At 44.7% G+C, this 57,671-nt stretch carries 58 protein-coding genes (1 of these 58 running past the window's edge); 16 read left to right on the forward strand and 42 right to left on the reverse strand.

The genetic code is table 11. The features are described from left to right. Positions 1–224 precede the first annotated feature (224 nt). From GC098_RS11600 to GC098_RS11610, 3 genes are all read left to right on the forward strand, one after another. A complete protein-coding gene (locus tag GC098_RS11600; protein WP_047674339.1) occupies positions 225–1,118 on the forward strand; it encodes a LysR family transcriptional regulator in 894 nt (297 codons plus the stop codon). 21 nt (positions 1,119–1,139) lie between these two features. Continuing rightward, positions 1,140–2,108, forward strand: coding sequence for a helix-turn-helix transcriptional regulator (locus GC098_RS11605; RefSeq protein WP_171643329.1), 969 nt, complete (start codon positions 1,140–1,142; stop codon positions 2,106–2,108). Positions 2,109–3,532: 1,424 nt separating this feature from the next. Continuing rightward, positions 3,533–4,405, forward strand: a complete 873-nt coding sequence (locus GC098_RS11610) for an SDR family NAD(P)-dependent oxidoreductase (protein WP_171643330.1) — start codon at positions 3,533–3,535, stop codon at positions 4,403–4,405. A gap of 16 nt (positions 4,406–4,421) precedes the next feature. Here the strand turns inward: GC098_RS11610 and GC098_RS11615 are convergent, their stop codons facing one another. Further along, positions 4,422–4,862 carry an SgcJ/EcaC family oxidoreductase gene (locus tag GC098_RS11615; protein WP_246358562.1) on the reverse strand — a complete coding sequence of 147 codons (441 nt, stop codon included), beginning with the start codon at positions 4,860–4,862 and terminating at the stop codon, positions 4,422–4,424. Positions 4,863–5,108: 246 nt separating this feature from the next. Between GC098_RS11615 and GC098_RS11620 the strand changes: the two genes are divergently transcribed. Continuing rightward, a complete protein-coding gene (locus GC098_RS11620; RefSeq protein ID WP_171643331.1) occupies positions 5,109–5,600 on the forward strand; it encodes a cysteine dioxygenase in 492 nt (163 codons plus the stop codon). Positions 5,601–5,651: 51 nt separating this feature from the next. On the opposite strand, the gene GC098_RS11625 is transcribed toward GC098_RS11620, so the two are convergent. The 3 genes from GC098_RS11625 to GC098_RS11635 form a co-directional block, all read right to left on the reverse strand. Beyond that, positions 5,652–7,034, reverse strand: coding sequence for a glycine--tRNA ligase (locus tag GC098_RS11625; protein WP_171643332.1), 1,383 nt, complete (start codon positions 7,032–7,034; stop codon positions 5,652–5,654). A 369-nt stretch (positions 7,035–7,403) separates the two neighbouring features. Then, on the reverse strand, positions 7,404–8,204 hold the full coding sequence (locus GC098_RS11630) for a carbon-nitrogen family hydrolase (RefSeq protein ID WP_246358563.1): 801 nt from the start codon (positions 8,202–8,204) through the stop codon (positions 7,404–7,406). A gap of 79 nt (positions 8,205–8,283) precedes the next feature. Next, positions 8,284–8,811: a DUF1572 family protein gene (locus GC098_RS11635; RefSeq protein ID WP_171643333.1), complete on the reverse strand. Its 528-nt coding sequence runs from the start codon at positions 8,809–8,811 to the stop codon at positions 8,284–8,286. Positions 8,812–8,965: 154 nt separating this feature from the next. Between GC098_RS11635 and GC098_RS11640 the strand changes: the two genes are divergently transcribed. The 9 genes from GC098_RS11640 (at position 8,966) to GC098_RS11680 (ending at position 19,279) form a co-directional block, all read left to right on the forward strand. After that, entirely contained in the window at positions 8,966–10,168 is a 1,203-nt protein-coding gene (locus GC098_RS11640) for a pyridoxal phosphate-dependent aminotransferase (protein ID WP_312880067.1), read from the forward strand. A 386-nt stretch (positions 10,169–10,554) separates the two neighbouring features. Further along, entirely contained in the window at positions 10,555–11,655 is a 1,101-nt protein-coding gene (gene proB / locus GC098_RS11645) for a glutamate 5-kinase (RefSeq protein WP_171643334.1), read from the forward strand. A 25-nt stretch (positions 11,656–11,680) separates the two neighbouring features. Continuing rightward, positions 11,681–13,408 (forward strand): proline--tRNA ligase, encoded by a 1,728-nt coding sequence (locus GC098_RS11650; protein WP_171643335.1) that lies wholly within the window; start codon positions 11,681–11,683, stop codon positions 13,406–13,408. Continuing rightward, a complete protein-coding gene (locus GC098_RS11655; RefSeq protein WP_171643336.1) occupies positions 13,401–14,648 on the forward strand; it encodes a glutamate-5-semialdehyde dehydrogenase in 1,248 nt (415 codons plus the stop codon). The genes GC098_RS11650 and GC098_RS11655 overlap by 8 nt, the downstream gene beginning before the upstream one ends. 28 nt (positions 14,649–14,676) lie before the next feature. Continuing rightward, the gene (proC, locus tag GC098_RS11660; protein WP_171643337.1) at positions 14,677–15,546 is read left to right on the forward strand and encodes a pyrroline-5-carboxylate reductase; all 870 of its coding nucleotides are present in this window, start codon (positions 14,677–14,679) and stop codon (positions 15,544–15,546) included. A 42-nt stretch (positions 15,547–15,588) separates the two neighbouring features. After that, the gene (locus GC098_RS11665; RefSeq protein WP_171643338.1) at positions 15,589–16,857 is read left to right on the forward strand and encodes a 2,3-diketo-5-methylthiopentyl-1-phosphate enolase; all 1,269 of its coding nucleotides are present in this window, start codon (positions 15,589–15,591) and stop codon (positions 16,855–16,857) included. Then, positions 16,854–17,516, forward strand: a complete 663-nt coding sequence (locus tag GC098_RS11670; RefSeq protein ID WP_171643339.1) for a 2-hydroxy-3-keto-5-methylthiopentenyl-1-phosphate phosphatase — start codon at positions 16,854–16,856, stop codon at positions 17,514–17,516. Before GC098_RS11665 ends, GC098_RS11670 begins: the two co-directional genes overlap by 4 nt. Further along, positions 17,513–18,154 carry a methylthioribulose 1-phosphate dehydratase gene (gene mtnB / locus GC098_RS11675; protein WP_171643340.1) on the forward strand — a complete coding sequence of 214 codons (642 nt, stop codon included), beginning with the start codon at positions 17,513–17,515 and terminating at the stop codon, positions 18,152–18,154. Before GC098_RS11670 ends, mtnB begins: the two co-directional genes overlap by 4 nt. 615 nt (positions 18,155–18,769) lie before the next feature. After that, complete coding sequence (locus GC098_RS11680) at positions 18,770–19,279, forward strand: hypothetical protein (protein ID WP_171643341.1); 510 nt, start codon at positions 18,770–18,772, stop codon at positions 19,277–19,279. A gap of 57 nt (positions 19,280–19,336) precedes the next feature. Here GC098_RS11680 and GC098_RS11685 read toward each other — a convergent pair whose 3' ends face one another. The 8 genes from GC098_RS11685 to GC098_RS11720 form a co-directional block, all read right to left on the reverse strand. Next, the gene (locus GC098_RS11685; protein ID WP_171643342.1) at positions 19,337–20,017 is read right to left on the reverse strand and encodes a DnaD domain-containing protein; all 681 of its coding nucleotides are present in this window, start codon (positions 20,015–20,017) and stop codon (positions 19,337–19,339) included. A gap of 35 nt (positions 20,018–20,052) precedes the next feature. Beyond that, positions 20,053–21,342, reverse strand: a complete 1,290-nt coding sequence (gene asnS, locus GC098_RS11690) for an asparagine--tRNA ligase (protein WP_171643343.1) — start codon at positions 21,340–21,342, stop codon at positions 20,053–20,055. Positions 21,343–21,487: 145 nt separating this feature from the next. Continuing rightward, the gene (locus GC098_RS11695) at positions 21,488–22,696 is read right to left on the reverse strand and encodes an acetate/propionate family kinase (protein WP_171643344.1); all 1,209 of its coding nucleotides are present in this window, start codon (positions 22,694–22,696) and stop codon (positions 21,488–21,490) included. Then, complete coding sequence (locus tag GC098_RS11700; RefSeq protein ID WP_171643345.1) at positions 22,693–23,565, reverse strand: 3-hydroxyacyl-CoA dehydrogenase family protein; 873 nt, start codon at positions 23,563–23,565, stop codon at positions 22,693–22,695. The genes GC098_RS11695 and GC098_RS11700 overlap by 4 nt, the downstream gene beginning before the upstream one ends. 331 nt (positions 23,566–23,896) lie before the next feature. After that, on the reverse strand, positions 23,897–25,402 hold the full coding sequence (locus GC098_RS11705; protein ID WP_171643346.1) for an AAA family ATPase: 1,506 nt from the start codon (positions 25,400–25,402) through the stop codon (positions 23,897–23,899). After that, entirely contained in the window at positions 25,395–25,925 is a 531-nt protein-coding gene (locus GC098_RS11710) for a hypothetical protein (protein WP_171643347.1), read from the reverse strand. The genes GC098_RS11705 and GC098_RS11710 overlap by 8 nt, the downstream gene beginning before the upstream one ends. 115 nt (positions 25,926–26,040) lie before the next feature. Further along, the gene (locus GC098_RS11715) at positions 26,041–26,535 is read right to left on the reverse strand and encodes a cell wall elongation regulator TseB-like domain-containing protein (protein ID WP_171643348.1); all 495 of its coding nucleotides are present in this window, start codon (positions 26,533–26,535) and stop codon (positions 26,041–26,043) included. Positions 26,536–26,576: 41 nt separating this feature from the next. Further along, positions 26,577–27,872 carry an amidohydrolase gene (locus GC098_RS11720; RefSeq protein ID WP_171643349.1) on the reverse strand — a complete coding sequence of 432 codons (1,296 nt, stop codon included), beginning with the start codon at positions 27,870–27,872 and terminating at the stop codon, positions 26,577–26,579. A gap of 245 nt (positions 27,873–28,117) precedes the next feature. Between GC098_RS11720 and GC098_RS11725 the strand changes: the two genes are divergently transcribed. Both GC098_RS11725 and GC098_RS11730 read left to right on the forward strand, forming a co-directional pair. Continuing rightward, positions 28,118–28,744: a DUF47 domain-containing protein gene (locus GC098_RS11725; protein ID WP_057301770.1), complete on the forward strand. Its 627-nt coding sequence runs from the start codon at positions 28,118–28,120 to the stop codon at positions 28,742–28,744. A gap of 63 nt (positions 28,745–28,807) precedes the next feature. Further along, positions 28,808–29,809, forward strand: coding sequence for an inorganic phosphate transporter (locus GC098_RS11730; protein ID WP_171643350.1), 1,002 nt, complete (start codon positions 28,808–28,810; stop codon positions 29,807–29,809). 324 nt (positions 29,810–30,133) lie between these two features. On the opposite strand, the gene GC098_RS11735 is transcribed toward GC098_RS11730, so the two are convergent. The 14 genes from GC098_RS11735 to GC098_RS11800 form a co-directional block, all read right to left on the reverse strand. Continuing rightward, complete coding sequence (locus GC098_RS11735; protein ID WP_171643351.1) at positions 30,134–30,754, reverse strand: redox-sensing transcriptional repressor Rex; 621 nt, start codon at positions 30,752–30,754, stop codon at positions 30,134–30,136. A 2-nt stretch (positions 30,755–30,756) separates the two neighbouring features. Beyond that, complete coding sequence (locus tag GC098_RS11740) at positions 30,757–33,612, reverse strand: ATP-dependent DNA helicase DinG, 3'-5' exoribonuclease type (protein ID WP_171643352.1); 2,856 nt, start codon at positions 33,610–33,612, stop codon at positions 30,757–30,759. A 90-nt stretch (positions 33,613–33,702) separates the two neighbouring features. Next, positions 33,703–34,296 carry a tetratricopeptide repeat protein gene (locus tag GC098_RS11745; protein ID WP_171643353.1) on the reverse strand — a complete coding sequence of 198 codons (594 nt, stop codon included), beginning with the start codon at positions 34,294–34,296 and terminating at the stop codon, positions 33,703–33,705. Between the two features lie 80 nt (positions 34,297–34,376). Then, the gene (gene panD, locus GC098_RS11750; protein ID WP_171643354.1) at positions 34,377–34,760 is read right to left on the reverse strand and encodes an aspartate 1-decarboxylase; all 384 of its coding nucleotides are present in this window, start codon (positions 34,758–34,760) and stop codon (positions 34,377–34,379) included. A gap of 5 nt (positions 34,761–34,765) precedes the next feature. Beyond that, on the reverse strand, positions 34,766–35,629 hold the full coding sequence (gene panC, locus GC098_RS11755; protein ID WP_171643545.1) for a pantoate--beta-alanine ligase: 864 nt from the start codon (positions 35,627–35,629) through the stop codon (positions 34,766–34,768). A 23-nt stretch (positions 35,630–35,652) separates the two neighbouring features. Continuing rightward, positions 35,653–36,510 carry a 3-methyl-2-oxobutanoate hydroxymethyltransferase gene (gene panB / locus GC098_RS11760; protein ID WP_171643355.1) on the reverse strand — a complete coding sequence of 286 codons (858 nt, stop codon included), beginning with the start codon at positions 36,508–36,510 and terminating at the stop codon, positions 35,653–35,655. 244 nt (positions 36,511–36,754) lie between these two features. Then, complete coding sequence (locus tag GC098_RS11765) at positions 36,755–37,723, reverse strand: biotin--[acetyl-CoA-carboxylase] ligase (protein WP_171643356.1); 969 nt, start codon at positions 37,721–37,723, stop codon at positions 36,755–36,757. Positions 37,724–38,036: 313 nt separating this feature from the next. Next, entirely contained in the window at positions 38,037–39,362 is a 1,326-nt protein-coding gene (locus GC098_RS11770; RefSeq protein WP_171643357.1) for a CCA tRNA nucleotidyltransferase, read from the reverse strand. A gap of 26 nt (positions 39,363–39,388) precedes the next feature. Beyond that, complete coding sequence (bshA, locus tag GC098_RS11775) at positions 39,389–40,561, reverse strand: N-acetyl-alpha-D-glucosaminyl L-malate synthase BshA (protein WP_171643358.1); 1,173 nt, start codon at positions 40,559–40,561, stop codon at positions 39,389–39,391. 18 nt (positions 40,562–40,579) lie between these two features. Continuing rightward, on the reverse strand, positions 40,580–41,272 hold the full coding sequence (gene bshB1 / locus GC098_RS11780) for a bacillithiol biosynthesis deacetylase BshB1 (RefSeq protein WP_171643359.1): 693 nt from the start codon (positions 41,270–41,272) through the stop codon (positions 40,580–40,582). A gap of 1 nt (position 41,273) precedes the next feature. Further along, complete coding sequence (locus tag GC098_RS11785) at positions 41,274–41,693, reverse strand: methylglyoxal synthase (RefSeq protein WP_171643360.1); 420 nt, start codon at positions 41,691–41,693, stop codon at positions 41,274–41,276. A gap of 26 nt (positions 41,694–41,719) precedes the next feature. Next, entirely contained in the window at positions 41,720–42,523 is an 804-nt protein-coding gene (gene dapB / locus GC098_RS11790; RefSeq protein ID WP_171643361.1) for a 4-hydroxy-tetrahydrodipicolinate reductase, read from the reverse strand. Positions 42,524–42,556: 33 nt separating this feature from the next. Further along, the gene (locus GC098_RS11795) at positions 42,557–43,060 is read right to left on the reverse strand and encodes a tetratricopeptide repeat protein (RefSeq protein WP_171643362.1); all 504 of its coding nucleotides are present in this window, start codon (positions 43,058–43,060) and stop codon (positions 42,557–42,559) included. A 64-nt stretch (positions 43,061–43,124) separates the two neighbouring features. Continuing rightward, positions 43,125–43,463: a nucleotide pyrophosphohydrolase gene (locus tag GC098_RS11800; protein WP_029193041.1), complete on the reverse strand. Its 339-nt coding sequence runs from the start codon at positions 43,461–43,463 to the stop codon at positions 43,125–43,127. A gap of 111 nt (positions 43,464–43,574) precedes the next feature. Here GC098_RS11800 and GC098_RS11805 point away from each other — a divergent pair, with 111 nt between their 5' ends. Next, positions 43,575–44,447: a YitT family protein gene (locus GC098_RS11805; protein ID WP_171643363.1), complete on the forward strand. Its 873-nt coding sequence runs from the start codon at positions 43,575–43,577 to the stop codon at positions 44,445–44,447. A 53-nt stretch (positions 44,448–44,500) separates the two neighbouring features. Here GC098_RS11805 and GC098_RS11810 read toward each other — a convergent pair whose 3' ends face one another. From GC098_RS11810 to trpA, 16 genes are all read right to left on the reverse strand, one after another. Beyond that, positions 44,501–45,379 carry a sporulation protein YpjB gene (locus GC098_RS11810; protein WP_171643364.1) on the reverse strand — a complete coding sequence of 293 codons (879 nt, stop codon included), beginning with the start codon at positions 45,377–45,379 and terminating at the stop codon, positions 44,501–44,503. Between the two features lie 66 nt (positions 45,380–45,445). After that, complete coding sequence (locus tag GC098_RS11815) at positions 45,446–46,108, reverse strand: DUF1405 domain-containing protein (protein WP_246358565.1); 663 nt, start codon at positions 46,106–46,108, stop codon at positions 45,446–45,448. A gap of 68 nt (positions 46,109–46,176) precedes the next feature. Then, positions 46,177–47,064 carry a menaquinol-cytochrome c reductase cytochrome b/c subunit gene (locus GC098_RS11820; RefSeq protein ID WP_171643365.1) on the reverse strand — a complete coding sequence of 296 codons (888 nt, stop codon included), beginning with the start codon at positions 47,062–47,064 and terminating at the stop codon, positions 46,177–46,179. Positions 47,065–47,083: 19 nt separating this feature from the next. Beyond that, the gene (qcrB, locus tag GC098_RS11825; RefSeq protein WP_029193037.1) at positions 47,084–47,755 is read right to left on the reverse strand and encodes a menaquinol-cytochrome c reductase cytochrome b subunit; all 672 of its coding nucleotides are present in this window, start codon (positions 47,753–47,755) and stop codon (positions 47,084–47,086) included. A 17-nt stretch (positions 47,756–47,772) separates the two neighbouring features. Further along, complete coding sequence (locus tag GC098_RS11830) at positions 47,773–48,318, reverse strand: QcrA and Rieske domain-containing protein (protein WP_171643366.1); 546 nt, start codon at positions 48,316–48,318, stop codon at positions 47,773–47,775. Positions 48,319–48,601: 283 nt separating this feature from the next. Further along, positions 48,602–49,033, reverse strand: coding sequence for a DUF2487 family protein (locus GC098_RS11835; protein ID WP_171643367.1), 432 nt, complete (start codon positions 49,031–49,033; stop codon positions 48,602–48,604). Between the two features lie 70 nt (positions 49,034–49,103). Then, positions 49,104–50,135, reverse strand: a complete 1,032-nt coding sequence (locus GC098_RS11840; protein ID WP_171643368.1) for an LCP family protein — start codon at positions 50,133–50,135, stop codon at positions 49,104–49,106. 156 nt (positions 50,136–50,291) lie between these two features. After that, the gene (locus GC098_RS11845) at positions 50,292–50,480 is read right to left on the reverse strand and encodes an IDEAL domain-containing protein (protein ID WP_047674234.1); all 189 of its coding nucleotides are present in this window, start codon (positions 50,478–50,480) and stop codon (positions 50,292–50,294) included. A gap of 178 nt (positions 50,481–50,658) precedes the next feature. Beyond that, the gene (locus GC098_RS11850) at positions 50,659–51,813 is read right to left on the reverse strand and encodes a hypothetical protein (protein ID WP_171643547.1); all 1,155 of its coding nucleotides are present in this window, start codon (positions 51,811–51,813) and stop codon (positions 50,659–50,661) included. 141 nt (positions 51,814–51,954) lie between these two features. Beyond that, positions 51,955–52,536, reverse strand: coding sequence for a histidine phosphatase family protein (locus GC098_RS11855; RefSeq protein ID WP_171643369.1), 582 nt, complete (start codon positions 52,534–52,536; stop codon positions 51,955–51,957). A 52-nt stretch (positions 52,537–52,588) separates the two neighbouring features. After that, the gene (locus GC098_RS11860; RefSeq protein WP_171643370.1) at positions 52,589–53,218 is read right to left on the reverse strand and encodes an anti-sigma factor family protein; all 630 of its coding nucleotides are present in this window, start codon (positions 53,216–53,218) and stop codon (positions 52,589–52,591) included. A gap of 6 nt (positions 53,219–53,224) precedes the next feature. Next, positions 53,225–53,806, reverse strand: a complete 582-nt coding sequence (locus GC098_RS11865; RefSeq protein WP_171643371.1) for an RNA polymerase sigma factor — start codon at positions 53,804–53,806, stop codon at positions 53,225–53,227. A 419-nt stretch (positions 53,807–54,225) separates the two neighbouring features. Further along, positions 54,226–55,095: a polysaccharide deacetylase family protein gene (locus GC098_RS11870; RefSeq protein ID WP_171643372.1), complete on the reverse strand. Its 870-nt coding sequence runs from the start codon at positions 55,093–55,095 to the stop codon at positions 54,226–54,228. Positions 55,096–55,269: 174 nt separating this feature from the next. Next, positions 55,270–56,358 (reverse strand): prephenate dehydrogenase, encoded by a 1,089-nt coding sequence (locus tag GC098_RS11875; protein WP_171643373.1) that lies wholly within the window; start codon positions 56,356–56,358, stop codon positions 55,270–55,272. 23 nt (positions 56,359–56,381) lie between these two features. Next, positions 56,382–57,482: a histidinol-phosphate transaminase gene (hisC, locus tag GC098_RS11880; protein ID WP_171643374.1), complete on the reverse strand. Its 1,101-nt coding sequence runs from the start codon at positions 57,480–57,482 to the stop codon at positions 56,382–56,384. Between the two features lie 17 nt (positions 57,483–57,499). Then, on the reverse strand, positions 57,500–57,671 hold the final stretch of the coding sequence (gene trpA, locus GC098_RS11885; RefSeq protein WP_171643375.1) for a tryptophan synthase subunit alpha. 644 nt of this gene lie beyond the right edge of the window; 172 of the gene's 816 nt are visible here — the last part of the coding sequence; the start codon falls outside the window, past its right edge; the stop codon is at positions 57,500–57,502.

The raw sequence follows: 57,671 nt of genomic DNA on the forward strand, positions 1-57,671 counted from the left end.
ATTAGATAATCCAATACTTTAATTTATAAAGCAGTTTGTGGATTTTGTCCGCAGACTGCTTTTGCTTGTTCCACTAAACACGGTTGCTCATCAATTGAGTTGAGTGTCCTCGATCGGAGTTTCCTTATATCAAAGCTTAAAATCTGGTATATTATCTTTATGCTTTATAGGTTGTACCAATAAAACAAGCTATGATTATTACATATGAGGAGATGTGCCTTACGATGGAATTACGTCAACTTCAATATGCGATTCAAATCGCGATCGAACGCAATTTCTCGCGCGCCGCGGAGAAACTTCATATTGCCCAGCCTTCCCTAAGCCAGCAGCTATCCAAGCTAGAGAAAGAAATCGGCGTCCTTCTTTTCCAGCGAAGCACCAATTCCGTTGAACTTACTCACGCTGGTTCTCTTTTTGTTGAAAAATCACAAAAAATCCTCGACATGGTCGAGCAGCTTAAGAAGGAAATGGAAGACATTTCACAAATGAAAAAGGGGCGCCTTGTTGTAGGCAGCATGCCAATTACGGGTTCAACGATCCTGCCTTTTGTAGTTCCCGTCTTCCAAGCTGCTTATCCGGATATTGAAATTACACTCGTTGAAGAGACCTCCTCTAACTTAGAAACACTTACAATGAATGGACAAACGGATATTTCACTGCTCTCATTGCCTTTGAGAGAGGATTCTCTCGTTTACGAGACTTTGCTGGAGGAAGAAATCGTCCTCGCGGTACCTCCACTGCATCGATTAGCAGCAAGTAAAGAACCTATTCGAATCGAACAATTAGAGAAGGAAGCTTTCATCGCTTTGAAAAAAGGGCAAGGATTTCGCAAGCTAACACTTGAACTATGCCAAAAAGCAGGTATTACCCCCAATATTGTCTTCGAGTCCAGTAATATGGAAACGGTTCAGTCCCTCGTCGCTGCAGGCATGGGAATCGGTTTCGTCCCATATTTAATTTCAAAAAGAAGCTTCAGTGAATTATCACCCATTCACCTCACCCTTGAAGGCAGACCTACTCGCACACTCGTTATTGCCTATCGTAAAGGCAGGTACATTTCTAAAGCTGCCGAGGCTTTCGTTTCCACAATGAAAGAGGTTATGCGAACAATCGGTTAGTACAAGGGGGTATAACCTGCAATGAACAAAACTCAACGGTTAATTCAGTTGATGATGGCGGTAAACGAACGTATGCAGTTCACGACGAAAGAGATGGCCGATGAATTCGGCGTCTCCGAACGCACGATGCACCGCGATTTACAGGAGCTGAGCGAGCTGGGTATGCCGCTGTATACCGAATTTGGCCCACATGGGGGATATCGCTTATTAAATAAGCGGATGCTCCCTCCGATTCTGTTTTCCGAACAAGAGGCTGTTGCGATGTTCTTCGCCTTTCAGTCGCTCCAGTATTATGGAGCGCTCCCTTTTGCAGCAGAATCGACTTCGGCTCTAAATAAGTTCTATCACTATCTCCCAACGGATACGAAGGTGAGAATCGATGCCCTTAAAGATCGAGTATCCTTTTGGACGCCTACGCGAACTCATGATTCCCCCTTCTTGGAACAGTTATTGGAAGCTTCTATTGATGAAACGCCTTTACGCATAACCTACGCGTCCAAGGATGGAACTACGGAAAGAGTCGTGCAGCCAATTGGTATTTACGCGTCCAATGGTTACTGGTATTTCCCTTCCTATTGCTTTCAAAAAGATGGATTTCTTTTATTTCGCGCTGATCGTATACGTAGCTTGGAACGAGCCGAAATCGAACATCCGAGCAAAAGTTTCAAACACTACACTCTTGGTGACTGGCTATTAGCAGGTCAAGAGCGTGAGGCAGGCCCCATGACAATGAAGCTCCGGGTGAAGCTGACTCCAGCTGGTGTTAGAACTTATGAACGAAGTAATGGAGTGGATGATAGCGTGGAACTTTATGACGATGGCTCTGGATTATTAGTGACAGACATGCATCGAAGTAATTTAACGTACTTTTCGAAGTATTTTCTCAGTTTGGGTGGGGACGCCCTAGTTGAAGAGCCCTTGGAGATGGTGAATTGGATTCGGGATCAAATACGTTTGATGCAGCATGCATACGGCAATGAATTGACTTGAAGTGTGGATTCAATGTAACCGTTGTGATGGTGGGCACTTTACTTTCAGATGCAGATAGTGCATCTATTTTACACTATTTCGGCGAAATCGAGAGAATATATGCAAAAAGTGCATCAAAATGAACGAATATATCGAAATTCCCGCGAATTCTATTGAAGTAACGGGAGGTTATCCATCTATATGTATTGAAAAGCGTCAAACGGAGCAATTAGCAGGAAGTTTTCCCTTTAATCAAACCTAACTAGTACAAAAGGAGCCAATTCATACCTGATAACCCTTTCTCCGTTACCGCGAAAAACGTATCATAGCTCCCACAAAAGTAATCGGAATACATTTCGAAGCTTATCTTCACATTGTGGGGGAAAATTAGGGATCAGCAGGCTTTTAGGCACAGGCATTCAAATCGATCATCTGATGAAAGATCAGGAATTTATTGAGTAGTTGGGCTAAATGACTGAGATTAGATAAACTCCGAGTATGTTGTCAATTGGATATCCTCCAGCGTTTGATGTACTATCATGCTGAAAATAAACCACCAACCCTACTTTTTAAATGGTGAGTGAATGTTTCAAATTAAAGGTAATTCCTCCAGATAATTTGACGTCGGCATCGTGAGCAATGCATCTAACTGGAAAACCTCCCTCTAAATCAGCGATAATTTCTGAATTTACTGAGATTCGATTGAATTAACGGGAGATATTCCATCTATAAGGATTGAAAAGCGGTCAAACGGAGCAATTAGCAGGAGGTTTTCCCGTTAATCAAACCTAACTAACGTACAAGGTGCCAATTCAAACTTGACAACCCATCTTCCGTTACCGCGAAAAAAGTATCATAGCTCCCACAAAGTAATCGGAGTACATTTCGAAGCTTATCTGCACTATGTGCGGGAGAATTAGGGAGAAGCAGGCATTTTATGTATAGGCATATAAAGAGATCATCTGATGAAAGATCAGGAAATTCTTGAGTAGTTGGGCTTAATGACTGAGATTAGATAAACTCCGAGTGTGTTGCCAATTGGATATCCTCCAGCATTTGATGTACTATCATGCTGAAAATAAACCACCAACCCTACTTTTTAAACGGTGAGTGTTCAGAGAAACGGACATATTAGTTGTACAAAATGCATCTGTTCTGCAAAAACCGATCATTCCTCCATTTTTTGATGTACTTTTTACATCTCTTATTTTGAATCTTCTACATGCCTTCTTCATCCCTTCTCACTTTAAACCATCTTCCCCTTAAGTTGAGCAATAGATCTTTCCAGCGCCGCCGAATACTATGACAAGAATTGTCATGGATTTGATGTAACATTAAAACTGAGCAAACGAATCGAATGATGCTGCCAGTTTTTCTGATGAAAAACTCTAAGCTCATGCTTATGATGCCAGTTCTCTGGCAAAAAACTCTAAGGAGGCACAACGATGCAAACAAAAAACCTACAAGGACGGATTGCCTTGGTTACTGGTTCCAGTCGAGGCGGCGGCCGCGGCATTGCGTTAGCACTTGGGGAAGCTGGGGCGACAGTCTACGTGACTGGACGCAGCACGAGAGCGAAGTCCACGAGAACAGATCTCACGGGTACAATTGAAGATACCGCTGAAGCCGTTTCGCAGCGCGGTGGATTAGGAATCGCCGTTCGTTGTGACCATACCATCGACGCTGATGTCAAAGCTTTATACGAACGCATTAAACAAGAACAAGGAACACTTGATATTGTGGTCAATAATGCTTGGGGCGGTTACGAGGATTATGATGATGTCGATTTCTCCGTTCCCTTTTGGGAGCAGCCGATGACGCGTTGGGACAAAATGTTCGAGGCAGGACTGCGTGCTCAGATGGTTTCAAGCCGGTATGCGATGTCTACCTTTTTCCTCGAACAAAATCGTGGTTTTCTGATAAACACAGGTGTCTACTCCGACTTTGGCGGCGACTACCCTATCAATGTTTTTTATGACACGGTGAAACGAGCAGTTGCGAATATGACACGCGCCATGTCTCAAAATCTGAAAGCAAACCATATCGATGTAACCGCGCTTACATTAGCACCTGGCTGGATGCGCACGGAAGCAGTTTATAAGCATTATGGCTTAGAACCAGGTGATCCCGATTTCATGAAAGTCGAAGCACTTCATACGACGGAATCTGTGGAATATATCGGTCGCGCAGTTGTCGCTTTGGCATCCGATCCTCATGTAAGTCAAAGGGCAGGTCAGCTTCTCGAAGTAGGAACCCTAGCGGAACAGTATGGCTTTACGGATATCGATGGCAGACAATTGCCGCCGTTCCGGGTTTAGACCATTTCGAACACGATTACTTCATAAACCATTTTTGAATAAAATTCGGCGGTTGGATGCGGCAGTTGTGAAAAGCTGCAATTTTCCAATCGCCTTTTTCTTTGACAAGCACATTTGTATTGATGGAATCTCTGTTCTTTGGCGCTTTTTTCTGCCATCTGAGTTTAACAGCTCCAACACAATGAGCAATAGCCATGTCGGAAGTTAGAAATCGGATAAGAACTGAACCTCCTTCCATCATTGACGAACCTCTTAACACACCATCAAACAGCTTCTGATGAATTTCAGCAATTTCTCGTCGCCCCTTGATATGCTGTCCGTTGAAGGTCACATAGTCCGCATCTTCTGTAAAACATTGGCCGAACGCTTGCCCATTATGCTCATTCCAAGCTTTGCCAAGAGCCTCGAAAATGGCGAGTATTGCTTTCTTGTCTTGTTCTTTAACATCCACCATCATTAGCCTCATCCTCTCTTTATAACGTCACTCCACACTACAAATTTTGACATATCAGCCTCTTAAAGAAATCGCACTAGAGTAGGAAATAATCCCAGTCCACAGACTGATTACAGACCAAATTGATTAAAATTCCACAGATCCCTCTAACCCTTTGAACTCCACAAGCATATGATATATAAATAAAACTTATCCATTCCCCAATAATAAATGATAAAAAGATAGCATTAGCCCAGGAGGCGGAAAACCATGACATTATTAAGAGCAATTGAGCAGACATTCTGTAAATTGCAAGAACCATCATTAGAACAGCTGAAAGCAGCCCTACAATCCTTAGACAACTTACTTCATGAGGTGCCTGTTTATAAAACAGAACCCAAACATTTACCCTATGGTCGAAATGTCGTTTATAGCACGAAAGATCTAGAAGTTATTGTGATTCACATACCTGCTTCAGAGGCAACGGCGATTCATAACCATGGCTCGTCCATCGGCTCCGCTTGTTTAGTTAAGGGAACGCTAGTTAATACCAAGTACCGTTTGGACTCAGAAGGCTATCCCGTCGCCCAAACAGATGACTATATTGGGTCAGGTGAATATTTCGAAGCTCCTTGCGAGCAAATTCATCAGTTAAGCAACCCTTTCCACGAGCCTGCTGTTTCCATCCATGTATACAGCCCGCCTCTCCATGGAGTAACACGCTACGTACCTTACAGCGAAATCTTGGATTATGTTATCTAAAAAAAGCCCCCTGTCATCACGTCAATCGACGTTCTCACAGGGGGCTTAATATTAAAATTGAAGTGAATTCTCAATGAATGCTTTTAATTCGGAAATTGGCATCCTTGTTTGTTCCATAGTATCACGGTCACGCACCGTTACTTGACCATCTGTCTCGGACTCAAAGTCGTATGTGATACAGAATGGTGTACCGATTTCATCGTGACGGCGGTATCTTTTACCAATAGAACCTGTATCATCATAATCAACCATGAAATGCTTCGCAAGATCCGCAAATACAGCCTGCGCGCCTTCATTCAACTTTTTGGAAAGCGGGAAAACAGCTGCTTTAATCGGTGCCAGTGCAGGATGGAAGTGCAGCACCGTACGACTGTCGTCACCTTCCAGCTTTTGCTCTTCGAAAGCATCGATCAGAAGCGCTAACGTAACGCGGTCTGCGCCAAGAGAAGGCTCAATGCAGTAAGGAATGTAACGCTCGTTTGTTTCTGGATCAATATAGTTGAAGTCCGCACCTGAGTGCTCCATGTGCTGTTTCAAGTCAAAATCTGTACGATCCGCGATACCCCATAGCTCGCCCCAACCGAACGGGAATTTGTACTCGATATCCGTCGTCGCATTGCTGTAATGGGACAACTCATCGTCGTTGTGATCGCGAAGGCGAAGGTTATCTGCTTTGGCACCTAGAGACAACAGCCAGTTATGGCAGAAGCTTCTCCAGTACTCGAACCATTTCATGTCCTCACCGGGCTTACAGAAAAACTCAAGCTCCATTTGTTCGAATTCACGTGTACGGAACGTAAAGTTACCTGGCGTGATTTCGTTACGGAAGCTTTTGCCGACTTGGCCGATACCGAATGGCAGCTTTTTGCGCATCGTGCGTTGAACGTTTTTGAAGTTGACGAAAATCCCTTGTGCTGTCTCAGGACGTAAGTAAACCACGTTGGTGCTAGCTTCTGTTACACCTTGGAATGTTTTGAACATCAGGTTGAACTGACGAATGTCTGTGAAATCCTTGCTGCCGCAATCCGGACACACGATGTTATGCTCTACGATTAGCTTCATCATATCGTCAAACGTCATGCCATCAACGATGATTTCGATATCTTTCTCAGCCAGTTTATTTTCAATCAATTTATCTGCGCGGTGACGAGCTTTACAGCTTTTGCAATCGATCATTGGATCGTTGAAATTACCTACGTGGCCGGATGCTACCCAAGCTTGCGGGTTCATCAGAATTGCCGCATCAAGACCCACGTTATAAGGGGATTCTTGAATGAATTTTTTCCACCAAGCACGCTTGATGTTGTTTTTCAACTCGACACCAAGCGGACCGTAATCCCAAGTGTTAGCTAAACCGCCATACACTTCTGAACCTGGGAATACAAAACCTCTGTGCTTCGCTAATGCTACAACTTGATCCATAGTAACGCTCATTGTTCATTCGCTCCTTCAGCTTCTCGTTTATAGGTCAATGACCTTTGACGACCGTTTGGATATGAGCAGACGCAAAAAAAGCTCAACATCCAAAGGCATCAAATAATGCCTAGGGACGAGAGCCTTACGCACCCGCGGTTCCACCCTAGTTGATACACCCATAAAGCAGCGTATCCCCTTTATCGTATTGGCTCCGGATAGCCTTTTCCTTGAGCTTCAATCTGGGCTTTCACCGTCCCCAGCTCGCTGAACTTGAAGTTGTTCAAGTACTATTCATCCTTCACAGCCACAATTGATCATTCAATTGGCTTTAGTTTACAGAAAAACCGACAAAAAATCAAATAGGTGCAGGTACATTTTTTATTTAGACTAATACAAATGTGGACGGCGGTCTTCAAAGACCGGAATTTTAGCGCGAACACGTACAACTTCCGTCAGGTCAATGGTTGCATGCAAAATCGCTTCGCTCTCATCGCCTTCCACCAGCACTTCACCCCAAGGATCAATAACCATCGAGTGCCCAAAGAAATTCGTCGTTCCACTAGTCCCAACACGATTACAAGAAACAACATACATCTGATTCTCAATGGCTCTGGCCATGAGCAGCGTACGCCAGTGGTGCAAACGTGGGTGCGGCCATTCCGCTGGTACGAATAAAATCCTTGCCCCATCCAGCGCTAATTTGCGAGCAAGCTCAGGGAAACGAATGTCATAGCAAATCATCGCGCCAGCCGGAACGCCTTCAAGCTCAAATCGGCCAAGCTGATCGCCGCTATGTAGAAACTTCTCCTCGTCCATAAGACGGAACAAGTGGATTTTGGAATACTCAGCTGTTTCCGCCCCTTCGCGATCAAAGGCATAAATCGTGTTCAGAACACGATCGTCTCTTTTATCAGCAATTGAACCGCCGATGATATTGACACGATGGGTCCGGGCAAAGTCACTCAAAAAGGCTTTCGTCCTAACACCGTTAGGATCAGCCAACTGCTGAATCTCCGTCAAGGCGTAACCTGTATTCCACATCTCGGGAAATACGATCACATCAGGCTTTTGATCTCCACTCACCGCTTGATGTAGAAGCTTCTCCAATTGAGCAAAGTTCGTATCGGGTTCACCGATTTGAATATCCATTTGAATAAGTGCAATGTGTAGTAATTGTGATTCGGACATACTAGGATGACTCCTTTCGGGCGGCAGATTACCAATATCTCTTTATAGTAGTCTAATTTAAGTTTGAACTCAATGGAACTCAAGATGGTTTGAACGCTTTGGACTGTCCTCTTGCTATACTTAAAGTCTCCCAATGATGATTTGCCCAATGTTTACTAAGCAGAACGATTTGCCCTACATGGTAGCCATAATGAGACACTTGGCGCTGAATGGCTTGCAGTACAGAATGCCCTTCGCCTCGAATTTGAACGGTCCTAAGAACATCATCCGGCGTGAGTGCGTGCAGTGTATCAAACAGAACCTTCCAGCCTTCCTCCCAAAAGGAAATAAGCTCATCCCGCGTGTATTGACTGCTTTCAAATTCATCGTCACGCTGCCGTGTTTCCTTTTCCCCATCCGTTGTTAAAAAATCTGTCCACCGTGACAACATGTTACCGTGCATGTGCTTGATCAACAATTCTAACGAATTCGACTCCTCATCTAACGTTAGATAAAAATGAGCATCTTCCGTTTGTGCGAAAGCTTTATCCGCCAGCTTCTTCATATTTTCAAATGCACGTATGGATTCCTGCAAAAAAACTTGAGCCACTAGTGTGTTGTCCGACATGGTCTTCAGCACCTTTCCTTAACTTATGAACTAACTTTATGATATTGGCCGCTTGATGTAAAATCGATTATTTTCATCACTATGAAAAAAAGATTAATCATGTTACATTAAGGTTATTAATTAAAATCCCGACCTCCGGAGTGTGAATTAAAACGTGACTAAAGTATCCCCTACAACAAGCCCTTTTACGATACAGCCAGCTGAACGTATGAATGGACTTCCAACTCAATTTTTTGCAACACTCGTACGCAAAGCAAATGAGCAAATTGCTGCGGGTCATGACGTCATTAATCTCGGCCAAGGGAATCCAGACCGCCCTACGCCTCCGCATATCGTGTCATCCATACAAGAAGCGGCTGCTAATCCGTTGTATCATAAGTATCCGCCCTTCAGCGGATTTCCATTTCTGAAACAAGCCATTGCTCAAAGGTATAAGGAGGATCACAACGTAGATCTTGATCCTGAAACGGAAGTTGCGATTCTTTTTGGCGGTAAAACAGGACTAATCGAGATAGCTCAATGCTTGCTTAATCCTGGAGATGTATGTCTGGTTCCTGATCCTGGCTACCCGGATTACTGGTCCGGGGTTGCTCTTGCAGGCGCCGAAATGGCATTCATGCCCTTGCGAGAAGAAAACAACTTTCTACCTGACTACTCACAGCTCAAAGAATCCGATTTGAACCGCGCGAAGCTGATGTTCATTAATTATCCGAACAACCCAACAGGTGCTACGGCTCCCGCTTCCTTTTATGAAGAAACGGTCGAATTCGCGCACAAGCATGGTGTTGTCGTCGCAAGTGATTTCGCCTATGGCGCGATAGGCTTCGACGGTCAGAAGCCGGTCAGCTTCTTGCAGACACCAGGTGCCAAAGAAGTGGGTATCGAGTTCTATACCCTCTCCAAAACGTACAACATGGCTGGCTGGCGTGTAGGTTTTGCCTTAGGGAACCGAGAAGTTATCCGCCTTATTAACTTGATGCAGGATCATTACTACTGCTCGTTGTTCGGCGGTATTCAAGTGGCAGCCGCAACAGCTCTCACAGCTTCGCAAGATTGTGTTACTGAGCTGCGTGATGTTTACGAGAGCCGCCGCAATGCCCTTTATGCAGCTCTTGCCAGCATCGGCTGGCATGCACGCCCTTCACAGGGGTCTTTCTTCTCCTGGCTGCCCGTTCCCAAAGGACACACCTCACAGAGTCTTGCCGATTTGCTTTTGCAAGAAGCGAAGGTTGTCGTCGCCCCAGGCGTTGGCTTCGGAACACACGGAGAAGGTTATGTAAGGCTTGGCCTTTTATCCTCTGAAGAACGATTAGCTGAAGCCGTGCAACGAATCGGTAAGCTGAATCTATTTGGATAAGCAGAAAATATAGAGGCTGCTGCTTCTTTACAAACGCTTGTACTGCGTGCTATTCTAGATAGAACCAAAAAAGGAAGTCCTCAAAAACTTCTATATCGCAATGTTATGATGGGAATAGTAGGAACCGTTAAGCACGTAAACAGAGAGTAAGCTCCATTGACTGAGAGAGCTTGCCGTGAACCGACTCCGAACCCGCCCCTGAACAGTCAACGATGAGTTGAACAGTGCCCTGCTGTTATTTAGGGAATCTAGAGTTGGGTGCAGCCGGAATCGGTGTGCGCCAATCTAAGGTGGTACCGCGGAAGCTACAGACTTTCGTCCTTATGTTATGAGGACGGGAGTCTTTTTTGTATCTACATACATGTAAATCAAAGGATGGGATCGATATGACTCAGCGAATCGTCGTCAAAATCGGCAGCAGCTCTTTAACTTCAGATACCGGGGGCCTCAATCCGGATAAAATACGGTTTTTCGCGTCGGAGGTGGCGCAATTGAAGCAGGACGGACATCAAGTCCTACTGGTTACCTCCGGCGCAGTTGCCGCAGGCTTCACCTCCCTTGGCTACCGCACGCGGCCGAAGGTGCTGCACGAAAAGCAGGCCGCAGCCGCTGTCGGCCAAGCTCTACTCATGCAGGCGTACCACGAAGCTTTTGCGTCCCACGGCATCAGCGTGGCGCAAATTTTGCTGACTAGGTACGACTTCTCTAACCGCAAGCGCGTGCAGAACGCGCTGATGACGGTCGACGAGCTGCTGCAGCGCGGCGTCGTGCCGATCATTAACGAGAATGACACCGTCGCGGTGGATGAACTGAAATTCGGCGACAATGACACGTTGTCGGCCTTGGTAGGCAATTTGGTCAAAGCGAACAAATTGATCATCATTACGGACATGGACGGCCTGTACACGGACGATCCCCGCAAAAACGCGAACGCGCAGCGTATCGATCGCGTGGACGCCATCAGTGATGAGCTGTTCAGCTTCGCTGGAGGCTCTGGGAGCGCGGTCGGCACCGGCGGCATGCGTTCGAAGGTCGAGGCCGCCCGCATCGCGATGCGCGGGGGCGTGCCGGTGTTCATCGGGCGCGTACTCGAGCCCGGTGATTTGCCGCATGCCGTGGATGGCAGCGGCAAGGGCACTTACTTCGACACCGTTCTGAACAACCTGCCTGTGAAGAAACAATGGGTCGGCTTCCACTCGCTGCCCCAAGGGCAAATCATCGTTGACCAAGGCGCCAAAGCGGCCCTGCTCAGCGGTGGCAAGAGCTTGCTTCCTGCCGGCATCACAGGCGCTGCAGGGGACTTCCACCCCGGCGACGTCGTCGAGGTGCTCAGTATCGAAGGCGCGCTGCTAGGACGCGGCGTCGTCAATTACGCGGCTTGGCAAGTGCAAGCTGCCGCAGGCCTATCGACCGACGAGGTCCAGAAACGTGTGGAAGTTGCCCGAATCGAAGTCATTCATCGAGATGAATGGGTTCCTTTAACCTAATGAAGAAAGCGAGGCTCTCTGGGCTATGAGACAACAACGATTGCTTAACCCAACCCTTCGGGACGTTCCGGGAGATGCAGAAGCCGCCAGCCATCGACTGATGCTGCGTGCGGGATTAATACGACAGCTCTCCAGTGGTATCTACTCCTATTTACCCTTAGGTCTTAAAGCCCTGCAAAACATACAACAAATTGTCCGAGAGGAAATGGATGCAGCCGGTGCACAGGAAATGCTAATGCCAGCTCTTCACCCTTCCGAACTGTGGAAGGCCTCAGGCAGATGGGACGTCTATGGTCCTGAGCTGATGCGTTTGGAAGATCGGAACGGCCGAGAGTTTGCACTAGGAGCTACTCATGAGGAAGTTATCACGACGATCGTGAAGGACGAGATTCATTCCTACAAGAAGCTGCCTGTCACGTTATATCAGATTCAAACGAAGTATCGCGATGAACGAAGACCCCGATTCGGTCTGCTCCGCGGACGAGAGTTCCTCATGAAGGATGCCTATTCTTTCGATCGTGCGGTAAGCGGGCTAGATGTTAGCTATCAAAGTATGTATAACGCTTATGTTAAAATTTTCACACGATGCGGATTGCAGTTCCGAGCGGTTGAAGCCGATTCCGGCGCTATCGGCGGGACAGATACCCATGAATTCATGGCCCTGGCTGATGTTGGTGAAGATACAATCGTCCACTGCACCGCCTGCCAATATGCAGCGAATATTGAAAAAGCAATTGGAACGCTACCTGAACAACGAAAATCCGATACCATTTTACCAGCTTACCAACCAGTGAAAGTTCACACGCCGCAAGTGACAAGCATCAAGCAGCTAAGTCAATTTCTACAAATAGATGCCAATCAGATCATTAAATCTGTTGCTTTACAAGTAGATGGAGCGCCAGTTATTGTCCTCCTGCGAGGCGATTATGAATTAAATGAGATCAAGCTGAAGCAGGCCCTTGGGGCTGCCCAGGTCTCCATGCTTTCCGAAGATGACATAGAGAAGTTAGGATCCATTGCCGGATTTATCGGTCCAACTGGACTCCAGAATGTGAGAATCATCGCTGATTCTTCTATCAGGGGCTTGAAGAATGCTGTCGTCGGAGCCAATGAGCCCGATTTCCATCTGGTTCATGTGGAGGTCGAGCGTGATCTTGGAGCGATAACATATTATGACGTTCGCAACGTCGCCCAAGGTGAGTTATGTACCCATTGTGGGCACGAGCTCTCATTTGCGAAAGGGATAGAGCTTGGCCACGTATTTAAGCTCGGCACCAAATACAGCAGTACCCTTGGCGCAACATTCAGCGACGAGAACGGGGTTTCCGAGCCCATCATTATGGGCTGTTATGGCATTGGTGTCTCACGTGTGCTAGCTGCCATTATCGAGCAAAACTATGATGAACGAGGCATTATATGGCCTGAGTCCATTACGCCATTTTCCATTCATCTACTGACCGTTCATGTTCAGGATGAAGTCCAAATGAAATTATCCGAAGAGATTTATACTACGTTAATTAGGGCAGGCTACTCCGTCCTATGGGATGATCGGGATGAACGTCCTGGCGTTAAATTCAATGATTCGGATCTGCTCGGCTTCCCTCTGCGAATAACAGTCGGCAAGAAAGCAAATGAGCGTGTAGTAGAATGTAAAGAACGCCGAGAAGGCAGTCAATATGAACGATCTGTAGAGCATATACTTACGCATTGCCATTCCTTATTCCAAACAGGAGGTCGATCTTCCCATGAGTGAAGTCGTTCAAAAATCTAAATTAGCCAAACAAGCTGCCCAGACGATGGGTAATCTGACAACTGAACAAAAAAATGCGGCACTCCTCCTTATGGCAGATAGCCTTGTAACGGAGCAGCAGGCGATTATCGAAGCGAACGCCAAAGATTTGCAGCGAGGCAAAGAATTAGGAACAAGCGCTTCCCTACTAGACCGTTTAGCCTTAAATGAATCCCGCATCGCAGCGATTGCTGAGGGTCTGCGCCAAATAGCCGAGCTCCCAGATCCTGTTGGGGATACTTTGGAAGCATTTGAACGTCCAAACGGTCTGCGCATTCGCAAAATCCGTGTGCCCCTTGGCGTGGTCGGCATTATTTATGAAGCAAGACCTAATGTAACCGTAGATGCTGCAGGTTTGTGTCTCAAGACAGGCAATGCAGTCGTTCTGCGTGGCGGTTCTTCCGCTTTATTTTCCAATGAGAAAATCGTTGAAGTTCTGCACGGTGCATTAAGACGTTCTGCCATTCCTGCTGATGCACTTCAATTGATTCTTAGCGCAGACCGCAGTTCCGTAGATGAAATGCTGAAATTGAATGGACTCATCGATGTGCTTATTCCAAGAGGCGGGCATTCACTTATTCAAAATGTTGTCAATAACGCCTCAGTTCCTGTCATTGAAACAGGTGCGGGTGTATGTCATACTTTTATAGATGAAAGTGCACAGCTCGATATGGCCGTTCGCATCGGGATCAACGCCAAAGCTCAACGTCCTTCTGTTTGTAATAGCATGGAAACATTACTTGTGCATGAGTCTATTGCAGAAAAGCATTTAAGTGCCATTGCAGAGGCTTTCAAAGGCGCTCATGTAGCGCTCAAAGGTAACGAACGAGCTCGTGAGTTAGTTCCTAGTATGCAGGTTGCCGAAATCGAAGATTGGAAAACCGAATACGGTGACTACATTCTTAACATCAAAGTTGTGAAGGATCTCGATGAAGCCCTTGCTCATATTCGTGAATTCGGGACGATGCACTCCGAATGTATCGTGACGGAAAATGCGGCCAATGCTGAAAGATTCTTACAGGAAGTTGATGCAGCGGCTGTTTATCACAATGCTTCGACCCGCTTCACCGATGGTTTTGAATTCGGCTTCGGCGCGGAAATCGGCATCTCCACCCAAAAGCTTCACGCTCGCGGACCGATGGGTCTACCAGCATTAACTTCAACCAAATACCGCGTTTATGGAAGCGGACAAATACGCGAATAACGATTCTAAATTCAAGGAGGAATGTACGATGTCCACTACTTTATCCCAAACCAAAATTGCCTTTGTCGGCGCTGGTTCGATGGCGGAAGCGATCATCCGCGGACTCATTGAAACAAAAGTCGCTGCTCCCCAAAATATATATGTGATGAATCGCTCGGATCAAGACAGGTTAGCTTTTCTACGCTCGGAATACGGACTGCAGGCAACTTCAGACCCATTAACGAAGGAAACCTTTCTTCGTGTTGCTGATGTCGTCGTTCTCTGCATGAAGCCTAAGGATGTGGAGAATGCCTTCGCCGAGCTGCAGCCGCTTTTGAACGAACAGCAGCTTCTCGTTTCGGTCATTGCTGGGCTCTCTATCGCAAAAACAGAAGCTCTACTGCAAACCAACATGCCGATTGTTCGCACAATGCCAAATACGTCCAGCACAATTGGTCTAGGCGCTACAGGGATGAGCTTCTCCTCCAAGGTCAATGCTACATTCAAACAAGTTGCTACCCAAATGTTTGAAGCCGTTGGTACTGTAACGATCGTAGAGGAAGAGAAATTAGAAATTCTGACAGGTGTATCCGGCAGCGGTCCTGCCTATGTCTACTATTTCATGGAAGCCATGATCAAAGCTGGCATTGAGGGTGGTCTTTCCGCAGAAGATGCACATCAATTAACACTTCAAACGGTGCTCGGAGCCGCGCATATGGTTCAGCTTACGCAAGAAAATCCTGCTGAGCTTCGCCGCAAGGTCACATCGCCAAATGGGGCAACGCAAGCTTCTATAGAAGCGTTGGATCGTTTTCAGTTTAGCGAAGCTATCTCACAAGCGGTATTTCGTTCTGCGGAGCGAGCCAAAGAAATGGGCGAACAAATTGCTGCGCCAAGCCCCGTAGTGAAATCCTCCTAATTTCATGAGGTCTAATTCTATAAAAGCAGGTGAATGTTTACGATGAACGCATATTGTCTAGCCACCTATCGGAGTTTCGATGAGAAAGCCGATTTTCATAAAAAAGCAACTAGCATTGCTGTCGGCCTTACGGTTGGCAGCTGGACCGAACTGCCCGAAGCGCAAAAAGCCCAAATGGAGAAACATTTAGGGAAAGTCATTTCGGTTGAAGTACATGAGCCCGCTCATGGAGAACCTACTTCAAACCGCTATGCCGATATCACAATCGCATATCCAGATATTAACTTCAGCAGGGACATCCCTGCCTTGTTGGTTACCGTATTCGGAAAGCTGTCGATGGACGGCAAAATAAAGCTAATTGACTTATCCTTCTCATCTGACTTCTTATCGGGCTTCTCCGGTCCCAAATTCGGTATACAAGGTGTGCGAGAGCTCCTTGGTGTCCATGATCGCCCCTTATTAATGAGTATCTTTAAATCGGTAGTCGGGTATGAGCTTCCAGCTCTGCGCGAACAATTTTATTTGCAAGCAGCCGGCGGTGTGGATCTCATTAAAGACGATGAGATTTTATTTGAAAATCCATTAACACCATTGGAGAAACGGATCGAGATTTGCCTGGAAGCAGCTGCACAAGCCACCAAGGAAACAGGTCAAAAGCTGCTCTATGCTGTCAATTTAACCGGACCTACATCCAAGCTTGCATCTCAAGCCAAGAAAGCAATCGGTGCTGGAGCTAACGCTTTACTATTTAATGTATTAGCTTACGGTTTCGATACGCTGCATGAATTAAGCACCGATCCGGAAATAACGATTCCCATCATGGCTCATCCAGCAATGGCAGGTGCGACTTATCCGTCACCGCACTATGGCATATCCGCTTCTGTGCTGCTTGGCAAGCTCATGCGTTTGGCCGGAGCAGATTTAGTGCTGTTCCCTTCTCCTTATGGCTCAGTCGTTATGCCTAGGGAAGAGAACATGGCAATTAAGCACGCGCTTCTAACAGATGATTTACGAAAAGATTACATCTATAACGCACCTGCCGATGTACAATTGAAACTAGCTGCAAGCTTTCCAGTCCCTTCCGCAGGCATTCACCCTGGACTTGTCCCGCTTATTCTGCGTGATTTCGGTAAGGATGTCATCGTCAATGCAGGTGGAGGCATCCATGGACATCCACTCGGTACGATTGCTGGTGGGCAAGCCTTCCGTCAGGCGATTGATGCAACCATGCAAGGAATTACACTGCAAGACTATGCTCGAACACATCCAGAGTTACAATCAGCTATCGATACTTGGGGGACTCCCGAATGAGTAAGGAACGCATTATTTTTTGTGACTTTGACGGTACCATTACCGTGAACGATAACATCGTTGCCATCATGAAGCATTTCAACCCAGCTGGTTGGGAAGCCATCGTAGAACAAATTTTGGACAAAACTATCTCGATACGTCAAGGTGTTGGTGAGATGTTTGCCCTCCTTCCTACTTCCCGTAAAGATGAGATTGTCGAATATGCGATCAATAACGCTGTGATTCGTGATGGATTCAAAGAATTCGTAGATTATTGCAAAGAACAGAATATCAAGCTTTTGATTACGAGCGGCGGCATCGATTTTTTTATCTATCCACTGCTGAAGCCTTTTGCAATCCCAAGTGAGCATATCTATTGCAATGCCAGCACATTTGAAGGAAACGCTATTGAGATTTTGTGGCCAAATCATTGTGACGAACATTGTAAAACTGACTGTGGGATGTGCAAAACAAGCATTATTCGCTCTTATGACGCTAATCAATATGAGCGAATTATCATCGGTGATAGTATTACGGATTTCGAGGGTGCTAAGCTGGTCGATACGATCTTTGCTCGCTCTCATCTCATCGATATGTGTAAGCAGTTAGACTATCCGTATCACTCGTTCGAAACTTTCTTTGATATTATGAAGCAATTGGAGGCTGAACCTGTAGTATGAGTATTTTACTAGAAGACAAGCAGCGTGCATTCGCTGATTTGCGTGATATTAAAGCTAATTTAGCGGCCAGAGGATGGTTTCCTGCAACGAGCGGCAATCTATCTGTTCGTGTGGGCGGCTTCGAGCCTGACGCATTCACATTCGCTATCACATCAAGCGGTAGAGATAAATCCGTGCAAACACCTGAGGATTTTCTACTCGTGAATGAGAAAGGTCAACCGACGGAAGCTACTAGCCTGAAGCCATCGGCAGAAACCTTGATTCATAGCGAAATCTACCGTTTAACAGGTGCAGGCGCCATTTTTCATGTACATACGATATTCAATAATTTAATCTCTGAACTGTATTGGGAGCGTAAAAGCATACCCGTAGACGGCGTTGAACTTATTAAGGCATTCAATATTTGGGATGAAGAAGCTCAGATCGAAATTCCCATTTTACCCAATTATGCTGAAATCCCTCGTATCGCCGAACTGGTGGAAGGCGCGATTGTTCCGCGAATTCCCGGTATCGTCCTGCGCAAGCATGGCATTTATGCCTGGGGAGCGAATGCTTTTGAAGCTAAGCGCCATCTCGAAGCGTTCGAGTTCCTTTTCGAATATGTTTACCGTTCGCACTTGCTGCATAAAGGCAATTAATAGCTATTTGAATAAAAAATATAAAAAGTCAGGACCTTGCCCAAATGGGCGAGGCTCTGACTTTTTTTGTCTCATAGAATCACTCAAGATGGGTAACACTACTTTTACTTGTTAAATCCGTATGCAAAGGAATACAAATACGCCTATGTTCTCAGTCATTAATACAAGTTTATTTCTACTTCTATTCATCTCTTATGTATATGTTAAAAAAAACATGAATCTCTTCGAGGTCTTAGTCTATTGGTTTTGGGTCTCACTGTTCGGGGAAGACTTTTCTGAAATTGTAGTAAGGAATTTACAGCTCATTGTTCCTTATCGCACCTACCAAATATTTTGGGATACCATGTTCTATTATTTATTATTATTTCCTATGTCTATGATTTGGTTTCTGCATTTTTATATAAAAATGAGTCGTAAGTGGCAGCGCCTGATTCTCACTAGTGTTTATACTCTTATATTAGCAAGTATGCATATTGTTATGGAGCTTGCGGGTTATGTATATGTCGTGCACTGGAAGTTTTGGTGGTCTATTGTAGTTTGGCTAACTTTTATCGTTTCTACTGTGGGACTCATGTACGTACTTCGATGGTTGAAAGGTAGGGACAAACAACCTGTATGATCTTAATTCCACCGATTACTTTTGATGCAAACGAAGGCTTTGCTACGATCATTATGATCGCATTGATCCTGCTTTATTGCATGCTGCCTAAGCGAATTCCGCTTCCCATCGCATTGCTCATGATGATTTTCAACTCCTATTTGGGACGAGCCGTCGATAATATCTTGTCTTCCTCATACCCTTATAATGTGTATGATATTATGGATACCCCAAACTATGATTTGTTCGATTTTCTGCTTTACACGATTCCTTTTCCTTTAGTTGGCTATTTCTTTGTGTATTTTTATGACAAGTATCCAATTCGTGCTCCTTTTCAGTTTATACATATCCTGGTTTGGTCGTTTGCCTCTGTTGGCTTTGAATCTCTTGCTGTCACCTTTTCGGTGTTTCAGTATTATGGTTGGCAGCTTATCTACTCGTTTCCTGTCTATCTCTTTGCCTTCGGTTTGAATACAGTCCTATTCACACTAGCTAAAAAGCATTACAAGAACTGGCAGCCCCAATGAAAAAACGTCCCATTTTCTACAGTTGAGAACTGTGAGAAGATTAGGACGTTTTTCTATTTATCTAGATTGTCGAAATCGTTGCGAATATTCCTTGGCTTGGTCCACAGTCGCCACTCGATTGCGGCTCCATTCCAGTAATATCCGGTCAATATAACGGAAGTGTACTTTACCTGCAAATACAGCTTCTTTGAGAGCCGTCATAATGAGCTCTTCTTTGTACATATCCTTATCCAACCAACCGCTGATTGTTTCCAGTTCCATAGGCGTTAACGGACGTGCAAATTCTTTTTCGAATGTTGTATAAATATTTTTAGCACTCTCGTCAGAGGGGATGGATGCGCGGATCGTGCTTAACTCTGCCATCTGCTGCTCAGCCACCCGTTTGGCTAATTTTTGGTATAACGGCGTAAGATTGTATCGCTCACTGCGTATCCCTGTTATTTCTGCTGTATCCTCATCAATCGCGATGAACTGCTCATGAATCAATTTCTGCAGACTGGCAATGACCAGATCTGGTGAAGCTGACATCCGGAATTGAATCTCATCCGTGGTTGGAAAATCGTTCTTTTCCTTTTCCAGAAATGATATCAAATGAATCAATGTCATGACTTCAATTTCGGTCAACTGGAGGGCGCGGTAATTTTTGAGAAGAAGGCTTGGGACTCCGACATTCCCTTCCAGAAAGCCTGCCACAAGGACAGCTTCTATTTGCTGCTGTGTATTAGATTGTATGCTCATCCGATCCCCTTTCTACCCATGGTCGATAAACTCGGTTACGGGTACAAACGGTATAAGAGACGAGGAAATGGAATCGTTTCGCGCACGTGATCCAAACCACAAATCCAAGCAACCGTACGTTCCAGCCCAAGTCCGAAACCGGAATGCGGCACGGTGCCATATTTCCGAAGATCAAGGTACCATTGATATGCTTCTTTGGAAAGCTCATGCTCCTGGAAGCGTTGCTCCATTAGCTCAGGATCATCAATCCTTTGGCTGCCTCCAATGATTTCTCCATACCCCTCAGGCGCAATCATATCGGCGCAAAGCACGACTTCCGGACGGCTAGGATCAGGCTTCATATAGAACGCTTTAATTTCTGTCGGCCAATGCGTAATAAAAACCGGTGTTTCATATTGAGCAGCAATCGCTGTTTCATGCGGAGCACCGAAATCCTCGCCCCATTGGAATTCATGACCGTTCTTTTGTAGATAGTCAACGGCCTCATCATACGTAATCCGCGGGAAGCTTCCTTGAATTTTCTCCAACTTACTTGTATCTCTCTCTAAGGTTTCCAGCTCTGGTCCACAATTTTTGAGCACGGTTTGAACGATATAAGAAACGAATTGCTCCTGTACTTCCAGGTTCTCAACATGATCGACAAAAGCCATTTCCGGTTCAATCATCCAAAACTCGATAAGATGTCTGCGTGTTTTGGACTTCTCAGCACGGAATGTTGGACCGAAAGAGTACACACGGCCAAGTGCCATCGCGGCTGCTTCCATATAGAGCTGTCCGCTTTGTGTAAGGAAGGCATCCTCATCAAAGTATTTGGTGTGAAACAAATTCGTTGTTCCTTCGCATGAGGAAGGAGTTAGAATCGGTGGATCGACCAAATGGAAGCCACGCTCATTGAAAAATTGCTGAACGGCTTGAATAATTTGGGCACGAATCACAAGCACCGCACGCTGACGCGGACTCCGAATCCACAAGTGGCGGTTATCCATCAAGAAATCAACGCCATGCTCTTTCGGTGTTATCGGATATTCTTCCGTCACTTGGATAATTTCAACGCCTAGGACATCAAGCTCATAGCCGCCTTTACTCCTCGTATCCTCTTTCACTTTTCCTGTTATGTAAAGTGAGCTTTCTTGCGTTAGCTTAGAAGCAGCTTCCCAGACGTCTTCTCCTACATCACTTTTGACTACGACACCTTGTATATATCCGGAACCGTCTCTTAGTTGTAAAAACTGAATTTTACCACTTGAACGTTTCTTGTTTAGCCAACAGCCAATGGTAACCGACTCGCCGACATGATGTTTAACTTCGCTTATCGTACATTTCATTCTGCTTTTGAACCTCCTTAAAGTTTTCGTAAAAAAATTAACTTCGTCATTTTATTCAATAAATTCCGATGCCTCGAGCCTATTGAACACTTCTTTATTGTACACTATTTCCATAAGAAAACCTCTATCAAGGCCATTCAAAAAATCAGATGGTTTGTGACTGAACGAGTCCAAATGTATCTCGAGCGATCACCCACTCCTCATTGGTTGGGATCACAAGCACTTCCACTTTGGATCCTTGCTTCGTAATCCGCCGCTCCAGACCTCTCCCCTTACGGTTCGCTTCTTCATCGAATTCCACACCGAGGAATGTCAAGTGTTCGCAGACCTTTTTACGAAGCAGCTCGGAGTTTTCTCCGACGCCAGCTGTAAAAACAATCGCATCGATGCCATTCATCGCCGCGGCGTAAGCGCCTATGTATTTGCGCAGCCGATACTCATACATCTCAAAAGCAAGCGCGGCGTTCTTATCGCCCGCCTCCAGTGCTTCGACGATCTCCCGCATATCACTGGAGATCCCCGAGATCGCCTGCAGCCCGCTGTGCTTATTCAGCATGGAGCTGATCTCGCCCAGCGTCAAATCCTCCTTGCCCATCGCATAGGGCACGATAGCCGGATCGAGATCGCCGCTGCGCGTGCCCATCATCAGCCCTTCGAGCGGGGTCATCCCCATGCTCGTATCCACCGACTTACCGCCCATCACGGCGGCGCAGGAAGCTCCGTTACCGATGTGACAGGTAACGAGCTTCAGCTGCTCCAGCGGGCGGCCTAGGAAGGCTGCGGCACGCTCGCTCACGTAGTTGTGCGAGGTGCCGTGGAAGCCATAGCGGCGCACCTTGTGCTTCCGGTACAGAGCCATCGGTACCGGGTATAGGTAGGCGTGCGCCGGCATGGACTGATGGAAGGCGGTGTCGAAGACGACGGCCTGCGGCACGCCAGGCATGTTCGCCTCCACCGCTGAGATGCCGAGCATATGCGCCGGATTGTGGAGCGGTGCCAAATCGAAGAGCCGCTTGATCTCCTTTTTCACCTCGTCATTAACGAGGACGGAGTTCTTGAAGGATTCGCCGCCGTGAACGACTCGGTGACCGACGGCGTCGATTTCCGACGTGGATGCTAGCACGCCGTGTTCAGGGTGCACCAGAAACTCCAGCACCTTTCGAATGGCTGTCGTGTGCTCGAGAATCTCCCTAACCTCATGAACTTCGGCTTTTCCCGTAGGTTCATGTGTCAATATTGCCGTTTCCATCCCGATTCGCTCTACCTTGCCTTTGGCGAGAACGGCTTCATTTTCCATTTGGAATAATTGGTATTTAAGCGAAGAGCTCCCTGCATTAATAACGAGAATATTCACAAACGATCACCATCCTTGTCATAACGGAAAAAGCCTTCTCCTGTTTTGACTCCTAGATGCCCCGCTCGAACCATTTGTTTCAATAGGAAGGACGGACGGTACTTCATGTCCCCATAATCGCGGAACATGCCTTCAAGTGCTGCATGTACGGAATCTAACCCGAATCGGTCACACATTTCCAGAGGACCATATTTGAAATCATAACCGATCCGCATGGCATTATCGATATCCTCAGCGGAAGCTACTCCTTCGGACAACGTGTGCAGCGCTTCATTGATCAATGTGCAAATAAGCCTTGTTGTAATGAAGCCAGGCGACTCCGTGACCTTAATACTTTTCTTTAAAATAAGCTCGTCCACAAAACGGCGGGTTTGTTCAAAGGTTTCGTCCGACGTTTTCATCGCTCGGATAATTTCGACGAGATCAATTTTCGCCACGGGATGTAAAAAATGAAGTCCTATCACACGTTCAGGATTCGTGGTGACCGCAGCAATCTCAGTCACGCTAAGGGTGGATGTATTCGTTGCTAAAATAATGGCTGGCGAACAAATTTGATTAAGTTGAAAAAATACATGCTTTTTAGCATTCAAATCTTCCGAAATCGTCTCAATAACCATATCGCAAGCAGCCATATCTTGTAGTGAATCAGCTTTTCTGATTTTGGCTAAAATCAGCTTTTTCTCCGCTTCTGTCAATGACCACCGTTCTATTTGCTTATCTAAGCTGACCGCAATCTGTTCCATGGCTCGGTCGAGCTTATCTGTTGTTTTCTCAACGAGTAATACGTCCAAACCACGGGCAGCGAGCATTTCAGCAATCCCCTGTCCCATCGTTCCCCCACCGATTACACCTATTGTTTTGAATACCATGCCACGTTTCTCCTTCTCCCACGCTGCGTCTTACCAACTTCTTAATTTTCCACTTTCTTAATCGATCAAATTCTCAATAAATTCTCAATCCAACCTCATTTCGAAAACCCAATCATATCATACAATTTTTGTTACCCAATTTCATTAGTATACACAAAACATTCGCTAGATTATCTCAGCTTTGACACAATTCCAGCACTTCATAAACGCATTGACGATATAACTTTGTTCAGAGCAGCTCCTATTAAGGGGAATTCAAAGTTATCCACAACTAGCAATTGAGCATAATTAAAATACGAAAAAACCGCTGGCCACATGGCCAACGGTAAACTTATGCACTCTTCGAAACAGAATCATCAAACAATTTGCGGAAAGTTTCACCGGAAAGAACTTCTTCCTTCATCAAAATTGCAAAGGAATGTTCGAACACACTACGCTGCTGCTCTAACAGCTCCTTGGTGCGAATCATGAGGGCATCAAGGATGATTGTATTCTCTTTCATGAGCTGATCCTTCGTCACCATATCGCGGTCAATGATACCGAGGGAAGTAAGTCCGGAATCCATCATATTACGAACCATGGAAAGTGACTGCTCGAAATCGTTACGCGAACCTGTACTGCGTCCACCATAGAAGATTTCTTCAGCCGCGGCGCCGCCGAGAGCAATCATGATTTGCTGCTCAATATAATCCTTGGTGTACAAATAATGATCTTTCGGTGGATTATGACGCACATATCCCAGCGCTTTCCCCCGCGGACTAACGGTAACCTGAGAAACAGAGCCAGGGCGAACAATTTCAGCAACAATCGCGTGGCCCAATTCGTGATATGCGACGCGCTCTTTTTCCTCTTGCGCCGTTTCTTTATCCGTTCTTTCCCCCATCATTACTTTATCAATCGCGGAAGCTAGATGGTGCTGTTCAATAGCCAGTTTATCTTCTCGCATGGCATAAATGGCGGCCTCATTCAGAACGCCTTCTAGCTGTGCACCAGAGAAACCAAAAGTTTGATCAGCGATCATATCCAAAGAAACGCCTTGAGCAAGCGGTTTATTTTTTACATGAATATCGAGAATGGACAGACGTCCTTTCTTATCCGGTAAGTCCACTTCAATATGACGGTCGAAGCGTCCCGGACGCAATAAAGCACTGTCGAGAATTTCTTTGCGGTTCGTTGCTGCAACGATCAAAATACGGGGAGCATCATTCGTATGGATACCATCCATTTCAGTTAATAGCTGGTTCAGCGTCTGATCGTACTCACGATGTTGACCACCGTCACGTTTACCACCGATAACATCAATCTCATCAATAAAAATTATCGCATTGTCTTTGCCTTCTTTAACAGCGCGTGTTCTAGCTTCTTTAAAAAGGTCACGTACACGACTTGCACCGACACCGACGTACATTTCAACAAATTCACTACCCGAAGCAGCCATATAAACAGAATTCGTATAATGCGCGGCCGCTTTAGCCATTAGCGTTTTCCCTGTTCCAGGAGGGCCAGTAAGCAGAATCCCTTTGAGCGGACGAATACCTAATTTCTTAATTTCTTCATGCTTGATTAGAAAATCAAGAGCTTCCATCAATTCTTTCTTAGCGCGATCTTGTCCGCCAATCTCATCAAACGTTAAATACGAAGGCGTACGATTTTTGCTTTTACGATCACCACCACCAGCAGATATCCCAGCACCGCCGCGGCCTTTAATCATGTAAAACAAGGAAACACCCAATACACTAACAAACAGGATAGGTATCACATTAACACCTAGGAAAACTAAAAAGATCAGTAGAACCGGTATAAATCCAATCCCAATTTCTTTATAAATTTTACTCATTCGGCCACACTCCTATCTGGGAAGTTCTAGGTAGCATGATGAATTTGGTGGCATCACCATCTGTCAAACGAATATATACATTAGTTTGATCCATTTCACTGTCTACTTTCATATTTGGAACACCCTCAGCGTATTTCTGCAGTGTTGTTGGAATGTCTGCATAATGCTTTGTCTCCATTGCTTGTGCTACCTCAAATAATGCTTTAGACCACCACTGATCCAGTTTCTCAGACGGGTTACTCTTCACATTTATATTCACAGAACGCTTACCGATTATGGATGCACCTTCTTTATGAATACTTTCAACAACATTTCTTAAATTGGCATCTTGGTTTAGACTAACTTCTATGTCAACTTGGTTATTGTCCAGTTTCATCGTTGAGCTCGTTACACCGGGAACCTTGCTAATGATATCAGATAATGGATTCTCCATAGCTAAACTTGTATAAGCGAACCAACCTCCGAATAAAACTCCAGCAGATATTACAACACTCATGACGACAGGTAAGAGACGCAGCTTCATCAGTCAACGTCCCCCTTTCTATACGTATTTTATTGCCTCAATTGCTATACGATGAGTATATCACGCGATACATACATTAGCTTTATGAAATGAGTGGAAACAAAAAAAACTCAGCCTAATGCAGGCTGAGTCGGTACGTATCCATATAGAGTCCATCTTTGAATTTGTAATAATCATAGAAATAGCGTGTACCGCTGTTTTCATTCTTTTTATAGAAAACTTCCCAGACATAGTCATTACCAAGTTTACCTGGTAACACGCGTTCTATTTCAATCTCTGGAGCTTTTTTAAGCACGGTTTCTCGGACTTGCGCTTCGGTGAACGATTCAGCAGTCATCTCAGCGTGTATCCCTTTGTCTGAAACCCAAACAATAACGCCTTGCCCCAGCTTGTCTTCACCATAAACGATTTGAAGCGGTTCATCTCCATAGAAGAAATCCACCTTGGTTGCTTTCGTCATAATACTTTTCTCATAAGCTGTTTCTACCGCTTTGCGCTTATCATCCCAGTGCTCATTCTGAACATTTAAATAAAAGCGACTAAGCACTACACCAAGTGTCAAAATAATAAATACACCGAATGCTATGATCCTTGTTCGCTTCGCATTCATGAACGCCGCTCACCTCCCCAGACGAACTTACAAGGAATCACTTAGCCAATGAGCTTATCAAAGCATTGTTCAAACTCACGCTTAATTTTTTCTTCATCCAGTGTTAAACATTCACCCTTGCGGACAATCCAATTTCCGTCTACACACACATCAACTACATCTTTTGCACAAGCAGAGTAAACAATATGGGACAAGAAGTCCGTCTTCGGAAGGAAATGCGGTTGGTCGATATCCAGTGCGATAAAGTCTGCCTTCATGCCAGCCTGCAGTAGACCTACATTGTCTAACCATACTGATTCTGCACCCATTTTTGTTCCCATTAGAAGCGCTTCTGCAGCAGGCACAGCTAGAGGATCGCCAGAAACACCTTTGTGAATCAGCGCGGCGAGTCTCATTTCTTCGAACATATCCAAGTTATTATTGGAGGCCGCTCCGTCCGTTCCAAGCGAAACCTTCACGCCTGCACGAAGAAGTTCAGGAACTCGAGCAACACCGCTAGCAAGCTTCAGATTGCTTCCTGGGTTGTGGGAAATACGAACATCATATTGCTTAAGGATACTGATTTCTTCATCTGTGAGATGAACACCATGCGCGATGAGCGTCGGTCTGCTAAACACGCCATGCTTTTCTAAATGTGCAACGGGTCTCAAACCGTATTGATCAACATTCCCTTGAACTTCACGGCTTGTCTCCGACATGTGAGTATGAATGGGCAGGTTTAAATCATGAGCCACTTGAACAATCCGCTCTATATAGTCTGGTGGACATGTATAGGGAGCATGTGGGGACATCATGGTCGTGATTCTTCCATTCGCACCGCCATGCCAGTTTTTTGCGAACTCAGTGGCTTCCTTCAATTTAGCATCTTGTACGTCCGATGGACAAAGTCCAATAATTCCTCGGGTCAGTACACCTCGCATACCTGACTCTTCAACGGACTTAGCAACTTCGTTCATATGGTCATACATATCTACAAAAGTCGTCGTACCACCTTTAATCATTTCTAATATAGATAACTGCGTCCCCCACTTCACATCTCGGGCGCTGAATTTGGCTTCCATTGGCCACATTTTCTCTTCTAACCAAATTTGGAGCGCAAGATCGTCACCGTATCCGCGTAAAAGTGACATCGCTGCGTGACCATGCGTATTCACAAGACCAGGCATATAAAGCTTGTTCGTACCGTCAATGACTTCGTCATAATTTTCTCGAGGTTCAGGTATTTCCTCACCGATGTATGTAATCTGGCTGCCCTCTATGACCATACAGCCCTTGATAGACGTTTTCGCTTCATTATTTGAGATAAAAATACCGTTCATAATTAATGTTTTTTTCATACTAAAAATCCCTCTCTATGCTCATTCTATTAAGGACACTGCTTTTTAAACTTTACATCTTCAGGCTTGTAAAATCAAGGAAGCCAAATGATGTTAAGAAATTGTTAAATGTCACGGAATTTTCGTTGCTTTCAATGCAATTGTTATGATACTTTTAACTTTGTGAGTTTTTTCTACCATTTGGTCTGTTTATCTTAAATATTCGATCAAAAACTAGTACATATAGTAAAATATAGGAGGATTATATGACAACGTTATTCACGAAAAAGAACGAAGTCGATTTCTTGCAGCTTCTCATCCGTGCTGCAGAAAACGCATTGCAAACTGCTCAACTATTTCGCACAGCCATGATGGGTGATAAACCGCCAATTGAGTATGTAAAAGCGATTAACGATTTAGAGCATGCAGGCGATTCCATTACTCACGAAATTTTTAAAGGTTTAAACAAAGTATTTATTACACCGATTGATCGTGAAGATATTATGGTTCTAGCCTCCAAAGTGGATGATGTAACAGACGGTATTGAAGCTACAATTGCTCGTTTCGACTATCTTTCTGTATCCCATACAGATTCTTATATGAAAGAGTTTTCTGCTGTCATTGTAGACTCTTGCCAGCATATGCTGGATGCGTTCAAGCTTCTAGCCAAGAAAAAATACATGCAAATTCCTGAGCATACAGTTGCTATTAATTCCCTCGAGAATGACGGAGACCGTTTGATGCGCGAAGGGATTCGCCAAATTTTCATCACACGTAAAGACCTGTACGAAGATTTTAAATTAAAAGAAATTTATGAGCGTTTGGAAGAAACAACAGATGCTTGTGAAGATGTAGCCAATATCCTTGATAGCGTTGTACTTCGTTATTCATAAGGCACTTTCGTGTCCATGTTTACGAAGAAAGTTTTCCCATTGGAAAACTCTTAGGAGGAAATCATGTTAACTTATTTAATCATTATCGTTGTACTTGCCTTGCTTTTTGATTTCATTAATGGATTTCACGACACGGCTAATGCGATTGCAACTTCCATTTCCACACGAGCATTAAGTCCGCGTGTAGCCATCGCAATGGCCGCCACACTCAACTTTGTCGGAGCCATGGTTTCCTCTAAGGTGGCCAAAACCGTTGGAGGAAGTATAGCGAACCCAGCCAAAATTGAAAACGGTGTTGAAATCGTCATTGCTACCTTACTTGCGGCTATCATTTGGAACTTGTTGACCTGGTATCTGGCGATTCCTTCTTCATCTTCGCATACACTCCTTGGTTCTCTAGCTGGAGCTGTTATCGCTGGCGCTGGGATCCATGCGGTGAACTGGAATGGTTTTACTCAAATTATTATCATTTTGGTACTATCGCCCATTATTGCTTTCGCCCTAGGTTACCTAATTATGATTTTGATCAAGTACATCGTTATATGGTCTGGAAATACATCAAGATCGAAACTAAATCGTATATTCCGTACCTTGCAAATTTTATCCGCGGGATTACTTTCATACTCACATGGTGGAAATGATGCACAAAAAGCAATGGGGATTATCGTATTTGGTTTAGTTGCAGCGGGTGTTCAAACAGACCTTGAAGTACCGCTCTGGGTGAAAATTGCTGCCGCTTTGGCCATGGGACTTGGAACATCCATCGGTGGATGGCGAATTATTAAAACCGTTTCAGGTAAAATTGTTAAAATCGAACCGATTAACGGCTTTGCATCGGACTTAACGTCAGCACTTGTTATTCAATTCTCAACTCATATTGGTAAACCATTGTCAACAACGCATGTTATTTCCTCCGCGATTATCGGAACAGGCAGTGTCATGCGCTTCCATGAAGTTCAATGGGGCACGGTTGGACGCATGTTGATCACTTGGGTTATTACGATTCCAATCAGCATCGCTCTCGCATTCTCGATCTACTTCGTGCTATTCAGACTCATTTTCTAAAAATAAGTAGGCTGTCTCAAAAGTAACACTATAGATGTGTGGGACAGATCCAATTGGTAAAAAAAGTGAATATTTGAATGAAAAAGGAGCTAAGCGGCTTGTATGTGCTTAGCTCCTTTGTTTTGCAGAATAGGGCTTATCCAAAAGTCATATTCAGAAAAATGAAATCCCATTAATGTATTTCGCAGTCTGCTTCCTACTTCCATTGGAATAATCCAGTGGAAGTAGGGATTTCGTTCTGCATACCGATTCGTATGTCCCAGAAGGTAATACGGCTTAAGGGGCTGTCCGCAAGTAGATTTACTTTTGGAACAGCCCCTTTTTCTATTCCAAATAATAAGCTAAACTTTGCAATTCGGTTGTAAAATCCGCATGATGTACTCGAACTTCAGGAGGAACCTTAATAATGACCGGAGCAAAATTCAATATCGCTTCAATCCCGCAGTCTACGAATTGATTGGCTACATTTTGAGCTTCATTCGCAGGAACCGTAATGATGCCGATGCGAACGCCTAATTCAGATAAAACACTCTTCATCTCATGCATCGGTTGAACAATTAGATTGTTGATCGATTCCCCTGCTTTGCTTGGCATTGCATCAAAAACAGCGACAATTTTCATATCATTTCGTAAGTAAGTATTATAATTGCATAAAGCGCGACCTAGGTTACCCGCTCCAACAAGAGCAACTTGAATATGGCGATCCAACTTCAGGATCTGTCTAATCTTCTCAATTAGATAAGCAATGTCGTAACCGATTCCTTTTTTGCCGAATTCCCCGAAATAAGCCAAATCCTTGCGAATCTGTGCCGGATTCAGATCGAGTTTTTGACCCAAATCCTGCGAAGATACCGTCGAAACATTTTTCATTGCAAGTTCATTCAGAAAGCGTAAATAAATGGGCAGCCTCCGAACGACGGCTTCCGATATTTTTTGTGTTTTCAACTTTACGCCTCCCCCATCCACTCTTCAATCCTAGGTAACATTTGCTCGGTCGTCATATGCTCTATCTTCGGACCAGGCAATGAATAAAGGAAGTGCTTGCCATAATACGTATCAATGACACGAGTATCATAGATGATAACGATGCCTTTATCGGATGCACGTCTGACAAGTCGGCCAAAGCCCTGCTTAAATCGAATGACAGCTTGCGGCACAGAAAATTTCATAAATGGATTCTCATTGCGTTTCTTTATATTTTCACATTTCGCCTCGACAAGAGGATGATTTGGCGGTTGAAACGGCAATCGTATAATCGCAAGACAGCTTAGCGCATCTCCTGGAATATCGACACCCTCCCAGAACGAGCTGGTACCCAGTAGGACGCACATCTTGTTATCTTGGAACATCCGGGTCAGTTTACTCCGATTGCCGCTGTCAACCCCCTGCCCGAGCACGGTAATTCCATGTGGCTTCAAGAGATCCTTCATACCAGCATAAATTTGCTTAAGCATACGATTCGAAGTGCACAAAATTAACATACGTCCTTTGGTAATTCGCGCAACATCACTAAGCGACTCAATAAGTGCGTTGATAAAAACAGGATCACCGGCACCTTTGATGGTCGGGAAGTTCCGAGGGATCACGACGAGAGCTTGCTCTCTATAATTAAATGGAGATGGCAATTGAACGGTTTTCAGCTTGCCCGATTCTTCATCCTCAGGGATAACTAACCCTAATTGATCCGCTGAATATTGAAAAGATTTATTAACAGACAACGTCGCGGAGGTCAGGATAATACTGTCTTTAGTCTCAAAGAAATGCTGCTGCAGCAGACCACTTACATCGGTAGGCACCGATACAAGCTGCAGCGACTTCGATTTGGCATAGGTGCCCGCTTCCATCCAATACACATAACCCTCATCGGCCATTTTCATAAAAAAGTGCAGGGCATCTCGATGGTTGTACAGTTCCTTTACCGTGCCATTCAAATCGGTGACTAAACCTTGGACCCCGAAAACTTCCTGCATGTCCTTCACTTCATTTAACAATTTATCAAGCGTGCGGAGTAAATCATTCGCATTCAAATAAATATTGTCTTCCATGATCAGAAGCTCTCGCCACTCGGTTGGAAGCGTTTCGGGCTTCATCCGCAGTACGTACTGTGAGTTTTCCGATTGCGATGGATCGCTTCTAGAAGATAACAGTTCGTAGAGCGCCTCGCTGAGCCGATCCCAATCCTCTTTGATTTGCACGATTTTGGGAAAGAGCCCGTCAATGGTTTGACTCCATGCGGCCGCGCGTTCCGGCTGCTCATCCGATTTCTGCAATCGAAACCGCAGCATCGGTAATTGGCCGCTGCGATTATCTTTATATAGCCATAGCAACGAATGATAAAATGCCGAAGAATGCAGCTCAATACCAAGATGTTTACTGGCCACTTCTTCGAAGTGATGAGCCTCATCAATGACAAGGTGCTTGTAAGAGGGTAGAAGGCGGTTCTCAGCCTTCATATCCGTGAAGAGGAGGGAATGGTTCGTGATGATCACATCGGCCGTATTGGCGTCATTCCGAGCGCGATGATAGAAGCATTTCTTGTACCAAGGACACATGCGATTCAAGCAAGAATCGGTGTCACTTGCAACCGAATACCAGAACTGCGCACCTTTATTTCCAAAATGCAGCTCCTCTTCATCCCCATGCTCCGTCTCACTCAGCCATACAACCATTTGCGCTGCCGTGATCGGATCTTCCTTGCCATTCTCGTAATCACGTGTTGTTAGCTTCGTCTCGAATTTACGCAAGCATAAGTAATGACTTCTGCCTTTGAGTACAGCAGCTTTGAATGGGATAGGGAAAATCTCCTTCAAGAGAGGAATGTCCCGCTCACGGAGTTGTTCTTGCAAGTTAATCGTATGCGTAGAGACGATCACTTTCTTCTCATACTTGATGCCATAATAAATAGATGGTATTAAATACCCTAGCGACTTCCCTGTTCCTGTTCCCGCTTCAATCATCAAATGCTGATCCTGCTCGAGTGACTTTTCAACTTCCCGGATCATCTGCTCTTGCGATTCGCGGTCTTCAAAGATCTCGAATTTTTCCCGTAAGGCTGTTTTCAAACCTTGATGGAACTCTGTAAAAGAAGAACCTAAACCATCCGCATCGGAGTCTTTGCGCGTATCTTCCTCATCGCCCCAATCGGTGACACCCAGCGTAAATTGCCGGAAATATCGATTCGTATCCATATCCACACTGGTGATAGACTCTTTGTAGATGCATATTTCATCGAGGAACCAGCCTAAATCGCTATTGACGTTTTCGAAAATATGCTGCAAACGTTGAATCGTTAGAAGTGGCAACCCCAGCAAGCGCTCCAAACAAATAATCCATATGGCTGCCGTTACTTCCGCATCACTATCCGCCTGGTGTGGCCTTTCATGATCAATACCAAACAAACCGGCTACCATGCTGAGTTGAAGACTCGAAATCGATGGAAATAGGATGCGCAGCAAATCCATCGTATCCAGCACACGTCCTGTGAAAGGCGGGTATCCTGTTTTCGTGAGTCCTTTTTGCAAAAAGGATAAATCAAAAGCCGCATGGTGCGCCACAAGCACACAATCAAACAACAGCGGAAACATATCCGCCATGACTTGGTCAAGTGGAGGAGCATCCGCAACCATGTCTTCCGTAATCCCTGTAAGTGTTGTAATCGAAGAAGGTATACTTATCCCTGGTTTGACCAGAGAAGTATACCTGTGAGTAATTTGAAATTGATCTATAATGACGAGTCCAACCTGAATAATTTCATCCACAGGCTGACTTCCTGTCGTTTCAAAATCCAAAACTGCAAATTTCATGACGTGTATCTTCAATCCTTTCGTCCTGCACTTCTCCTAGCATACCAAATCTTATTAGGAAAAGGGAATACCCAGTTAGCCGCTTCCGTTTTAGGATTCGTCCAAATTGATCAGCGGCTCCATGCAAGAAGGATCAGTGTGATACGCTTTTTGAAAATATTCAAAGGCTTTTTCCATATTCTGATTTTGCACTTGTATGCAGCCCATTGCGTTGTAGGAAATGGCCTTCATCTTGGTATTGTCGGTCAGGGGCAAAAGGAACTTGAAGTGTTGATACGCTTCTCCAAACTCCCCTTTGCGCAAATGACCCATCGCTAAATATACCCTAGCTAGCAAGAAATCCGGCTGCCTTTGAATCAGCACTTGGAATTCTTTGATCGCTTGATCATACATATAAAGCTTGTAATACCCCTGCCCCCGCATGAATTCATCCGTCTGCTTCCCCGATAAATCTAGCTCCATCAGCTCATCATGAAGGGTTTGGGTACTCATCGGTACGGCCCCATAAAACTTTCCCAACTTCTCCTCAAAAAGCAGCCACGCTTCGATGAACTCATCGCTCATCGTTTTCAACACCTGCAATTGTTCGTCGAGCTCCGCCTTTTTTTCCACGTCACTATTCGGATATTCTTTTTGGATTTCTTCCAAAACCTCGTTCATTGTGGAAAATAAATGCTTAAACATTTGGCATCCCACCTTTGCTTCGAAAGCTTATCCTCATTCTTTGTAAACAGAGCCGATTTCATGCATGGAAGTGATCCCTCTTAAAGGATGGTGGAATGCTCTTCTTCTTTGAGAAGCTGCGCAACTTTATTATTATCACCCATAATGGCAATCGTTGGTTGATGCTTCTTCGCTTCTTCATCGGTCATCATCGCATAAGAAATAATAATAACCGTATCACCGGTCTGAACCAACCTAGCCGCAGCCCCATTTAAACAAATCACACCTGTGCCGCGCGGCCCCGGAATAATATAAGTTTCGAGACGTGCACCATTGTTGTTGTTCACGATTTGCACTTTCTCATTCGGCAACATACCAACCAAATCGATCAAATCTTCATCAATCGTAATACTTCCGATATAATTCAAATTCGCTTCCGTAACGGTTGCCCGGTGGATTTTAGCTTTCATCATGGTTCGAAACATGGAAGTCACTTCCTTACTTGTAAAATTAAATTATCGATCAAACGCGTTTTGCCGAATTTGACAGCCAAAGCAATGATAATAGAAGGAGTATGATGGCTATTTTCAAAGGGTTCTAATGTCGGATAAGCTAGTACCTCTACATAGTCAATGATGGCTAAAGATGAAGTAGCAATATGTTGGCTAACCAAGCTTTCAAGCTCCTGCGGTGTGAAAGTTGTATGTGATTCCACAAATGCCTTTGCTTTCTGTAAGGATTGAGACAAAACTAAAGCCTCCTTACGCTCTTCCTCAGATAGATACACATTACGCGAGCTCATAGCGAGCCCGTCCGCTTCACGCAATATAGGACATGGAACAATCTCGATGCCGAGATTGAGATCCTGCACCATTTGCTCAATGACAGCAACCTGCTGGGCATCCTTCAGGCCAAAAAAGGCTTGATCAGGCTGAACAATATGAAACAACTTGCTAACGACAGTTGCGACCCCGTCAAAGTGTCCAGGCCGCGATGCTCCGCAAAGTCTGGAGGTAAGACCTGTCACACTGACCGTAGTGCGTGTCGGTGACGGATACATTTCGCTCACTGATGGCATGAACACTAGGTCAACGCCTGCGGCTTCAGCTAATTGCAGGTCCCGCTCCGTATTGCGCGGGTATCGCTCGAAATCCTCACCTGGACCGAACTGGAGCGGATTAACAAATATACTTAGCACGACAAATCCACTTTGAGCACGTGCTTTGCGTAGCAAACTAGCATGGCCTTCGTGTAAATAGCCCATTGTGGGTACAAACCCAACAGATTGGTCGTTCTTGCGTCGATAGTCCCTTATGCGAGAACGCAAATCAGCAATTGAATGAATTACTTCCATTGTCTGGATCGCTTCCATGCCTCTCACTTCTCCTTATCGCCATATAAGTATTCAACAACATCGTTGTCCATATGAAACGTATGCTCTGGTGCAGGGAATGCCCGTGCTTTCACTTCTTTCACATATTCCCCAATACCTGCACGAATAGTTTCCCCTATATTCGCGTATGCCTTTACGAACTTTCTGGCAGCACTGTCAGAACCATACTGGAGAAGATCATGATAAACAAGTACCTGGCCATCGCAATGAATCCCAGAACCAATTCCAATCGTAGGAATCGATAGCTGCTTTGTTATCCACTCGGCTAGTTCATCAGTCACCAGCTCTAAGACCACAGCGAAAGCTCCCGCTTCCTCAAGAGCTTTAGCATCACTGAGCAGTTTTTCCGCTTGTTCGGAGCTGCGTCCTTGTACACGGAATCCACCAAGTTGATGTACGGATTGCGGAGTTAAACCCAAATGTCCGACGACCGGCACACCGGCCTCCGTGATCGCTTTGACAGTTGCTGCAATCTCAGCTCCGCCTTCCAGCTTAACGGCCTTTGCTCCACCCTCTTGCATTAATCGGGCAACACCACGAAATGTTGAGTCCAAGCTTCCATGGTACGTCAAGAAAGGCATATCCGCTACAATGAACGTATTTGAAGCTCCACGCACCGCGGCTCGCGTCTGGTAAACCATATCATCCAGTGTGACAGGAAGGGTTGAATCGTAGCCTAGTACTACATTCCCCAGAGAATCTCCTACAAGGATGACATCAATGCCAGCCTCTTCCGCCAAGCGGGCTGAGGGATAATCATAAGCAGTTACCATGGTAATGGGAACGCCATCTTGCTTCATTTTTCTCATCTTAGCTGTCGTAAGCGGCTTACGTTGTTCCATTGTTATCCCAGCTTCCTCATATAAAATAAAAAACCTTTTAGCTAAGAGCTAAAAGGATCGCATGCAGAAAGAATCCAATGATCCCTCTGTCTCGGTCCCATAAGGCTCAGAGCAGAATCCAACATCTTGTTTCAAGTCCTATTCCTTTGTAAACAAACTACCAACGTCAAGCTGCAAGTGCAGTTCCTTTAAGGATACCGCCTTGTCTTGCTATTATACCAAATGTTGCTTCCATTTGATACCTTTACTTCAGTTCAATATCTCCGGAATATATCTTTATTTTCTCTCCAGCTTGCGTTATTACCGTTAATGCACCTGAATCATCCAACGAATCAGCGATGCCTTCAATGACTCCTGAAGGTGTATGCGTACGGATTGGACGCTTCAAAGTTACACTGAGAGCCTCCCATAGCAAACGGATTGGGGCAAAGCCTTTCTCCATATATAGCGCATAGAGATCTTCAAACTCTAAAAGAAAAGCTTGTACCAAACTTTCTCTTGGGATGTCAGCGCCCGATTCAATCGCAAGTGAGGTCGCAATATTCCGAAGTTCCTCGGGATAATCTTCCCTTTTCAAATTTACACTGATGCCAAACCCTGCAACCACATACTTGAGCCGTTCATCTTCCCCACTGCTTTCAAGTAAGATGCCGCTTACTTTCTTCCCTTTAATTAGAAGATCATTAGGCCACTTAATCCCGATGTCTACCTGGCACACCTTCTGGATGGAGCGACAAAGCGCTACCGCACTTAGCAGTGTTAATTGAGGCATGAAATAGACCGGAATACGCGGCTTTAACACAAGACTCATCCAGATCCCTTTACCGGCCGGAGAATGCCACGTGCGCCCCATTCGGCCTCTTCCCGCTGTCTGTGCCTCTGCCAAAACAATCGTGCCTTCAGGAGCACCTGATGCAATGAGAGCGTGTGCTATCGTCTGTGTAGACTCGACTTCCCCGTAAACATGGATTTTTTGGCCAAGAACCTTGGTTTTCAATCCGCTCAACAATTCGTTCACTTGCCATGAATTAGGCTTGCTCAACAATCGGTACCCTTTACGAGGCGCAGCTTCAAATTCATAGCCTGCCGATCGAAGCTCTTCAATATGCTTCCAGATCGCGGTGCGGCTAACGTTAAGTCGTCGGCTGATTTCCTCGCCGGAAACGTAAGTTTCCGGGAACTCTTGGAACAGCTCTAATATACGTTTGTTCATACGATTTCACTCACGATCTATCGGGAATTTATTTGGATGATGATTCATCTGTAATCCTGCAGTTGTTGTAGTTCGTGCAACATTTTGGAGGTAAATCCGTGTTATTCTATAATCTGTTGTACAATGTACAACAATTTGGTCCAATATAAGCCATTTCCCAACAAATGGGCTTGAAATGTTGTACAAACTGCAACTTCAAGTTGCGAAATACCTATTGGTGTGTGAATTGTTGTAGAAAATGCAACATTGGTCGAGTGGACGGATACACCCATAATATCATCATTCAAATTATAAAAAAAACCGCGCTGCGCTGCTACTTCGCAGCACGCGCGGCAAGTAAAAGTGATTCTCGCTCGTTCGGGATTTCACCGAGCGCGGTTCGTTCAAGCAGCTGCTGCAGCAGCATGCCCATCCATGGGCCCGGCTGCCGGCCAAGCTCTTCCGCCAAATCCGTGCCGGATATGGCGAGTTCCTTCAGGCTGAAGCAGGGAACCTCCTTCAGCCAAGCATCCCCGCGGCGCAGCAGCTCTGGCGCGGCGGTCTGCAAGAAGCGCGCGAGCTCGCCGCGCTGCTCAGGGCTCTGCGGCAGCACGCTCAGCAGCCGCAGCAAAGCGCGGGCAGCGGCTTCGCCGCGGCGCACCGCGCCAAGCTTCCAGACCCGCTCCAGCGGAGCCGGGTCCTGCACCAGCGCTAACGCGGCGTTCTGCGAAGCACCGCTCGTAAGCTGCGCGGCCACAGCCTCGCGCAGCGCCAACACCGCCACGACCGCTTCGCAATCGGCGCGGGAGAAGGTCAGCTCCTGGAGCGCCGTGCGGACCGTGTCCGCCGGCATCTCCAGAAGCATCAGCAGCATGGCCCAGCGGTCATGCTGCCCTTCCAGCGCGCTGACAGCGTCCAGCGCGTCATCCCATGCGAGCCAGCGCTCAAAAGGCAGCGGCAGCTGCTTTTTGAGGTGCGCCGTGAGGCGGCTCGCCAGCAGTAACCGCACAGCCCGTGCGGGGGCTGGGCCTTCGATCATGCGCTGCAGCTCGCTGCGCACGCGCTCCATAGCGATATGGCGCAGCAGCGGAGCTTGCGCAAGCAGCGCTTGCCAAGTGCTTGATTCGACCTCCAGTCCATAGGTCGAGGCAAAACGAACACAGCGAAGCATGCGCAGCGCATCTTCGCCGAATCGCTCCTCTGCAGCCCCTACGCAGCGCAGCACACCTAGTTCCAGATCCTTCTGCCCTGCAAAAGGATCCAATACAACGCCCGCCGCGTCCATCGCCATAGCGTTCATCGTAAAATCGCGCCGCTTCAAATCCTCTGTCAAATCCGAAATGTATTCGACAGAGGTTGGGCGGCGGAAGCCCTCATACTCCGTTTCCTTCCGGAACGTCGTCACCTCATAGGTCCCCTGTGACAGGATGACGGTTACCGTGCCGTGCTGCAGCCCTGTCGGCGCCGTCCGCGGGAAACAAGACATAACCTGCTCCGGCAATGCTGACGTCGCAATGTCGATGTCCTTAATCGGTCGGCCTAGCACAGCATCACGAACGCAACCACCTACAAGATACGCCTCATACCCAGCTTCTGTAAGCTTAGAGAGTACTAAGGAAGCACCACGATCTATTACTTCTATTTTAACAACATCCGACATGTTACTCCTAACCTGCTAACATCCTCTTATTGACAGGACGAAGCTGTAATGCGATGAGATTCTGGAAGCTCTCTTCCCAGCACGCGATAATAAATTTCCTCATATTGAACCGTAGTTATATCATTACAAAATGTATGCCGAGCACGAGTCAAACAATTCTGCGCCACTTGTTCGTACAATACTTGATTACTAAGCAAGTTAATGACATGTTCGGCCATTTTATCCGTATCCCCAACATCTGCTAAATAGCCGGTTTCACCGTGCGTAATGAGCTCGGGAATCCCGCCGGCATTGGAGCCGATCGTTGGCACCCCGCATGCCATCGCTTCTAGGGCGACAAGACCGAAGCTCTCTTTTTCAGAAGGAAGCAGCATCACGTCGGCAAGGGAAATCACCTGCGCTACGTCATCCTGTTTTCCACAGAACGTTACCTTATCTGTAAGGCCAAGTTCCTTTACCTTAGAAATCATTTTGGATAAATCAGGACCTTCTCCCACGAACAAAAGACGTGACGGAATCTGCTTGCTGACTTTTGCAAAAATATCAATAACATCCTGCACACGTTTAACAGGCCTGAAATTAGAAATATGAATCAGAATCTTCTCTTCCGGCCGGGCAAACTCGCCTCTAAGCTTCGTAATATCACGAGGGTAATACACCCGTTTATCGACGAAATTATAAGTTAGATCAATGTCACGGTCGATGTCCAATAATTCTCTTGTTTCTTTAATTAAATCTTTCGAAACCGCTGTAACCGCATCGCTTTCATTAATAGCATAACGAATTAAGTCGGAAATCGATTGATCCTGTCCCAGAACGGTTATGTCCGTTCCATGGAGTGTCGTGACAACCTTGAGATTACTACCAACCATCTGTTTCGCCAGAAGTGCACATACGGCATGAGGAATGGCATAATGAACATGTAGTAAATCTAACTCTTCCATCTTGGCGACCTGTGCCAATTTGCTGGCGAGAGAAAGGTCATAAGGCGGATACCGAAAGACATAATATTGACTGACTTCCACTTCATGATAAAAAATATTTTTATGAAATTTACCCAAACGAAAAGGCATACTGTGAGTAATAAAATGAACCTCGTGTCCTTTTTCGGCAAGCAGCTTGCCAAGTTCAGTAGCGACAACACCTGAACCACCTAAAGTCGGATAACAGGTAATTCCAATCTTAAGTTTATCTTTCATCATGCACCTCTTTTCCGATCAAACGAATCGATCTACCACTAAGGGCAGCTTAGAAACGAAACCTTCTGCATAAGTTAACAAGCGCTTTTGACCTAATATGCGATCTCGAGCTTCAACTCGTTCGATATAGCCTTGATTTAAGGGCGTGGCTACCGTACCTTGACCCGTAATAAATTGTGAGCGATAAGCGCTCAATGCTGTAATTTTTTCATCGTAACAATCGGTTACATCCACCATGAGATCAGCTTCGTAAACGTCATTTATAAAATAAAAGTACATCTGCTCCACGTTCACAGGCTCAGAATCAGGCAAATACTTGCGAAGCTTAGCGTTAAAAACAGCTTCCTGAACCAACCCCGAACAGGCAACATGGTCTGGATGCCGATCCTGCCAGTAGGGTGCAAATACGATTCTCGGCTTAAATTTACGAATCTCTTGCGTAATACGCTCAATATTTGCCTGTGTGGCAAATAATCCTCGATCCGGTAGTCCCAGATTCGTACGAACCTTCACGCCTAGAATACTCGCAGCCAGTTCAGCCTCCTCGATCCTTGTTTCTACTGTGCCATTAGAGGACATTTCGGCATAGGTTAAATCACAAAGTCCAACCTTAAGCCCACGCTTGGTATGTTTGGCAATGGTGGCACCCATGCCAATTTCAGCATCATCTGCATGTGCGCCAAATATAAGAATATCGAGAGATTCGCTCATCTTATTCAATACCTGGCTTATATTTATGTACTAACTCTCTCCAACCGAAATCACCGCGATCAAGCGCTCTGACAAGTAGTTCTGCTGTTGCTACATTCGTAGCGCAAGGAATTCCCTGAACGTCACAAAGACGCAGCAGAGCAATAATGTCCGGTTCATGTGGTTGAGCCATTAATGGATCTCGAAGGAAAATAATAAAATCCATCTCATTTTCAGCTACCATTGCGCCAATTTGCTGGTCTCCCCCAAGAGGACCTGACATAAATCGATGTACGTCTAATTTCGTGCCATCCATAATCCGCTGTGCTGTCGTACCTGTTCCATATAACTTATGACCCTCGAATACATGTTCATACGCTGTAACGAAGTTCACCATTTCATCCTTCTTACGATCATGGGCAATTAACGCTATCTTTAACATCTTGTCTTCCACTCCCCTAGGGCTCTTTAATCTATAAAATGCTCGAATCCATAAATCATTCCGCTATATGTCATCACTTTACGTACAGCAATCGCAACGCCCGGCATATAGGCTGCACGATCATAGGAGTCATGTCTAATTTTGAGCGCTTGGCCCTGTTCCGCCATAATCACTTCCTGCTGAGCAAAGACTCCAGGCAGTCGAACACTATGTATTCTAAATCCATTGTAATACCCGCCGCGCGAACCTTCAATTGTTTCTTCTTCATTCGGATTACCTTGACGCAACTCTCCTCTAACTTCGGAGATAAGTTCCGCGGTTTTCACTGCCGTTCCTGAAGGCGCGTCCAGCTTTTGATCCCCGTGATACTCAATGATTTCAAGATTAGGGAAGTATTTAGATGCTTGAGCCGCAAATCTCATCATAAGTATAGCCCCAATTGAGAAATTCGGAGCTATGATTCCGCCAATTCCACTTTCTTGACACTGCTTGTCCAACTCAGCAATAGCTTCCGGCGTAAATCCTGTTGTTCCCATTACTGGGCGAATTCCTAGGCGAATAGCCAAGTTTGTATGTGAAACCGCAGTTTGCGGTCCTGTAAAATCTACTAAAACGTCTGGCCTGGATTCTGTTAGAGCCTGCTCCAAATCATTGCTCATTGTAACTCCACATTCTTCAAATCCTACCATCCTTCCCAAATCAATTGGGCCAGAGGAGCGGTTAACCCCCGCCACCAGTTCCATATCGGACTCTGTGAGAACGGTCTTCACGACCTCTCGCCCCATTCTTCCACTTGCACCAATAACGGCTACTCGAATTTTACGATCCATGTTGAGAATATCTCCTTTTTGTATGTTTTAAGCCTATAATTTCATCTTTTGTTGATAGAGCGCCGCATGCTTTTTCGCAATTTCATGGTGAGGCTCCAAACGCACCGCTTCCATAACGGTTTGATAGGCTCTCCCATAATCCTTTCGCAAAGCAAAAGCTTCTCCTAGAATAAGATACGCTTCAATAGCCAGAGGATCAAGAGTAATCGCTTCTTTTAGTAAGAAAATCGCGCGTTCTCCATGCTCAGACTCGGCACTTAGCTGTTTTTGTGCTTGTTCAACTAATTCTCTTGCATGCAGGACTTGCAGATGATAACGATAAACTTCATTATCTTTAACCAACTCTAGTGCTCTTGAAGCATGCTCAATGGCTTTAAACAATTTGTTACTTCTTGCGAAAGTAATCGATAACTTGTAGTGATAGGCAGCATTGTTTGGTTCTTCAGCTATCGCTTTTTCAAACCATTCAATGGCTTTTTCAAAATCATGACCAAGTATGGATTCGTACGCTTTCTGTATTTGAGTTTCTCCATTCATCTGCCCATCCTCCTCCACCCGAAATCGAGTCTCCCGTTATTGGGGATGGTATAGTTTATGAAGGTTATGTAGTTTCGGTGTTAATTTTGGTCCATCGACCCGCGTCCCGCGTGTTGAATTTATGCATGATTTTATCATGTGCTTCCGTCAAATCAATGCCCAAAGAGTTCGCGAAACAGATGGTTATGAAAAGAATATCACCGAGTTCGAGCTCAATTGAATTGTCTTCTTCTGTGCTTTTTTTGGGCTTTTCACCGTATGTGTGATTCACCTCTCGAGCTAATTCACCAACTTCCTCTGACATTCTGGCCAGCATAGCTAAAGGACTGAAATATCCTTCCTTAAACTGGGAAATATAAGTGTCAACCTCTTGTTGTATATCTTTAAGAGTTCGTTCAGACATGTTCACCCTTCTTTCCATCATCTTCACTGAGCTATCATCACTATGTTAAACTATAGAAGAAAAGTTGACAAATTTTTTTGGCGATACCATCAAGTATGTGGAGGAACAGGAATGAGATTTAAGGAACGATTTGCTGATCGATTTACGAATGTTGTTGCAATTATGATCGGTACTGCTATTTATGCGTTTGGTTTGCACTATTTTGTTATTTCCAATGAGTTAATGGAGGGCGGGGTTACAGGTGTTTCCTTGCTGCTCAAATATGTACTAAACGTGCCACCTTCCCTATCTACGCTGTTAATTAATATTCCTTTGTTTTATATCGGATGGAAAAATTTTGGAAGAGGACAGATGCTTTACACCATCTTCGGTGTCGTCTCATTGTCTTTCTTTCTATGGATCATGGAGCTGCTCATTCGAAAAGAATGGCTGATCCCTTTTCATACCACTCAGGATTACTTTCTAGCGACTCTATATGCAGGTATTACACTCGGAACTGGACTAGGACTTGTCTTCCGTTTCGGTGGCACTACGGGTGGCTCTGATATCTTGGCTCATATCGGCAATAAGAAGAGAGGCTGGAGTGTTGGACAAGTCATCCTCATTATTGACGTTATCGTCATTGGCTCTTCGTTAATCTATTTACCAAAAGAGAAGGTCTTATATTCACTTGTTGCCGTCTTCGTAAGCTCTCGTCTCATCGATTATATTTCCGAGGGCGCTTACGCGGCCAAAGCGTTTACCATTATTAGCGATCAAGCATCTCAGTTAGCACAAGCCATTACGACGGAACTAGACAGAGGAGTGACTTTATTCCCAGCTAGAGGTGCCTACTCCGGCAACAATAAGGAAGTTGTTTATTGCGTCGTCTATCGTCACGAAACCAGAAGGCTTCGTGAACTCATTCATTCAATGGATCCTAGCGCATTCATCATAATTGGTGATGTGCATGATGTTATTGGTGAAGGATTCAAACAAAAGTAACGCAAGAAGTGGGTCCAGCAGCTATATAAGCTTGCTCGACCCACTTTTATGTTTCACCTATTTTCAGTTTCTCTCGTTTGCTTAACCGGAACAATATGTCGTCCTGATTGGTACATTCTCCATCCCACGAAGGATAGCACACTGACAATAATGAGACCAATACCTAACGACCAGATGATTGGCTGTCTAGGGTCAGTAATGGGCACGAAAGCGATCGCATCCTTGTTCTTCAGAAACAAATCATCCAAAACGTGATTTAGATGGTCAAGCCCTGATTCCGATTGTCGAGTCGACATAGGCTGACTATTCAAATTTGTTCGGATAAAAGCGAGCAGCGAATCAAGCTTTTCGACGGAAGCGGCATCTCGGCTAATCAGCAAGGAAGGATGAATGATGGCAATATGCTGCGACAGCTTACCGAAATTCGCCAACGCCTCCTTCTGTTTATTCGCTTTAACGTCCTCGGTTAGGTTATTTGTATCATTTTGCAGCACTTTATAATATTGCAGCCACATAGGCTGGTTCTTATGTGTTAACGCATCGGTGGCTAGACGAATTTTGGCGACAGCGACCTGCCCTTCTTCCGGTGAATAAGCTGCGGCATTGTAGACCCTTTTCGCTTGTGTAATCGTCTCCGTTAAAGCATTTAACCCCTCAACAGATGTAATCCCCTCGAAATGAATCTTAGGAATCTGATCAGACATTTGCATCAGTTTATTTCTCGCTTCTGTGACTTGACCATCCATGGTTTGTTTGTACATATCATCGGCAATTTGGTTCAAAAACGCTATCCGCTCTACTTGTTCAGGATCTATTGGCTTAGCGGCTTGTCCGTTTGTACTCGTGCTAACTCCGCAAGCCGAGCTTATACTTATAACGGCTGCAAGCAGAAGTGTGGTCGTTAACCATTTCATACCGGAATAATTAAACATGGGACATCCCCTCCTTCACCATCATCATATGGAGGTTTGTCCCAATTTAGACCAGCTGCTATGCGGTTATGTACTTCTTTTCTTGCGGATAAGCAGGCATACAACTGCTATCAAAATGCCAGTCATACTTAAGCCTACTGTGAACCATTCGATGTTACTTAAATAATTGTCCACAAGTACATCAGGTAATCTTGGAAAAACACCTTTTTCATAATCCATGAAATCGTTCCAAAATGTCCAGATGGCAACAATGATAATAGCCGTTAGCCTGTACCTATACCATCGAACGAATAGCAGCGCTTCCACAGCCATTGCCAAATGGGAACCTGTCAGCATCCAACCATCCCAGCCGACTGGAACACCCTGCCACGCACCTGTCCAAATCATGGCAACCGCCCAGATGCCATATTTAAATGAAGTAATCAATGCGAATGCTTCAACAAACCCGCGAATAGCTCGATAAAGCTTACTGGGTTGCTGGTCCAAAGAACGGTTCATAAGCAGGAAACCGATTGATAAAGTGAAAAATAAGCTGGCTGTTGGGCTGTCGGGAACAAAGTATACGTACCAAACAGGATAATTAGCAATCGTATCGACCATTTGTGCCCAATACCACTCATAGCCATAAATTGTACCTAAAAGGTTTGAAATGAAAAACGCCCACAACATCTTTTTGCTGAGCAGAAAATCCTTGCTCCAAAAATAGGAAACGGACAACCCTTGCTGCAAGTAAGCTCCTCCTCTTGTGCGAACTTATCTAAAAAAACCTGACCGCTCTCGCGATCAGGTTTCCTTTTTTATTGAGCTTTTTGTTTGGATAACCATTCAGCAAGTTTATTAATATCAGCATCACTTAAGCCTTTATCAATGTTAGCTTGATATTGCTTACCCATATTGCCTTTACCATTCTTGATAATGCCAAGAATCTCATCTTGTGGATGCTTATCACCAACACCAAGTAAGGCAGGTACACCAGAAGCAGGCATCCCTTTAAGTCCAGCACCGTGACAAGATAAGCAAGTTGCTTTCTTGTATATCTCAGCACCAGGATCATCAGCTGCAACGATAGCTGCAGATTTCTTCGTTTCCTTAGCACCGCCGCCACCAGCAGCACCTTTGTTCGCGTGCATCTCTTCCTCACGCTTAATGTGTTCTGGAACAATGTTTTTCTCTTTCAGTTCTACTTGGTAATGAGACCAAGATGTGTACGTCAAATACGTACAAGCGATAAGAGATAAAATCATCAAGCTTGAAGCGATCGGTCTTCTGTAGAAACGACGCTCTTTACCTGTGTCCAAGAAAGGAGCAAGCAGCAAGCCGCCGAACAGTAAACCAGGTACTACAACCGCACCAAGAACAACGTAATCTCCTGATGTATATGGGTATTTCAATAATTGATACATGAATAAGAAATACCAATCCGGCATTGGAATGAACGCTGTGTTCTTAGGATCCGCAGGATATCCTAGCGGAGCTGGATCCGACATGACCAGTACTAGCATACCGACCAATACGACTACACCAACCATCCATTCTTTCAACAAGAAGTTTGGTATGAACGCTTCTGATTTCCCCGGATATGCAGAATAATCTTTAGGAATCAGTCGTTGCTCTTGTGATTTCTTTATTACGCGGGAATCTCCCACATAAACGATTTTTTCGTCAGACTTATGACCATGCGCCACGCATTGACCCTCCTTTCAATTATAGCGGTCCGGAAATACCTTGTTTGCGAATCATGAAGAAATGTCCAGCAAGCAAAGCTAGCAGAACGCCCGGCAGGAAGAATACGTGGATGGCAAAGAAACGAGTCAATGTTTGAGCGCCAACAATGCTTCCACCTTGCAGCAATGTTTCAATATATGGTCCCGCGAACGGTACCGCTGCTGCGATCTTCATACCTACTTGTGTAGCGAAATACGCTTTGTTATCCCATGGTAGCAGGTATCCGGTAAAACCAAGACCTAACATAACGAAGAAAATCAACATGCCTACAACCCAGTTCATTTCACGGGGTGCTTTATAAGAGCCTGTGAAGAACACGCGCAGGGTATGTAAGAACATCATCACGATTACTAAGCTGGCTCCCCAGTGGTGCATACCTCTGACAATAACACCGAAAGCCACTTTATGTTGTAAATAGTCAACGCTGGCATACGCGTTGATAATATCAGGTGTGTAATACATAGTTAAGAACATACCTGACAAAATTTGAATGACTGTAATGAAAAACGTCAATCCGCCGAAGCAATATACGAAAGCGGAAAAATGATGAGCAGGGTTTACGTGCTCTGGAACCTCGTGGTCTGCTACATCCCTCCACATTGGCGTAATATCAAGACGTTCGTCAATCCAGTTGTATACGTTTTTAAACATCTGATGCTGACGCCTCCTTATACTCTTGTGTTAGCATGTAGTTGTCCCACATAAACGAAACCATTCTCTACTTTGGTCGTGTACTCATCCAAAGGCTTTGGTGCTACTGCAAGGTTCTTACCATCTTGCGTATAGTGAGCACCGTGACAAGGACAGAAATACTGATCTTTGTAAGCAGGATTATCGTTCCAGTTGACTGTACATCCAAGATGCTTACAAGTTGGATTCAACGCAAAGAGCTTGCCGCCGCTGTCTTTGGAAATCCATGCAACCAGTTCAGCATCGCTTTCGTACCAGCCATCTACCTGATGAACTTGAAACGTAAACGCTTGTGGAACATTTGTAATTTTACTTTCTTCGACAACTTTAACCCAATCCGCAGCACTTTTCTTTTGAAGGACAGGATCAATAGCAAACCGTATCATCGGTATAATAATCCCGGCTCCCATGAATCCTCCAGCGCCACCAAGGGTGTAAGAAAGAAATTGTCGACGAGACATTTCGCGTTTGGTCCCGGGTTTCTTCCCATGCTGTTCTTCTTTGTGATTGTTATGATCACTCATTCTCAGGTCTACCCTCCTACATTGGCCGAAGTCCGAACCCTCTCGGACGTCAGTTACCTCTATCACGTGTCGTTCGACATTACACTACATAACTAGGACATTACTAATAATAGCCTACGTCTACTAGGTCGTCAAGAATCCATAACTCCTTTTCATCGGTTGAAATCTCAGCCATCGGACAAATTTTAACGAAATTGTCACAACTTTTTGGAAGCTATAGAAATTAATTTCTCCCCTTATCCTGCACAACTTTTTTTCCATTAATACGCTTATCTGTTTAAAGTTAATCGTTCTGCTGCCATAATTCTTGTACTTGTTTGGAAATACTTGATTTGATTAGTTCCGATTGACTCGTCCACTGCTCCATATCGACAGCAATCAGCAAATCCGTTTGCTCTGCTTTCCAAAGTACTGCTTCTGTATGTATGGTAAGACCGATTACATAACGGAACCCCATTCTTTTTAAATGAAGTGAGATGGCATTCAACTGTTCTCTCATATCCGTACCCGTTATGTAGTGAAGCGCTGGATAGGTTACTACTCTGCCCTTGTAAGGAATTTCAATCGTTTCCAGTGCATCTCGAAGCTGTTCTAACGCGATTGTCACTTGTGCAGGATCTTCAAACCCCGTCAACCCCGTCAATGGAAGTAAACACGTGTCCAAATACGGTTTCAATTCTGGCCAATCTTGTGCTGATATATCATTAAACTTCACCGAATCGTCCTCCCCTATTGTTTGCCAAATGTATGCATGCTATGTAATGTCATGAATCTCATCTTGTACTTTAATCCGTCCTTATCTGACTGTCAATTTGCTCACTCGATTGTTGACCACGCAACGCTCCAATCGCTTCCTCCAGATCTTGCTGTTTCACAACCAGATAGGGACTCTCCCATTCGCCTTTTAATTGGATGTAGCGAACGGTTGCCGGCTTCAAGTCACGGTAGGATTTCGTAAATGTACGAAGCTCATCGGCTGGAATATCCGTCTTTATGGATCCTCCAATGATATCAAGCACACCCGCCCAAGCGGTCAACCCATTCAAAGTGGTTAGTTGATCTAATAACTGATTAAGTACTAGCTGTTCTCTTTGATTCCGCTCCATATCAGAGGATTCTGCAGTACCTAAATTGGATTTACGGTAACGGATAAAATCCAACACTTGTTTGCCATTCAACTGCTGTATTCCTTTATTCAGATGAATATCCGTTCCGTCACTATCGTCCTGATAACGCATATCCATATCTACTTCGACGGTCATTCCACCTAATTGATCGATGAGCTTCCGAAAGCCTTCAAAATTAATAACAGCCAAATAATCAATTGGAACTTGATAAACATCACTGAACAGTCTTTTAGTTTCACGAAGGGCCGTGTCTCTATTTTTATTGTAATAGTAAGCATAGAAATAATTTGCTTTATGGGATGCGTCTAACCCCGACTTATCTGCTTCGATCTCCAGATCCCTTGGAATGGATACCACCGTACCTTGATGCGTTTTCGGATTAATACTGAACAGCATCATGACATCCGTATTCAGCGATCCCTCATTACCTTCTCGCTCATCTATTGCCGTTAGGAGGAACGTTAGCGGCTTTTCGATGGGATTGGTTGCTTGCGAAACAGGTACAAAGCTTTCTCCATTTAAATTTGATGCTTTAGTGGCTTCAGGCGCAGCAATATGATCCAGCGTCTGATTCAACTTGTTATATAGAAAAGCGGCATACACAGACGCAGCTCCTACAATTAGACCTGTGATCAAAAGAACGGATGTCATTACTTTCCGAATACGGGGATTTTTTATCATTTTTTTCATTCGTTGTCTCCTTATGTTTTGATATTATGCTCTTATAAATGGACGCGTGGGTCGTCGAATTAGTTCTTTTTTCACCAGATTTGCAGCAAAAAAGACACGTGAATAAGATTCACATGCCCTTCTTTTACGTGTTTATAGCCGCCACCAAATAAGTATTTAACCCAAAGATTGTAAGGTTTTAAGCTCAGATGTAAGAGCTAGGAACGTAGTTTGATCTCCCTTGGCTAAAGCGCGGTCAATCTCTTTATAGAGATTTTCTTCTTTATATTTGCGTATGGCATTATCCCAAACCATTTCCGCGAAAAGTGCCAGCAGCGCATCGTTAGATACATTCATTTTTCCCATGAGACCTACCTCCAAATGTTGTCCGCGGTTTGTCAGGAGCTTCTTTTTCGCAAAAACATGTTAGTCTGTTTCTTGGTGTATGCCAACCCCTTGTGTATGCCCCTACTTCATCATATTCACTCGGCACATTAGCGCTTCCTTCAATCGCCCGATTCAATAGGAATGTGTCTTTACCTATCTACTTGACGTCTTCTTTGAACCGTATACTTTCTTTATCCAGAAAGAGGACAACCTTATCTTCTTCAGCTACAAATGTTCCTTGAATCACTTTCGTTCCGATCTTGGTGACTTGAATGACAGCTCCATTCTCCTGATCTTCCCCGATCCGAATCAGGCCCAGATGCATCATCATTTGTAGAATACGTTGTTCCACGATCGATTCAGAACTATCATAATAGAATGGTTTAACAAGCTTACAAAGCACTTCTCCTAGTGATGTCATGGTCACCCATTGCCCACTTAGACGGTCTATCCAGGCCACAATGCTTTGAACATTCGGAATCGGATTTTTATAAAGCCGCAGCCAGAACTTATACACTTCTGCTAGGTTTTCTTTCTTACCATCTACCAGCCGCGCTTTTCCCTCTTCTGTTAATCGAAGTGTTTGTGAATGCTCACTAATCAGTTGTCTGTAATAACAATAATCATAGATGAAAGAAAACCGGTTCGGATACTCTTTAAACATGCGGCCATAGCCGAATCGCCATGTCCCTTTGGATACCATTTCTTCTTGAACCGATAATCGATTGAGAATTTGTTGAAGCTGTCTTTTGTACATAGACCCTTCCGCTGTGAGTGGTATTTCCTGCTCTTGAGAGATGTACGTCAAGAAATGAAAGATGTCATCGACGATAAGTAATTGCTCATCACGATATACATTAGGTTCATTTGTTGTTTTCAGGCTTTGTTTGAACTGACCGGTTAGAACATCACTAAATCTACGCTTCAGATCTTGCGGGACATGAAACAGAAACTTCGTTTGCTGTGAATAGCCGTTAAACAACCATCCAAGTTTCTTGAATTTAATGATCATATCCCGGGGATTCCATTCCTCCGAATCCTCCTTCTGAAATCTTGATTGTTGAACTCTAGCGACAAGTTCTTCAATACTGAAAGCATTGCGAGGATCGAAAAGCAGCGAATTCAAAAACCGAATATCCTCCAAAGCTAAGCCTTGAATATGCTTCTCGAAAATCTCTCTGCGGAGCGCTGTGCTCAAAATCGATTGAATCAATTCATTCTTCGAATGACCATTACACTCACACTCGTAGGTATGAGCAATTCGGCCTAATTCATGGATATCGGCATAACTGAGCATATCCGCTAGGTTCATTTCCATCCTACATCCCCCATTTAGCGAAGCTTTCAGCTCCGAGGTTTCTAGTAACCATTATGGGATTTTTCACCGAAAATATTCCAAACGAAATAAAAAAACATGACTCTTTCAAAAAAGTCATGTTTTACTTTATAGCGATTATTCAGTTATAGATTGTAAGTGAGTTAAACAGTTATATAATTGAAGCTCCCAGCCCTCTTCTTGACGAAGTAGAATAGTCAGCGATGTATTCTGTAGAAAATCTTCACTATCCATGCGAAGAACCCTAAGAATCTGCACGATAAAACCACCATGAGAAATTAATAATATTTTCCCATTCGGATAAGCCTGAATCAATTCTTCTTCTAACTCTGTCCATCGTTTCCATAGATCATCATCCGACTCTTGACCTAGTTCCTGAAGCTTCCAATTTGGCCCCCAGCGCTCTTCTCTTTCTGCTACGGTAGTTCCTTCTACCTGCCCATATTTACGCTCCCTTAGCCTCTTGTCCGTGCGTATAAAGGGTATCCCAGATAGGTCCGAAACGATTTGTGCAGTTTCTCTTGCTCTCGTCAGATCACTGCTTATAATGCCATCCCAGGTTTCTTTGGCTAATCTTAGTCCAAGTAACCGTGCTTGCTCTCTGCCTTCCCCGGTTAATTCCGTATCCAGCTGCCCCTGCAGCTTCCCAAGACGATTCCATTCTGTACTCCCATGACGTATGAATCCGATTGTTGTCATTTGCTTGCCCCTCCACCATCTCTATAAAATAAAAAATGCTCCTACAGGAGCATTATGCTTTTGTTCGTGACAACCAATTCATGATAATGATTGTTGCAATTAGACCTAGTATCGAAACGACCAGTAAGTAATGCGGATAGGAGTGAATAGGTCCTACGTGGAAGCGTAAAGGTTCCATGAAACTAGGATTAAGACTCGCTACAGCGTCTCCCATCTTATGACCATTCATGGATTCAGCACCACTGGTCTTCAAGGCTTGCGGCGCTTGGAGATCAAACAAGGAATTATCCGCAGTTGCTATTGAAGATTGCGGCGTTCCGTCGTACACGATTGCAAATAAGAAGCTGAATACAAATAAAGCTAAACAAAATGCAATAACAGCAGTAAGATTCCGTCTAAGCGTGTAAGAGATTGCATACATACGTTCAGAAACTGGAATTCGCCATGACTCATCTTCGTAAATTCGATTCATAACCTTGCCCGAAACCATTGGCTCATAATCAGGCAGCTCACTCTCGATCGCCGCAGTACGAATGAGTATCGTACTTTCTTCCCATATTTGAAATTCTTCTGCACATTCGGCACAAGTTGTTATATGCTCATCTACCGCGGCACGACGCAGGTCATCATTCGGCAAATCCCAATATACCCCAAATAATTCCTGGATCTCACTACACTTCATGCTCTTTCATCCCTTCGATTCTTCGAATATCGGTTCACTGAAATAAGGATCCAGTTGTAATTTAACGGATGCCCTTGCTCTGAACAAGAGTGACTTCACCGAGCTTACAGTTTGGCCTAAAATGTTCGCGATTTCCTGATAATCCATCTGATCGTACTCTCTAAGTATCAAAGCCGATCGCTGTTTCTCTGGTAAACTATTAATAGCTTCGCGAACCATAGACACTTTCTCATTACGCAGCATAGCTTGCTCGGGCATGGCATCAAAGGATGCATGTGGCGTCAGTCCACTTTGTTCCAGCGAGACTTGAACGCTTTTATTTTTGCGCAGCTCACTCAAAACCGTATTACGGGCAATGGTGTACAACCAGGTTGAAAAGGATGCCTCGATTTCACGGAAAGAATGCAAACTGCGGTACGCTTTATAAAAAGTTTCGTTACACAGATCTTCAGCAATGGCTTCCATCTGCGTATTCTTTAACATATGAAATATAAATGCAAGGATTTTACGCTCGTAACGACGCATAAGTTCATCGTAAAGTTGAACATTTCCATCCTTGATTTCTCTGATCAATTGGGAATCGGTCATTACGTGGCGGCCCTCCTAACGATCCCGGGTACCACTCCTACTGCTTATACTTGTTGTACTGCGGCAGGAGTGAAAAGTTGCGGTTATTTGTAAAAGAATTATGAATTTATGTACGAATAAAATACGAGCCTATAAAACCTTCTTGATTCATCACGAAATTCCTGCTAGATTCGACAATTTGTTCGATAAATTTCAATTCGCAGCGTGTCTGATGCACACAACAGACTGTCCTTTCCCATTATATAATAAAATCAGAAAAATATGGTATATAAGCACAAAAAAAAACCGCCGAATCGGCGGTTGCACTTATGGTGCGATTATCGGATAGGAGTGGAGAGAAACCATACTGTACTTTTATTATATGTATACGGTTTCATTCTGTCAATACTTATTTTGAAAACGTTTACCAACTCATTTTTTTAAGATTGAATGGGTTGTATTTGATGCCTCATGGCTTGTTTAATCAAATTATTTATGGAATGTGGCCGAATGAATGGACTGCCTGCATTGATCCGTGGGATTTGCATAGGATCCGTATCCTTCATAGTTATACCTGGTTTAGTTGTAAAGGCAAACTTAATTCCGGCTTCCTGAAGATATGTAATCGTATGATCATCATAGCTTCCGAAAGGGTACGCATAGGAATCGACGGACTTTGAGCCATTCACTTCAATGAGTTTAGTAAGGCCTGTACGGGTATCGTTCAGAACTCTTTGTTTGAATTCATCGTCTGTTTCTGTTATACCGTTTTGTGTTATTTTGTTGGTCAACATCGGCTTGCCATTGCTCATTGCATGCAGCCCATCCGAATGACATTGAAAATCGATACCAGCGAATTCTTTTCTCATTTTCTTAATCTCTTCTCTAGACAAGGAAGGTAAAAGTGTTCCTACCGGGTTGTCCAGATCTTTGGTAATAACAAAGTTCACCGCAGGTACTCGCATTTTTTTGAGTATCGGGAAAGCATTGGTATAGAAGCTTTTGTAGCCATCATCAAACGTTACAAGTACCGCATTGTCAGGTATTGACGTCCCCTCTGACTTGAAGCTTTTAAACTCATCCATGCTAATGAAATGATAGCCTTTCCGCTGCATAGCCTCCAACTGCTTTTCGAACAGCTTTGTCGAAATCGTCACAGAGCCCTGTACTTGATCATCGATATGGTGATACACAAGTACGACAACTTCGTTTGAATAAATGACATCTTTTGCACGTACAAGGGAAGGTAAAAAATTCATGAAAGCGATTAATAAAATAAGCATACTTTTCCCTATCAATTGGATCTTCATCACGTTCGCCCCACAATAAAAATATGTAATATATATATGAATAGATGTCATTATATCACGAAGCATTTTCTTTGAGAATGAGTTAACAAAAATAAAATAAGCTGATCTCTTCCCCCTTTTCGAATTGTTCAAGAAAGGAAAGAAAACAGCTTATTTATCATACAATTATGTGCGTTATACATGCACTGCGTATGGCCCGCTGAGCAGCTCAGATGCTCGGTCGGCATCTTCCTGATTTCGAAAAGAAAGACGCAGTACACCAGGAACATCTTCACGGCTTTCAATAATTTGAATGTTGCTTAAATTGATTCTAGCGTTACCGAGTAAGGTTGTAATTTGGCCAATAATACCAGGATGATCGGGAATATCAACGTAAATATCGAATAAGGACGTAATCATCCCTTTTCTGCGTTCTGGCAATTGACTGCGGAACTCACCTGCAACACGGAATTGTTCAGCGATCCCTTCGCCGTCACTTTGTTCCAATAACTTAATGAACCGCGACATTTCTAGATTCCAATCCGTGAGCAGTTTAAGCAGCACATCTTTATTGTTTACAAGAATATCGCGCCAAATCATCGGTTCACTGGATGCGATACGTGTGATATCCCTGAAGCCGCCAGCGGCCAGATTTTGATACAACGGATTCGTTTCGTTATAGCCTCTTACTTGATTAACCAATGCTACCGCGATAATATGCGGTAAATGGCTGATCGCTCCTACGATGTCATCATGTTCACGGGCGCCTACTTGAACAATTTGAGCCTTCGTTTTCTTGAGCAGCTCCGTCAGACGATCAACCTCAGCTTGTGGTGTACCCTCTGCCGGTGTCAGGACATAGAACGCATTTTCAAATAGGTGCGAGGATGCTGCCTCCACCCCATGACGTTCGGAGCCTGCCATTGGATGACCGCCGATAAAATAAACGTTTTCCTTGACAATGGAGGCTGCACTCTCCGTGATTGAAGCTTTGGTACTACCGACATCTGTGATGATACAACCGTCTTTGAGAGGGAGCTGCACTAGCTGCTGGACATATTCCTCTAACATACCAACTGGCACGCATAGAAAAATGTAATCCGCTCCTTCTACAGCTTCAGCCATACTAGTTGTTGCCATATCGACAACATTCCGTTTTAGAAGTTTTTCAACTGACTTCGGATTCGGTGAGTGACCAACGACTGTAAATCCAGGTTTTCCTTTATAGCATAAGGCGAGTGATCCACCGATCAGCCCTACACCGAATATCGCAATTTTCGTCATGAAATCAACCTTTATGATTTAAATTAGGCCTGAACAGCAACCTCAGCAAGCACTTGTGTTAGAGCGGCAATGAATTTCTCATTCTGTTCGCGCGAGCCAATTGTAACCCGAAGCGACGTTGGGAAGCCCAACATATGACCTCCACGAATGATAATACCTCGGCGCAGCAAACCATTAAATACATCTGCTGCTGGCCGGTCAACATTCACCATGATAAAGTTACCATGTGCTGGGAATGCTTGCAGACCCATCTTGTCAAACTCTTCTGTTAAGTATTTTAAGCCAGCCGTGTTCGCTTCTCGGCAGCTTTGGATAAAGTCTTGATCTTTAATTGCAGCAAGCGCAGCGGCTTGCGCAAATCTTGTTGTGTTAAAAGGTTCTCGCACTTGATTAATCGACCGAATAACATCGGGATGCCCGATCCCATAACCAATTCGAAGGGATGCCAGCCCGTAAATTTTTGAAAAAGTACGCAACGCAATAACATTGCGGTATTGACCAATTAGTTCTATGCTATCCGGGAATTCCCCTGTTGTGTTGTACTCGCAGTAAGCTTCATCAAGTACGACTAAAACATGATCTGGAACTTTGGCCAAAAACGCCTTAATCTCCGCATCGGTATTCATCGTTCCTGTCGGATTGTTCGGATTACAAATCCAAACGATTTTCGTACGTTCTGTAATCGCAGCCAGCATGCCATCCAAATCGTGTGTTCCTTCTTTCAAAGGAACTTCAATGGACACAGCCCCTTCGATTTCACAGTTATGCTTGTACTGGGGGAACGTATGTGTAGCCATAACGGATTCGTCACCTTGAACAAGGAAAGCACGCGCCAGCATCAGAATAACTTCATCGGATCCTGCGCCAAAAATAAGCTGATTCGTTGCCACACCAAGGGACTCAGCAACTGCTTCTGTCAATTGCACAGCTCCCCCATCAGGATATAAGCTGATGTTGGATAATTCCGCATCAATCGCAGCTTTTACCTTTGGCGAGGAGCCGAAAGGGTTTTCGTTAGATGCCAGCTTAATCACTTCTGTCAAACCTAGCTCACGCTTCACTTCTTCAATAGGCTTACCAGGTTGATAGACAGGTAAATGTACAATCGTTTGTTTCGGTTTCATGATAGTCACCTCGTCAATTATATGTCCGAACGTTTTAATTGTCCCACAAAGTTACGAATTTGCAAGAGTCCTTCCGGATGTGCAGCATCGGCCTCTAGATGAGGTAGTACGTTCTCAATCGTTCGTACGATGGCACTTCCAACAACGACTCCGTCACAAAGCTTCTCAAAGCGCTTAACTTGCTCGCGA

Origin of the sequence: Paenibacillus phytorum, from assembly GCF_013141715.1 — a bacterium.
GTDB classification, from domain to species: domain Bacteria; phylum Bacillota; class Bacilli; order Paenibacillales; family NBRC-103111; genus Paenibacillus_E; species Paenibacillus_E phytorum.

Bases quoted from the DNA above. Each gene is read 5' to 3' on its own strand.
- GC098_RS11600 (WP_047674339.1), top strand. From the start codon at position 225: ATGGAATTACGTCAACTTCAATATGCGATTCAAATCGCGATCGAACGC.
- GC098_RS11605 (WP_171643329.1), top strand. From the start codon at position 1,140: ATGAACAAAACTCAACGGTTAATTCAGTTGATGATGGCGGTAAACGAA.
- GC098_RS11610 (WP_171643330.1), top strand. From the start codon at position 3,533: ATGCAAACAAAAAACCTACAAGGACGGATTGCCTTGGTTACTGGTTCC.
- GC098_RS11615 (WP_246358562.1), bottom strand. From the start codon at position 4,862: ATGATGGTGGATGTTAAAGAACAAGACAAGAAAGCAATACTCGCCATT.
- GC098_RS11620 (WP_171643331.1), top strand. From the start codon at position 5,109: ATGACATTATTAAGAGCAATTGAGCAGACATTCTGTAAATTGCAAGAA.
- GC098_RS11625 (WP_171643332.1), bottom strand. From the start codon at position 7,034: ATGAGCGTTACTATGGATCAAGTTGTAGCATTAGCGAAGCACAGAGGT.
- GC098_RS11630 (WP_246358563.1), bottom strand. From the start codon at position 8,204: ATGTCCGAATCACAATTACTACACATTGCACTTATTCAAATGGATATT.
- GC098_RS11635 (WP_171643333.1), bottom strand. From the start codon at position 8,811: ATGTCGGACAACACACTAGTGGCTCAAGTTTTTTTGCAGGAATCCATA.
- proB (WP_171643334.1), top strand. From the start codon at position 10,555: ATGACTCAGCGAATCGTCGTCAAAATCGGCAGCAGCTCTTTAACTTCA.
- GC098_RS11650 (WP_171643335.1), top strand. From the start codon at position 11,681: ATGAGACAACAACGATTGCTTAACCCAACCCTTCGGGACGTTCCGGGA.
- GC098_RS11655 (WP_171643336.1), top strand. From the start codon at position 13,401: ATGAGTGAAGTCGTTCAAAAATCTAAATTAGCCAAACAAGCTGCCCAG.
- proC (WP_171643337.1), top strand. From the start codon at position 14,677: ATGTCCACTACTTTATCCCAAACCAAAATTGCCTTTGTCGGCGCTGGT.
- GC098_RS11665 (WP_171643338.1), top strand. From the start codon at position 15,589: ATGAACGCATATTGTCTAGCCACCTATCGGAGTTTCGATGAGAAAGCC.
- GC098_RS11670 (WP_171643339.1), top strand. From the start codon at position 16,854: ATGAGTAAGGAACGCATTATTTTTTGTGACTTTGACGGTACCATTACC.
- mtnB (WP_171643340.1), top strand. From the start codon at position 17,513: ATGAGTATTTTACTAGAAGACAAGCAGCGTGCATTCGCTGATTTGCGT.
- GC098_RS11680 (WP_171643341.1), top strand. From the start codon at position 18,770: ATGATCTTAATTCCACCGATTACTTTTGATGCAAACGAAGGCTTTGCT.
- GC098_RS11685 (WP_171643342.1), bottom strand. From the start codon at position 20,017: ATGAGCATACAATCTAATACACAGCAGCAAATAGAAGCTGTCCTTGTG.
- asnS (WP_171643343.1), bottom strand. From the start codon at position 21,342: ATGAAATGTACGATAAGCGAAGTTAAACATCATGTCGGCGAGTCGGTT.
- GC098_RS11700 (WP_171643345.1), bottom strand. From the start codon at position 23,565: ATGGTATTCAAAACAATAGGTGTAATCGGTGGGGGAACGATGGGACAG.
- GC098_RS11705 (WP_171643346.1), bottom strand. From the start codon at position 25,402: ATGAGTAAAATTTATAAAGAAATTGGGATTGGATTTATACCGGTTCTA.
- GC098_RS11710 (WP_171643347.1), bottom strand. From the start codon at position 25,925: ATGAAGCTGCGTCTCTTACCTGTCGTCATGAGTGTTGTAATATCTGCT.
- GC098_RS11715 (WP_171643348.1), bottom strand. From the start codon at position 26,535: ATGAATGCGAAGCGAACAAGGATCATAGCATTCGGTGTATTTATTATT.
- GC098_RS11720 (WP_171643349.1), bottom strand. From the start codon at position 27,872: ATGAAAAAAACATTAATTATGAACGGTATTTTTATCTCAAATAATGAA.
- GC098_RS11725 (WP_057301770.1), top strand. From the start codon at position 28,118: ATGACAACGTTATTCACGAAAAAGAACGAAGTCGATTTCTTGCAGCTT.
- GC098_RS11730 (WP_171643350.1), top strand. From the start codon at position 28,808: ATGTTAACTTATTTAATCATTATCGTTGTACTTGCCTTGCTTTTTGAT.
- GC098_RS11740 (WP_171643352.1), bottom strand. From the start codon at position 33,612: ATGAAATTTGCAGTTTTGGATTTTGAAACGACAGGAAGTCAGCCTGTG.
- GC098_RS11745 (WP_171643353.1), bottom strand. From the start codon at position 34,296: ATGTTTAAGCATTTATTTTCCACAATGAACGAGGTTTTGGAAGAAATC.
- panD (WP_171643354.1), bottom strand. From the start codon at position 34,760: ATGTTTCGAACCATGATGAAAGCTAAAATCCACCGGGCAACCGTTACG.
- panC (WP_171643545.1), bottom strand. From the start codon at position 35,629: ATGGAAGTAATTCATTCAATTGCTGATTTGCGTTCTCGCATAAGGGAC.
- panB (WP_171643355.1), bottom strand. From the start codon at position 36,510: ATGGAACAACGTAAGCCGCTTACGACAGCTAAGATGAGAAAAATGAAG.
- GC098_RS11765 (WP_171643356.1), bottom strand. From the start codon at position 37,723: ATGAACAAACGTATATTAGAGCTGTTCCAAGAGTTCCCGGAAACTTAC.
- GC098_RS11770 (WP_171643357.1), bottom strand. From the start codon at position 39,362: ATGTCGGATGTTGTTAAAATAGAAGTAATAGATCGTGGTGCTTCCTTA.
- bshA (WP_171643358.1), bottom strand. From the start codon at position 40,561: ATGAAAGATAAACTTAAGATTGGAATTACCTGTTATCCGACTTTAGGT.
- bshB1 (WP_171643359.1), bottom strand. From the start codon at position 41,272: ATGAGCGAATCTCTCGATATTCTTATATTTGGCGCACATGCAGATGAT.
- GC098_RS11785 (WP_171643360.1), bottom strand. From the start codon at position 41,693: ATGTTAAAGATAGCGTTAATTGCCCATGATCGTAAGAAGGATGAAATG.
- dapB (WP_171643361.1), bottom strand. From the start codon at position 42,523: ATGGATCGTAAAATTCGAGTAGCCGTTATTGGTGCAAGTGGAAGAATG.
- GC098_RS11795 (WP_171643362.1), bottom strand. From the start codon at position 43,060: ATGAATGGAGAAACTCAAATACAGAAAGCGTACGAATCCATACTTGGT.
- GC098_RS11800 (WP_029193041.1), bottom strand. From the start codon at position 43,463: ATGTCTGAACGAACTCTTAAAGATATACAACAAGAGGTTGACACTTAT.
- GC098_RS11805 (WP_171643363.1), top strand. From the start codon at position 43,575: ATGAGATTTAAGGAACGATTTGCTGATCGATTTACGAATGTTGTTGCA.
- GC098_RS11810 (WP_171643364.1), bottom strand. From the start codon at position 45,379: ATGTTTAATTATTCCGGTATGAAATGGTTAACGACCACACTTCTGCTT.
- qcrB (WP_029193037.1), bottom strand. From the start codon at position 47,755: ATGTTTAAAAACGTATACAACTGGATTGACGAACGTCTTGATATTACG.
- GC098_RS11830 (WP_171643366.1), bottom strand. From the start codon at position 48,318: ATGAGTGATCATAACAATCACAAAGAAGAACAGCATGGGAAGAAACCC.
- GC098_RS11840 (WP_171643368.1), bottom strand. From the start codon at position 50,135: ATGAAAAAAATGATAAAAAATCCCCGTATTCGGAAAGTAATGACATCC.
- GC098_RS11845 (WP_047674234.1), bottom strand. From the start codon at position 50,480: ATGGGAAAAATGAATGTATCTAACGATGCGCTGCTGGCACTTTTCGCG.
- GC098_RS11850 (WP_171643547.1), bottom strand. From the start codon at position 51,813: ATGAACCTAGCGGATATGCTCAGTTATGCCGATATCCATGAATTAGGC.
- GC098_RS11855 (WP_171643369.1), bottom strand. From the start codon at position 52,536: ATGACAACAATCGGATTCATACGTCATGGGAGTACAGAATGGAATCGT.
- GC098_RS11860 (WP_171643370.1), bottom strand. From the start codon at position 53,218: ATGAAGTGTAGTGAGATCCAGGAATTATTTGGGGTATATTGGGATTTG.
- GC098_RS11865 (WP_171643371.1), bottom strand. From the start codon at position 53,806: ATGACCGATTCCCAATTGATCAGAGAAATCAAGGATGGAAATGTTCAA.
- GC098_RS11870 (WP_171643372.1), bottom strand. From the start codon at position 55,095: ATGAAGATCCAATTGATAGGGAAAAGTATGCTTATTTTATTAATCGCT.
- GC098_RS11875 (WP_171643373.1), bottom strand. From the start codon at position 56,358: ATGACGAAAATTGCGATATTCGGTGTAGGGCTGATCGGTGGATCACTC.
- hisC (WP_171643374.1), bottom strand. From the start codon at position 57,482: ATGAAACCGAAACAAACGATTGTACATTTACCTGTCTATCAACCTGGT.